At 61.3% G+C, this 57,671-nt stretch carries 50 protein-coding genes and 1 riboswitch (1 of these 51 running past the window's edge); of the genes, 25 read left to right on the forward strand and 25 right to left on the reverse strand.

What is annotated here, in order from left to right:
* Positions 1-313: 313 nt before the first annotated feature.
* Entirely contained in the window at positions 314-2,842 is a 2,529-nt protein-coding gene (locus tag A6U98_RS14355; RefSeq protein WP_064650796.1) for a methyl-accepting chemotaxis protein, read from the forward strand.
* 266 nt (positions 2,843-3,108) lie between these two features.
* Entirely contained in the window at positions 3,109-3,921 is an 813-nt protein-coding gene (locus A6U98_RS37665; RefSeq protein WP_082933913.1) for a hypothetical protein, read from the forward strand.
* Positions 3,922-4,016: 95 nt separating this feature from the next.
* On the opposite strand, the gene A6U98_RS14365 is transcribed toward A6U98_RS37665, so the two are convergent.
* From A6U98_RS14365 to A6U98_RS14410, 10 genes are all read right to left on the reverse strand, one after another.
* Positions 4,017-7,187 (reverse strand): multidrug efflux RND transporter permease subunit, encoded by a 3,171-nt coding sequence (locus tag A6U98_RS14365; protein WP_064650800.1) that lies wholly within the window; start codon positions 7,185-7,187, stop codon positions 4,017-4,019.
* A gap of 42 nt (positions 7,188-7,229) precedes the next feature.
* The gene (locus A6U98_RS14370; protein ID WP_064650802.1) at positions 7,230-8,426 is read right to left on the reverse strand and encodes an efflux RND transporter periplasmic adaptor subunit; all 1,197 of its coding nucleotides are present in this window, start codon (positions 8,424-8,426) and stop codon (positions 7,230-7,232) included.
* Between the two features lie 178 nt (positions 8,427-8,604).
* A complete protein-coding gene (locus A6U98_RS14375; protein WP_064650803.1) occupies positions 8,605-9,369 on the reverse strand; it encodes a DUF4239 domain-containing protein in 765 nt (254 codons plus the stop codon).
* Positions 9,370-9,507: 138 nt separating this feature from the next.
* Positions 9,508-10,641 carry a calcium:proton antiporter gene (locus A6U98_RS14380; RefSeq protein ID WP_064651366.1) on the reverse strand — a complete coding sequence of 378 codons (1,134 nt, stop codon included), beginning with the start codon at positions 10,639-10,641 and terminating at the stop codon, positions 9,508-9,510.
* Positions 10,642-10,937: 296 nt separating this feature from the next.
* A complete protein-coding gene (locus tag A6U98_RS14385; protein WP_064650804.1) occupies positions 10,938-11,645 on the reverse strand; it encodes an SDR family NAD(P)-dependent oxidoreductase in 708 nt (235 codons plus the stop codon).
* 166 nt (positions 11,646-11,811) lie between these two features.
* Positions 11,812-12,162: a ribbon-helix-helix domain-containing protein gene (locus A6U98_RS14390; protein ID WP_064650805.1), complete on the reverse strand. Its 351-nt coding sequence runs from the start codon at positions 12,160-12,162 to the stop codon at positions 11,812-11,814.
* A 24-nt stretch (positions 12,163-12,186) separates the two neighbouring features.
* Positions 12,187-12,783 carry a DJ-1/PfpI family protein gene (locus A6U98_RS14395; RefSeq protein ID WP_020051778.1) on the reverse strand — a complete coding sequence of 199 codons (597 nt, stop codon included), beginning with the start codon at positions 12,781-12,783 and terminating at the stop codon, positions 12,187-12,189.
* Positions 12,784-12,889: 106 nt separating this feature from the next.
* On the reverse strand, positions 12,890-13,282 hold the full coding sequence (locus A6U98_RS14400; RefSeq protein ID WP_064650806.1) for a DUF779 domain-containing protein: 393 nt from the start codon (positions 13,280-13,282) through the stop codon (positions 12,890-12,892).
* Positions 13,283-13,449: 167 nt separating this feature from the next.
* Positions 13,450-14,958 carry an aldehyde dehydrogenase gene (gene adh, locus A6U98_RS14405; RefSeq protein WP_064650807.1) on the reverse strand — a complete coding sequence of 503 codons (1,509 nt, stop codon included), beginning with the start codon at positions 14,956-14,958 and terminating at the stop codon, positions 13,450-13,452.
* Positions 14,959-15,124: 166 nt separating this feature from the next.
* Positions 15,125-16,084: a helix-turn-helix domain-containing protein gene (locus A6U98_RS14410; RefSeq protein WP_064650809.1), complete on the reverse strand. Its 960-nt coding sequence runs from the start codon at positions 16,082-16,084 to the stop codon at positions 15,125-15,127.
* 208 nt (positions 16,085-16,292) lie between these two features.
* Here A6U98_RS14410 and msrB point away from each other — a divergent pair, with 208 nt between their 5' ends.
* Entirely contained in the window at positions 16,293-16,778 is a 486-nt protein-coding gene (gene msrB / locus A6U98_RS14415; protein WP_064650811.1) for a peptide-methionine (R)-S-oxide reductase MsrB, read from the forward strand.
* A gap of 42 nt (positions 16,779-16,820) precedes the next feature.
* On the opposite strand, the gene A6U98_RS14420 is transcribed toward msrB, so the two are convergent.
* Both A6U98_RS14420 and A6U98_RS14425 read right to left on the reverse strand, forming a co-directional pair.
* Positions 16,821-18,029 (reverse strand): TIGR03862 family flavoprotein, encoded by a 1,209-nt coding sequence (locus tag A6U98_RS14420; RefSeq protein WP_064650813.1) that lies wholly within the window; start codon positions 18,027-18,029, stop codon positions 16,821-16,823.
* A 69-nt stretch (positions 18,030-18,098) separates the two neighbouring features.
* Entirely contained in the window at positions 18,099-18,521 is a 423-nt protein-coding gene (locus A6U98_RS14425; RefSeq protein WP_064650815.1) for a helix-turn-helix domain-containing protein, read from the reverse strand.
* Positions 18,522-18,592: 71 nt separating this feature from the next.
* Between A6U98_RS14425 and A6U98_RS14430 the strand changes: the two genes are divergently transcribed.
* From A6U98_RS14430 to A6U98_RS14455, 6 genes are all read left to right on the forward strand, one after another.
* Positions 18,593-20,857: a heavy metal translocating P-type ATPase gene (locus A6U98_RS14430; protein ID WP_064650817.1), complete on the forward strand. Its 2,265-nt coding sequence runs from the start codon at positions 18,593-18,595 to the stop codon at positions 20,855-20,857.
* Positions 20,858-21,021: 164 nt separating this feature from the next.
* A riboswitch (cobalamin riboswitch) is annotated at positions 21,022-21,246 on the forward strand.
* A gap of 279 nt (positions 21,247-21,525) precedes the next feature.
* Positions 21,526-21,747, forward strand: coding sequence for a glutaredoxin-like protein NrdH (gene nrdH, locus A6U98_RS14435; protein ID WP_018243700.1), 222 nt, complete (start codon positions 21,526-21,528; stop codon positions 21,745-21,747).
* Between the two features lie 14 nt (positions 21,748-21,761).
* Positions 21,762-22,166 carry a class Ib ribonucleoside-diphosphate reductase assembly flavoprotein NrdI gene (gene nrdI / locus A6U98_RS14440; RefSeq protein ID WP_018243699.1) on the forward strand — a complete coding sequence of 135 codons (405 nt, stop codon included), beginning with the start codon at positions 21,762-21,764 and terminating at the stop codon, positions 22,164-22,166.
* Complete coding sequence (nrdE, locus tag A6U98_RS14445; RefSeq protein WP_064650819.1) at positions 22,145-24,349, forward strand: class 1b ribonucleoside-diphosphate reductase subunit alpha; 2,205 nt, start codon at positions 22,145-22,147, stop codon at positions 24,347-24,349. The genes nrdI and nrdE overlap by 22 nt, the downstream gene beginning before the upstream one ends.
* Positions 24,350-24,436: 87 nt before the next feature.
* On the forward strand, positions 24,437-25,411 hold the full coding sequence (nrdF, locus tag A6U98_RS14450) for a class 1b ribonucleoside-diphosphate reductase subunit beta (protein ID WP_064651367.1): 975 nt from the start codon (positions 24,437-24,439) through the stop codon (positions 25,409-25,411).
* A 103-nt stretch (positions 25,412-25,514) separates the two neighbouring features.
* Positions 25,515-26,738 carry an adenylate/guanylate cyclase domain-containing protein gene (locus tag A6U98_RS14455; protein ID WP_064650821.1) on the forward strand — a complete coding sequence of 408 codons (1,224 nt, stop codon included), beginning with the start codon at positions 25,515-25,517 and terminating at the stop codon, positions 26,736-26,738.
* A gap of 4 nt (positions 26,739-26,742) precedes the next feature.
* On the opposite strand, the gene queE is transcribed toward A6U98_RS14455, so the two are convergent.
* Genes queE through queC form a run of 3 tightly spaced genes read right to left on the reverse strand, consistent with a single transcriptional unit; the run spans position 26,743 to position 28,534 of the window.
* A complete protein-coding gene (gene queE, locus A6U98_RS14460) occupies positions 26,743-27,471 on the reverse strand; it encodes a 7-carboxy-7-deazaguanine synthase QueE (protein ID WP_064650823.1) in 729 nt (242 codons plus the stop codon).
* Positions 27,468-27,824: a 6-carboxytetrahydropterin synthase QueD gene (gene queD / locus A6U98_RS14465; protein WP_064650825.1), complete on the reverse strand. Its 357-nt coding sequence runs from the start codon at positions 27,822-27,824 to the stop codon at positions 27,468-27,470. Before queD ends, queE begins: the two co-directional genes overlap by 4 nt.
* Positions 27,824-28,534 (reverse strand): 7-cyano-7-deazaguanine synthase QueC, encoded by a 711-nt coding sequence (gene queC / locus A6U98_RS14470; protein ID WP_064650827.1) that lies wholly within the window; start codon positions 28,532-28,534, stop codon positions 27,824-27,826. The genes queD and queC overlap by 1 nt, the downstream gene beginning before the upstream one ends.
* A 446-nt stretch (positions 28,535-28,980) precedes the next feature.
* Here queC and A6U98_RS14480 point away from each other — a divergent pair, with 446 nt between their 5' ends.
* The 4 genes from A6U98_RS14480 (at position 28,981) to A6U98_RS14495 (ending at position 33,423) form a co-directional block, all read left to right on the forward strand.
* A complete protein-coding gene (locus A6U98_RS14480; protein WP_064650831.1) occupies positions 28,981-30,240 on the forward strand; it encodes an ABC transporter substrate-binding protein in 1,260 nt (419 codons plus the stop codon).
* 127 nt (positions 30,241-30,367) lie between these two features.
* Positions 30,368-31,321, forward strand: coding sequence for a sugar ABC transporter permease (locus A6U98_RS14485; protein ID WP_064650833.1), 954 nt, complete (start codon positions 30,368-30,370; stop codon positions 31,319-31,321).
* Positions 31,318-32,304 (forward strand): carbohydrate ABC transporter permease, encoded by a 987-nt coding sequence (locus A6U98_RS14490; RefSeq protein WP_064650835.1) that lies wholly within the window; start codon positions 31,318-31,320, stop codon positions 32,302-32,304. The genes A6U98_RS14485 and A6U98_RS14490 overlap by 4 nt, the downstream gene beginning before the upstream one ends.
* Positions 32,305-32,307: 3 nt before the next feature.
* On the forward strand, positions 32,308-33,423 hold the full coding sequence (locus A6U98_RS14495) for an ABC transporter ATP-binding protein (protein WP_064650837.1): 1,116 nt from the start codon (positions 32,308-32,310) through the stop codon (positions 33,421-33,423).
* Between the two features lie 108 nt (positions 33,424-33,531).
* On the opposite strand, the gene A6U98_RS14500 is transcribed toward A6U98_RS14495, so the two are convergent.
* From A6U98_RS14500 to A6U98_RS14510, 3 genes are all read right to left on the reverse strand, one after another.
* Positions 33,532-35,775: a glycoside hydrolase family 2 TIM barrel-domain containing protein gene (locus A6U98_RS14500; protein ID WP_064650839.1), complete on the reverse strand. Its 2,244-nt coding sequence runs from the start codon at positions 35,773-35,775 to the stop codon at positions 33,532-33,534.
* 203 nt (positions 35,776-35,978) lie between these two features.
* Positions 35,979-36,977, reverse strand: a complete 999-nt coding sequence (locus tag A6U98_RS14505) for a LacI family DNA-binding transcriptional regulator (protein ID WP_064650841.1) — start codon at positions 36,975-36,977, stop codon at positions 35,979-35,981.
* 12 nt (positions 36,978-36,989) lie between these two features.
* Positions 36,990-37,994 carry a Gfo/Idh/MocA family oxidoreductase gene (locus A6U98_RS14510; protein ID WP_064650843.1) on the reverse strand — a complete coding sequence of 335 codons (1,005 nt, stop codon included), beginning with the start codon at positions 37,992-37,994 and terminating at the stop codon, positions 36,990-36,992.
* A gap of 203 nt (positions 37,995-38,197) precedes the next feature.
* Here A6U98_RS14510 and A6U98_RS14515 point away from each other — a divergent pair, with 203 nt between their 5' ends.
* The 5 genes from A6U98_RS14515 to A6U98_RS14535 all read left to right on the forward strand — a co-directional run bounded on the left by A6U98_RS14515 (position 38,198) and on the right by A6U98_RS14535 (position 43,298).
* A complete protein-coding gene (locus A6U98_RS14515; protein WP_064650845.1) occupies positions 38,198-39,490 on the forward strand; it encodes an extracellular solute-binding protein in 1,293 nt (430 codons plus the stop codon).
* Between the two features lie 96 nt (positions 39,491-39,586).
* Positions 39,587-40,474: a sugar ABC transporter permease gene (locus A6U98_RS14520; RefSeq protein ID WP_064650847.1), complete on the forward strand. Its 888-nt coding sequence runs from the start codon at positions 39,587-39,589 to the stop codon at positions 40,472-40,474.
* A gap of 1 nt (position 40,475) precedes the next feature.
* On the forward strand, positions 40,476-41,387 hold the full coding sequence (locus tag A6U98_RS14525) for a carbohydrate ABC transporter permease (protein ID WP_064650850.1): 912 nt from the start codon (positions 40,476-40,478) through the stop codon (positions 41,385-41,387).
* Between the two features lie 19 nt (positions 41,388-41,406).
* Positions 41,407-42,489 carry a sn-glycerol-3-phosphate ABC transporter ATP-binding protein UgpC gene (ugpC, locus tag A6U98_RS14530; RefSeq protein WP_064650852.1) on the forward strand — a complete coding sequence of 361 codons (1,083 nt, stop codon included), beginning with the start codon at positions 41,407-41,409 and terminating at the stop codon, positions 42,487-42,489.
* 59 nt (positions 42,490-42,548) lie between these two features.
* Positions 42,549-43,298, forward strand: coding sequence for a ThuA domain-containing protein (locus tag A6U98_RS14535; RefSeq protein ID WP_064650854.1), 750 nt, complete (start codon positions 42,549-42,551; stop codon positions 43,296-43,298).
* A 1-nt stretch (position 43,299) separates the two neighbouring features.
* Here the strand turns inward: A6U98_RS14535 and A6U98_RS14540 are convergent, their stop codons facing one another.
* The 3 genes from A6U98_RS14540 to A6U98_RS14550 form a co-directional block, all read right to left on the reverse strand.
* Entirely contained in the window at positions 43,300-44,211 is a 912-nt protein-coding gene (locus A6U98_RS14540; protein WP_064650855.1) for an SMP-30/gluconolactonase/LRE family protein, read from the reverse strand.
* 95 nt (positions 44,212-44,306) lie between these two features.
* Positions 44,307-45,128, reverse strand: a complete 822-nt coding sequence (locus A6U98_RS14545; protein WP_064650857.1) for an SDR family oxidoreductase — start codon at positions 45,126-45,128, stop codon at positions 44,307-44,309.
* 91 nt (positions 45,129-45,219) lie between these two features.
* The gene (locus A6U98_RS14550; protein ID WP_064650860.1) at positions 45,220-46,407 is read right to left on the reverse strand and encodes a phytanoyl-CoA dioxygenase family protein; all 1,188 of its coding nucleotides are present in this window, start codon (positions 46,405-46,407) and stop codon (positions 45,220-45,222) included.
* Between the two features lie 95 nt (positions 46,408-46,502).
* Here A6U98_RS14550 and A6U98_RS14555 point away from each other — a divergent pair, with 95 nt between their 5' ends.
* Positions 46,503-47,528 carry a LacI family DNA-binding transcriptional regulator gene (locus A6U98_RS14555; protein ID WP_064650862.1) on the forward strand — a complete coding sequence of 342 codons (1,026 nt, stop codon included), beginning with the start codon at positions 46,503-46,505 and terminating at the stop codon, positions 47,526-47,528.
* A 64-nt stretch (positions 47,529-47,592) separates the two neighbouring features.
* The gene (locus tag A6U98_RS14560) at positions 47,593-48,810 is read left to right on the forward strand and encodes an adenylate/guanylate cyclase domain-containing protein (protein ID WP_064650864.1); all 1,218 of its coding nucleotides are present in this window, start codon (positions 47,593-47,595) and stop codon (positions 48,808-48,810) included.
* Between the two features lie 16 nt (positions 48,811-48,826).
* On the opposite strand, the gene A6U98_RS14565 is transcribed toward A6U98_RS14560, so the two are convergent.
* The 4 genes from A6U98_RS14565 to A6U98_RS14580 all read right to left on the reverse strand — a co-directional run bounded on the left by A6U98_RS14565 (position 48,827) and on the right by A6U98_RS14580 (position 52,166).
* Positions 48,827-49,606 carry an SDR family NAD(P)-dependent oxidoreductase gene (locus A6U98_RS14565; protein ID WP_064650866.1) on the reverse strand — a complete coding sequence of 260 codons (780 nt, stop codon included), beginning with the start codon at positions 49,604-49,606 and terminating at the stop codon, positions 48,827-48,829.
* An 82-nt stretch (positions 49,607-49,688) separates the two neighbouring features.
* Positions 49,689-50,084, reverse strand: a complete 396-nt coding sequence (locus tag A6U98_RS14570) for a DoxX family protein (RefSeq protein ID WP_064650868.1) — start codon at positions 50,082-50,084, stop codon at positions 49,689-49,691.
* Between the two features lie 111 nt (positions 50,085-50,195).
* Complete coding sequence (gene dgoD / locus A6U98_RS14575) at positions 50,196-51,344, reverse strand: galactonate dehydratase (protein WP_011653629.1); 1,149 nt, start codon at positions 51,342-51,344, stop codon at positions 50,196-50,198.
* Between the two features lie 66 nt (positions 51,345-51,410).
* Positions 51,411-52,166 carry a FadR/GntR family transcriptional regulator gene (locus A6U98_RS14580; RefSeq protein ID WP_003543153.1) on the reverse strand — a complete coding sequence of 252 codons (756 nt, stop codon included), beginning with the start codon at positions 52,164-52,166 and terminating at the stop codon, positions 51,411-51,413.
* A 213-nt stretch (positions 52,167-52,379) separates the two neighbouring features.
* Between A6U98_RS14580 and A6U98_RS14585 the strand changes: the two genes are divergently transcribed.
* The 5 genes from A6U98_RS14585 to A6U98_RS14605 form a co-directional block, all read left to right on the forward strand.
* The gene (locus A6U98_RS14585; RefSeq protein ID WP_064650870.1) at positions 52,380-53,363 is read left to right on the forward strand and encodes an arabinose ABC transporter substrate-binding protein; all 984 of its coding nucleotides are present in this window, start codon (positions 52,380-52,382) and stop codon (positions 53,361-53,363) included.
* 70 nt (positions 53,364-53,433) lie between these two features.
* A complete protein-coding gene (araG, locus tag A6U98_RS14590) occupies positions 53,434-54,939 on the forward strand; it encodes an L-arabinose ABC transporter ATP-binding protein AraG (protein WP_064651369.1) in 1,506 nt (501 codons plus the stop codon).
* A gap of 119 nt (positions 54,940-55,058) precedes the next feature.
* The gene (gene araH / locus A6U98_RS14595) at positions 55,059-56,009 is read left to right on the forward strand and encodes an L-arabinose ABC transporter permease AraH (RefSeq protein ID WP_064650873.1); all 951 of its coding nucleotides are present in this window, start codon (positions 55,059-55,061) and stop codon (positions 56,007-56,009) included.
* The gene (locus tag A6U98_RS14600) at positions 56,006-56,896 is read left to right on the forward strand and encodes an aldose 1-epimerase (protein WP_064650875.1); all 891 of its coding nucleotides are present in this window, start codon (positions 56,006-56,008) and stop codon (positions 56,894-56,896) included. The genes araH and A6U98_RS14600 overlap by 4 nt, the downstream gene beginning before the upstream one ends.
* Position 56,897: 1 nt before the next feature.
* A protein-coding gene (locus A6U98_RS14605) for an SDR family oxidoreductase (RefSeq protein WP_064650877.1) crosses the window boundary here: on the forward strand, positions 56,898-57,671 show its 5' portion. The gene runs 6 nt beyond the window's last position; only the first 774 of its 780 coding nucleotides appear in the window; its start codon is at positions 56,898-56,900; its stop codon lies off the right edge, out of view.

The following is a 57,671-nucleotide window of genomic DNA, read 5'->3' on the forward strand; positions in this document are numbered from 1 at the left end:
AACCTGAAGGGTCCGAAGGACGGTTCAAATCCTGCCCCCGCAACCAATCTTCCCAAATAGACAATATGCAAAAGCCCGCCTTGTGCGGGCTTTTTGCGTTTCCAGACCTGGGTCGAGCAGTTAACACCTCAGCAGCGGGCCGCAACAAGGCCAGGCGATGATGAATAGCCGATCTGCCTACATGCCCGTTCGAGTGTCTGAACCAAGTCCGCGCCCCGGCAGGTGATGCGAGCATAACCCTCGGATCAACCCATTTATCGGTTCTTAAGCAAAGAATGACAGCTTAGCTCCAATCGGTGGCGAGGGTGCATTCGTGGTAAATGGTTTGATGTCGCGGGTTCGCATTCAGACGAAGGTGCTCGTACTTTTGGCGCCATTCGTCATTAGCCTATGCGCAGTGGGACTGACGGGGTACTACGCGTCCAGCCTTCTCGAGGGACGGATGGAGATCTCCAACCATGTTTTGCAGTCCCTGAACGGGTTCAAACATGTTTCTTCCAGCATGACCGGCTTTCTGAGGAAGCCGTCGCAGGAAGCCCGTGATACCGCGCTTGGGGACGCCCGAGAGCAACTGGCAAACCTGAAGCAGACGATCGAGAGGCTAAGGCCGACGACCGATGTGGGGCTTCTTGACCGGGCGCTTGATCAGTCGCAAATCATCCCGCAAAAGATCGAAGCGATCTGGCAAATCGAAACGGGACAGCAGAAAATTCTCAGCGATGTGGACGCTGCTTCCGCGGCACTTCTTGACCTGCAAGGGCAGGTTGGCAAGCGCTCGTTCATGCTGATGGCCAGTGCGAAAAAGATGGAAAATGCCAACAAGAGCGGCCTGAGCAATTCCGTCTCCATCAGCACCGCCGCCAGTGTCGCGACAAAACTTCGCAATGATTATACGAACGCGACGACGCCGGCTGATAAAGTTAGCCTGCTAGCCAAATATGCGCCCGAATTGCCAAAGGCAAAGGAGCAGCTTTCGTCTGCTGTCGCGACCGACAAACAAGCCCTTGCCGCGCAGTATGCCGCTGCAGTGGATGCCATCGCCAACGCTTCGAAGGTGTCGCCTGACACTTTGGATGTCCCAGCAACGGATACCGCCGTCGCCAATCTTGCTGCAAGTGGCGACAGTCTCAAGACGATTGGCGACGATCTGATGCGGACCTCCGTGCTTGCGCTTGCCGCGTCGGACAAGGATATCTCGCAGGCGACGAATGTCGGCAACGCACTGCGCGCCATCGTTAACAGCAATAATGAGATCCGCGTCGGCTTTGCTGAACTCGCCGGCAATCCAGACGAAGCGCGAGTGAAGAAAGTCCAGCAGTCGATCTACATGTATCAGACCGAACTCGGCCGTCTCGCCGGCGTGGTGAACGACGATCCGGTCTTTGGCGAAATTCCGAAGAAGGCTCAACCCGTTCTCGATCTGCTCGCGGCGAACGCGGCAGCGCTCTCCGAAGGTGCGGCGCGCAAGCTGGCTGAGTTCGACAGCGCTGCGGGGCAGATCGACAACACCTGGAACCTGCTTGCTCAATTCGCCGAGACGCAGAGGCAAAATGCCGGGCAGGATCGTCAAGAGGCCAATAGGATATCAGGCGGCGCGATTGTCATCGGCATCCTGATTGCTATGACCGCGGGTGCCGCGCTGGTCGTCACCCTGAAGGGACCGATCACCCAGATTACCGCAGCGATGCGCAAGATTGCAGAGGGAAGGCTCGATACCACAATCACCGGCGAGGCACGGGGCGACGAAATCGGGGAAATGGCCCGTGCGCTTTCCGTCTTCAAACAAAATGCCCTGTCGAACGTCGAAATGGAACACCAGGCCGAGATCGCGCGTAGCGATGCGGAATCTGAGCGCGCCCGCAACGAACTCGAGCGACGTAGCGCCAAGGCCCAGGTCGACGCCGCAATCGAGGCGCTTGCAGAGGGTCTCACGCGGCTGTCGCGCGGGGAGTTGAATTTTTCGATCGATACGCCCTTTGCCTCCGAACTCGACCGGATCCGCACAGATTTCAACATGTCGATCGCGGGTCTCAGGGAAACGCTCTGCGATATCCGCGAGACGTCTTCCCTCATCAGCGACAATGGCCGCCAGATGGCGGCAGCCGTAGATGACCTGGCCAGCCGAACGGAAAAGCAGGCGGCCGCACTTGAGGAAACCGCAGCGGCAGTGGAGGAGATTTCTTCCGCCGTCAACACCTCTTCAGGACGGGCAGCAGCAGCGCTTGCGCTTGTTCAACGCGCCAAACAGGGCGCCGACGCCTCGGCTTCAGTGGTCCAAAACGCGGTTTCGGCCATGGGACGGATTGAGGACGCGTCCGGCAAGATTGTTCAGATTGTCAGCGCCATCGACTCTATCGCCTTCCAGACTAATCTCTTGGCCCTAAACGCGGGAGTCGAAGCGGCGAGAGCGGGTGAGGCCGGCAAGGGCTTCGCTGTCGTGGCACAGGAGGTGCGGGAGCTGGCGCAGCGATCGGCGCGCGCAGCCAAGGAAATCGGCGAGCTCATCAACAATTCCGTCCGCGAGGTTGCGTCCGGCTCGGAATTCGTCGGCCGCACCGGTAATGCGCTGATGGAGATTTCCAGAGAGATCGTCCACATCGTCGGTCATATCGAGCTCATCGCCTCGTCAAGCCGCGACCAAGCGACGACACTCCATTCGATCAACGCATCGGTAAACGATATTGATCGTATGACGCAGCAAAATGCGGCGATGGTGGAAGAGACGAATGCTGCCACCCGACAGCTATCGTCCGAGGCGCTTGCGCTTACCGACATGATTGCCCGCTTTCGGCTTGAAGGCCGCGAGAGCCCGGCTTCAAGAGGGTACGAGGCTGCGGCATGACGGCAGCATGTATTCGCAGAGCCTGTTAACTTGCTGTGAGATGCATGGTTTCCGCGCAGAAAGCTGATGCGTGATACGCTTCTCTAGATCAGTTTTCAGGCGCACGATAGTTGCTAAAATAGCAAAATTCTAATATACGTGGAGCCGGCGTTTTAATATTTTCGCAGCGGCAAGCAACGTCCCTCCAATTGGTGGGCGTTTATTATCCTATTCAGCAGGGCGTTCGATTTCATGAAGTAAATTAGAGATTTATAGGGGGAGAAATAATGCGAAAATGGGCATCTTCTCTACTGACGGCTCCGCATGGAGGGCGTCGTCTTCCGTTTGCTATCTCGGGATTGCCGGTGTTATGCGCAGTGGCGCTCTTTGCTGGCGTGGCGTCCGCTCAGGCGCCGACTGACGAGCAGCGCAATGCGATCAGGGCGGAATGCCGATCCGATTTCATAGCGCAATGTTCAGGGGTGACGCCGGGCGGTATCGAGGCGCTCACTTGTCTGCAGCAGCATAGCGCCACGCTTTCGGCCGGTTGCCGGAAAGCGGTGTCGGCGATTTCCAAACCCAAGTCGACATCCGCGGAACCGGCTCCGGCTGCGCCCGTAACCACTGGGGCGATCAGCCCGGCGCCTGCGACCGCTACGCCAGCGCACCAGCCGACCCAGGCGCAGCGCAGCGCCGTCAAATCGGCCTGCCAACGCGATTTCATGGCGCAATGCTCGGGTGTCACACCGGGCGGCACCGAGGCACTCAGCTGCCTGCAGCAGCACAATGCCTCTCTATCGGCGCCGTGTCAGCAAGCCGTTGCGGCCTTGGGAGGATCAACCGGAGGAGGATCAGCCGGATCAACCCCAGCCAGCGGCGGTGCCGCGGCGACGGTTGCGACTACGCCTGCTCCTCGGGCCGTGATGCCGGCCTTCTCGCCACGCGAGGAACTAATGATCCTGCGCGAAACCTGCGGATCGGATTTTCAGGCCCTATGCCGCATGGTGCCTTTGGGCGGAGGGCGGGGTATGGCTTGCCTGCGGGACAATCTGCAACGCGTATCGCCTGCCTGTCATAGGGTGCTGACCTCGGGACTATAGGGTCTGTTCTATTTCCCGCTGTGAAGAGCCACCCTCACGGCAACCTGCTCCCGCGCGAAACCGCAAGTGATCGCGCGACAGGCCGTTCCACAGCCTTACTGAACCTTCGGCATCTCCGTTTCCGCGAGGCCTGCTGTCTTTGTGCGCCCCTTCCAATATTCCTCGAGGCGCTGCAACAGGACGTAGAAGGACGGTACGAAGAGCACGGCGAGGCAGGTCGAGGCGATCATGCCACTGAAGACCGATATGCCGATCGACTTTCGGGCCGAAGCGCCGGCGCCGGTCGCCAGCACCAGCGGCAGGACGCCGAGGATAAAGGCAAAGGACGTCATCAGAATTGGCCGGAAACGCAAGCGGGCGGCCTCGACGGCCGCGTCAAGGATTTCCATGCCTTCCGCCCGCTTTTCCCGCGCATATTCGACGATCAGGATGGCATTCTTCGATGCAAGCGCGATCAGCAGAATAAGGCCGATCTGCGTATAGAGATTGTTGGCAACGCCGGCTGCCGTGAGTGCTGCCACCGTGCCGAGGAGGGCGAGCGGCACGGCGAGAAGGACTGCCAGCGGCAAGATCCAGCTTTCATACTGGCCCGCGAGCACGAAATAGACGAGGAGCATGGCAAGCGCAAAGATGAAATAGATCTGCCCGCCCACGGCCTTCTCCTGATAGGATAGCGCCGTCCACTCGAAGCCTGTGCCCGGCGGCAGGGTCTGATTGGCAATCTGCTCCATGACGTCGAGCGACTGGCCGGAACTGAAGCCGGCGGCAGGCCCACCAACGATGGTTGCGGACGGGTAGAGATTGTAGAGGCTGATCAGAGACGGGCCTTGCGTCGTCGAGACATCGACGACCGTGCCGAGCGGCACCATCGTCCCATCGCCGGCCTTGACCTTCAGATCGCGGATATCTTGGGCGCTGACACGGAAATCGGAAGCGGCTTGCGCATAGACCTGGAAGGTGCGGCCAAATTTGTTGAACTGGGTGACATAGCTCGATCCGACATAGCCGGAGAGAGCGGAGAAGACCTGGCCAACCGTAATTCCCAGTGTTTCCGCCTTGATGCGATCGACGGAAACGGCAAGTTGCGGCACGTTCGAGCGAAAAGGCGTGCTCAGCCTTTGCAGCGACGATTGGGCACTGCCGTTCTTGACGATCGTATCGGCAAGCGATTGCAGCAGCGGATAGTCGGAAATGCCATTCCTGATCTCGACCTGCATGGTAAAGCCGCTGGCATTGCCGACGCCCTGGATCGGAGGCGGCACGACCACCAGCGTCTTGGCGGCGAGCACGCTTTGCAGCGCGCCGTTCAAATGCTGGTAGATCGACAGCAGATCCTGCCCCTTTTCCTTGCCGCGCTCGTCCCAATCTTTCAGCACGACATAGGCGACGCCGGCATTCTGCAGGCTGGCATTGTTGTCGAGAACGGAAATGCCGCTGATGGTCAGCACCTGATCGACGCCGGGTGTGGCTTCGGCGATCTTGCCGACCTCTTCCATCACCGTGTCGGTGCGTTCCTTCGATGCGCCGTCGGGCAGCTGCGCACTGATCAGCACATAGCCTTGATCCTCGATGGGCAGAAACGCAGTCGGCAGGCGGGCGAGCCCCCAGACGGCAACACCGATCAGCGCAAGTGCTGCTATGACCATGATGCCGCTGTGGCGGGTCATCGATCCGATCAGCCCGGCATAGCTGCGTTCACCCCTGTCATAGACCCTGTTGAAGCCGCGATAGAAGATGTTGCGTTTCTCGGGCGGGACTGGTGGCCGCAGCCAAAGGGCGCATTGCGTCGGTTTCAGCGTGACGGCATTGATGGCGCTGATCAGCGCCGTGGCGGCTATGACGAGGGCGAATTGCCGATAGAGCTGTCCGGTCAGGCCGGGCAGGAAGGCGGCCGGAATGAAAACTGCCATCAGCACCAGCGTGATGCCGATGACCGGGCCGAGCAGTTCCTCCATCGCCTTTTCGGCCGCCTTTCGGCCGGACATGCCCGCCTCGATGTGGCGGGCGACGCCTTCGACGATGACGATGGCGTCATCGACGACGATGCCGATGGCGAGAACGATGGCAAACAGCGTCGACAGGTTGACGGTGAAGCCCAATGCCGCCATAGCCGCGAACGCGCCTATGATGGTGACCGGAACTGTGGTCGCCGGCACGAGCATCGCCCGCCAATCCTGCAGGAAGACAAGAATGACGATGAGAACGAGAATGCCGGCCTCGATCAAGGTGACGTAAACCTCGTCGATGGAGGCCTCGACGAATTTCGTCGTGTCGAACGGCACGTGATATTCGAGGCCCTGCGGGAAGCTCTTCGACAGCTCTTCCATTTTCGCGCTTACTGCCTGCGCCACCGCAATGGCATTCGCCTCCGGCAGCTGAAAAATGCCGATGCCGGCCGCCGGTCGACCGTTCTGCATGAAGGACTGGCTGTAGGTCTGGGCGCCGAGTTCGACGCGGCCGATATCGCGGATGCGGGTAACGCGGCCGCCCTGTCCGCTTTCGACCTTGACGACGATGTTTTCGTAGTCGGCCGCTTCGTTCAGCCGGCCATTGACGTTCAGCGTATATTGGAAGACCTGCCCCTTCGGGACCGGCGGAATGCCGATCTGGCCGGCGGCAACCTCCTGACTCTGCTGCTGCACGACGCTGACGACATCCTGTGGCGTCAGGCCGCGCGCCTGCAGCAGGTTCGGATCCATCCAGATGCGCATGGCGTATTGGCCGGCACCGAACACGGTGACGTTGCCGACACCCGGCAGGCGGGCAAGTTCATTCTGCAGATTGATGACGGCGTAGTTCGATAGGAACAGGCTGTCATAGCGGCTATCGGGCGAGGTCAGGCTGACGAAGCCGAGGATCGCCGTCGATTTCTTTTGCGTCGTCACGCCCTGAAGCTGCACCGCTTCGGGAAGCGATGACATCGCTATGGCAACGCGGTTTTGCACCAGAACCTGGGCCTGGTCCGGATCCGTTCCGATGGCAAAGGTCACGGTCAGCGAATAAGTGCCGTCGCTGGCGCTCGTCGACTGCATGTAGAGCATGTCCTGCACGCCGTTGACCTGTTGCTCGATCGGCAGCGCGACAGTATCGACGAGGGTCTGGGCGCTGGCGCCCGGGAAGCGCGTCGTCACCTGCACCGTCGGCGGAACGACATTCGGATATTGCGCCACAGGCAGCTGGAACAAGGCCACCGCGCCGATGAGCACGAAAACCAACGCCAGAACATTGGCGAGTATCGGTCGCTCGATGAAGAAACGCGAGATCATGCTGTTGTCCTTAGACGTTCCAGATGAACCATGATGGCGAATTCATTGCGTGGTGGTCTTGGCCTTGGCATCGCCGCCGGCAGCTGCCGGCGGGTTCATTTCGATCTTCTCGGGCGTGACCTTGCTACCGGGGATGGCCTGCTGGATACCTTGCGTCACGACCCAGTCGGCCGGATCGAGGCCGGAGTCGATGACACGGAGCGCACCTTCGCGCTGGCCGGTCTTGACCTGCTTCTGCTCGACGACGTCGTCCTTGCCAAGAACAAGCAGGTAGCTGCCCAGCTGGTTTGTCCCGATGGCGTCGTCGCGCACCAGCAGAGCCTTGTCGTTATGGCCGACCGGCACCCGGACCCGCACGAAGAGACCAGGCAGCATGGCGTGGTCCTTGTTGTCGAAGAGGGCGCGCACCTGAAGCGTGCCCGTGGAGGCATCGAGCTGCGGCGAGACGTAATCGAGATGTCCCTTGTGTGGGTAGCCTTCCTCGGTCTGCAAGCCGAGCTCCGCGGGAATGCTTGGAAGGTCCGTCTGCTTGAGGGTGCGCCCCTGCTTTGCCAGCGTTTCCTTGATCATCAGCACCTGGGTTTCGCTGACGTTGAAATAGGCATACAGCGGATCGGTCTGAACGATGCTGGCGAGTTTGGTGGGACCGGATACGCCGACAAGCGCACCGATATCGACGAGGTGATCGGTGACGGTACCGTCGAAGGGGGCAAGCACCTCGGTATATCCGAGGTTGATCGTCGCCAGATCGAGATTGGCCTGAGCGTTGAGGATGGATGCATTCGCTTCGTCGAGCGTTGCCTTGGCGCTGTCGACTGCGGTCTGCGTGGTGACCTGTTGCTTCGACAGATTGAGCTGGCGGTCATACTCCTGCTTTGCGCCGACTTGGGACGCCTGCTGCGAGGCGAGTGACGCCTTCGCCTGATCCAGTTGCGCCTGATAGGTGTCGCGCTCGATGCCGAAGAGCTTGGCGCCCTTCATCACCGTCATGCCGTCCTGGTAGTCGATCGATTGGATATAGCCCTGGACGCGCGCCTCGATATCGACAGCATTGAGCGGCGCGGTATTGCCGGTGAGTTCGAAGTAGATCGTCACCGGCTGTTGCACCGGTTGGGCGACGCGAACCGGAGGTGGAGGAGGAGCAACGTAAGTATTGCCACTTTCCTCACAGCCAGCGAGAATTGCCATGCCGGCAAGCACCACGGAGAGGTGCAGACCCTGATACAATCTCACACGCATTGCCGCCGCCCCGATGTTTACGAGCCCCAGTCTTCATGCGTGCCTCGGCGGAGACGACCCCTCTCCGAAAAGTTCCGGGCATGCGATATTATGTCGCGGCATTGCTAAAAATTGCAATAGCTGCTGGTGCACAATTAAACTGTGTCGAAGCTCATCCTCGACGGTCGCCCCGACATGGCTAGGGTTTCCCGAGGCGTTCGATGGCGGACTGCAAAGGTGCATCCGAAACACGGATCAGCCCGACATATGGGTTGGCCATGTCGGAAACCAGGAAGATCGCGCCAGCGACGGACAGGGCGCAGACGAGCAGAATTGACAGCACCGTTGGATTAGCCGGCGCCTGCAGCCCGAAGGTCGCAAAGAGCAGCGAAAGCCAACAGACGAGAACGGTGAGGAAGGCCCAAGGCAAACCCTCTTTGCCGGATTCGACCAGCAGCCAGTGGGTTTCGGCCAACATGGCGCTCACTTCCTGCGCACGCGCCTGGAGAGAGTGCTGCACGGCATCCCTCGGCGCCAGGGATCGAAGGTCGGCCTGAACCGCCTCGATGTCCTGATATTCCCCCGGCGCATTGCCGGATGTCTCGTCGGTGGTCTCGGCAGTCCAGCCGCGGCTCAGCCGTTTCTCGATGAGTTCACGCAGCAATTGACGCGCCTTGTCGGTTTCCGGCCCGTATTGCGCCATGACGCGGTCAAGCAGGAGTACCCGTGCCGCCGCCGTTCTCATTTCCACTTCGGCATTGTCATGGGACGTCTTGGCGGATGCGATCAGAAGGCCGAGAGCCAGAGCCGACAGCGTTCCCACCACTGCGGTCGCCAGCCTGATGACGTCCTTGGATTCTGCATTGAGATGGTGATCCGGCAAGCGGCCGCGCACCACCAATCCTATCGATGTTGCCATCGACAGAAAGACAAATACAAGCCCGCCAACCAACAGTGAGCCCAAGTCCGGTCTCCGTATCGCCACGTAAGTCCTGCAGCCACCTTGCAAGCTGTGCAATAGCTCCCGTCATCATAGCGGAAGACGGACCAAGCGCGGAGCTCTTTACTTTCCTGATCTTGTGCGGCCGCAATCGGGCGGGTTTCATTGCTGGAAAATCAGCAGCACGTAAGCCAGGAATAGCACCAGATGGACAGCGCCTTGCATGAGATGCGTGCGGCCGCTGGCAAAGGTGATGATGCTGACGGCAAGGGTGAGCAGGAGCATCACCAGATCCCCATGCTCCAGGCCGAGGGTTACCGGGTGTCCGTAAAGCTGACTGACAACAAGCATCGCCGGCACCGTCAGCCCGATCGTCGACAGCACCGAACCAAGGAAGATGTTGACGGAACGCTGAAGATTATTGGCGATGGACGCACGCACGGCGCTGATTGCCTCAGGCGTCGCGACAAGGATGGCCATGACAACACCGCCAAATGCGGTTGGAGCATGCAGGGTTTCGATAATGTAATCGATCGGCCGGGCAAGCTGTTCGACGAGAAAGACGACGGGCGCCATATAGGCGAAAAGCAGAATGGCATGAGGCCAGACCGGTCCATGGCGAGGGACGCGTTCGCTGATGGGCTCGTCACGGTTGCTGTCGTCAGTGAAATAGTCCCGATGGCGGCCAGCCTGAAGAAACAGAAACGTAGCGTAAAGGCCGACCGATATTATACCCAGTATCAGTTGTCTCGGTGCGGATGGATGCTGTCCGTCCGGGCCTGCAAGAAATGTCGGCATCACCAGGCTCAGGGTCGCCAGCGGTACGATGACCCCGAGATAGGCGTTGGCGCCCTGCAGGTTATGCTGCTGTTCCGGTCGCCGCCATGCGCCCAGCAGCAGGGACAGGCCGACCATGCCGTTCAGGATGATCATGACGACTGCGAACAGCGTGTCGCGCGCAAGCGTGGGATTGTTCTCGCCGTGAAGCATGACGGCTGATATTGCCATCACCTCGATCGAGGTGATGGCAAGCGTCAGGATGAGCGTGCCGTAGGGCTCCTTCAGCCGCTCGGCCAAATGATCCGCGTGCCGGACAACCGACAGAGCGGAGCCGAGGACGGCAGCGAACAGCCACGCGAAAACGACAGTGAACCAAAGCGGATCGGAAAGCTGCCCGAAGAGCTGCTCCTGGAAAACAAGAAACGCCAGGCTGGTCGCGACGCTGACGCCCAGGAACCATTCCTCGCGTATCAGGCTGGCTGCGCCGACAGCGCGCAATGCCGGACCGTCCGTCATCGAAACCACCCGCCTTCTGGCAAATGCCGCCGCAATGCGATCCTCAAGACCATTGTGTCCGCCCGCTGTCTTGTGCCCGTCACATGAGCGGGCGGAGACGAGGCTGCCTTAAGGCGAAGCGAAGCTCAAGCCAGATCGTGTGTCACGGACTAAAACTTGCAGGTCTCCGTAGTCTCATCACCCATTGCTCCCCGACAAGGGACTGCCGCCGAAACAGAGGGTAAGGTGAGGCCCGGTCAAAGATCGGCGCGGGCGGTTGCAGCGCGTTGCGGCTGCCGCTCACGCCGCGTCTTCCTTTATTCGCGGCCGGTCGCGGGGATTGCTGCGCCAGTGACGACGGCTGCGGCCGGCGAAATCAGGAAGGCGATGAGGCGGGCGATCGATTGCGGCGACACCCAGCCATCCGTCTTCGCATCGGGCATGGCCGCGCGATTCTCAGGCGTGTCGATCGTCCCAGGCAGGATGCAGTTGGCGGTGATGCGGTCGTCGCGGCATTCGGCAGCGATCGCCTCGGTCAGGCGGATGACGGCGGCTTTCGAGGCGGCGTAAGCGGCCTGCTTGGCGCCGGCCTTAAGGCCGGGCGCGGCGGCGATATGAACGATGCGGCCGTAGCCCGCGGCCTTCATGGTCGGGAGAACCGCGGCGCTGATCGTCAGCGCGGTGCGGGCATTTGCGGTCATCATCGTCTCCCACTGCGCGGGGGCCTCCGGCCCGACCGGTCCCATCTGGAAACCACCGACGGTGTTGACCAATGCGCTAACACCGCCGAAGCGCTTGACGGCCCGGGCGACAGCGGCGGCGCAGGAAGCATAATCAGTGAGATCCGTTCCCGCGATCGACAGAAATTCCGTGGAGCCAGGAAGATCGCCGGTCAAGGCTTCCAGCTCACTGCTCGAACGGTTCATGCAGACGAGTTTCGCGCCGGCGTTGGCAAGCTCGCGGACAACGGCGCTGCCGAGGTTGCCGCCGGCTCCCGTGACGATCACGGCTTTCTGGTCTTTCATGGCAATCGATCTCCTGACGGTGCCCGCGCTGGACGGTGCCGCGCATTGTTGATCCAGGCTGTGCGGCAGCGCAAGCCCGCCGCCCAAGACAAGGTCAGATGTTTGCCAAACGGCCCGCGGAGCTATCCGCGGGCCGCTCGTCTTTGATCGTCTGTCGGACCTGATTTCAGTGATATTTCGCCCGTTCGCGGCCGAGGATGACAGGCGCGTCGAGACTCGAGATCGGTCGAGTGACATCGGCCGGGATGTCGCCGGTGAGCTGCAGGTCGAGATAGCGGGCGCAGCAAACCCGCAGGAAGGAGGTGAAGTTGCCGAGATCGTGGCCGGCATCGATCGATTCATGATGAAGCCGGGTGATCAGTTGGACGACATTCATGCCGTCGCGCCGGGCGATCTCCTCCAGCTTCGACCAGAAGAAGTTCTCCAGTCTGACGCTGGTGACCATACCGTCGATGCGCAGCGACCGGGTGGCACTTTCCCAGAGCCGCGCATCCGCCTTGATGAACAGTTCACACATGTCATCCTCCCCGTGCCGCCGTTCTCAGGCGGCGTTGGTTTCGAGCAGTGCTGCGGCATCGAGCACGGCCATGAACTGGCGCAGCCACGACGGATGCGCCGGCCAGGCGGGCGCCGTGACCAGATTGCCGTCCGAGACTGCATCGCTGATTGATATGTCGGCATAAATGCCGCCGGCAAGTTCGACTTCCGGCCGGCAGGCGGGATAGGCCGAGCAGGTGCGGCCCTTCAAAACGCCGGCGGCGGCAAGCAGCTGGGCGCCGTGGCAGATAGCGGCGACCGGTTTTCCGGCGTCGAAGAAGTGCCGCACGGATTTGATGACGTCGGCATTGAGGCGGAGATATTCCGGCGCGCGGCCACCGGGGATGACGAGGGCATCGTAATCTTCGGCCCGCACGCTGTCGAAGGTGGCATTCAGCGCGAAATTATGGCCGCGTTTTTCGGAATAGGTCTGGTCGCCCTCGAAATCGTGGATGGCGGTCGCGACGGTGTCGCCGGCCTTCTTGCCGGGGCAGACGGCGTCGACCGTGTAGCCGCAGGCGAGCAGCGTCTGGAACGGCACCATCGTTTCGTAATCTTCGGTGAAATCACCTGTTATCATCAGGATCTTTGAAGCTGGCATCGTTTCCTCCCTTTGAAACCAACAGGCGGAGAGTAGCAAACAGCGACGGAGTGCAGGTACTATGGGAATACTACAGGCGAAATTCGTACCCGATAAGGCGACGGCATCAAACCGCCCTGACCTTCACCTCAGGCACCGCGCAAGCCTCGCCGCCGCCGAAGAGGCGGGAGCGGGTCAGGAAGCGCTTCTCCCGGCCGTTGTCGAGCGAGAACATGCCGCCGCGGCCCGGTACGACGTCGATGATCAGCTGCGTATGCTTCCACGCCTCGAACTGGCTGGCGCTGATATAGACCGGTACGCCGCCGATCTCGCCGAGCTTGACGTCGCCGTCGCCGATCATGAATTCGTTAGCCGGGTAACACATGGGCGAGGAGCCGTCGCAGCAGCCGCCGGACTGATGGAAGAGGATCTCGGGATGATCCCGCTTGATTTCTGCGATCAAATCGAGGGCTGCATCGGTCGCGAGAACACGCGCTTCGCCGTTGACGGTGGTTTCCATTGTCTTCCTCCTCAGGCGGATAACCCCGAAAATCGGATCGATTTTCCGAAATGTTATACGCAAATTCAAAGCGTTAGAGCGTCCCACGGGATGCGTGGCGCTCTAAAGACAAGGCCTTCTCCCCGTGTCGGAGAGAAGGCTTTTCATCATTACATCATCGGCTGCTCTCAGAAGAAGCCGAGTGCTTTCGGGCTGTAGCTCACCAGCATGTTCTTGGTCTGCTGGTAGTGGTCGAGCATCATCTTGTGGGTTTCACGACCGATGCCCGACTGCTTGTAGCCGCCGAAGGCGGCATGGGCCGGGTAGGCGTGGTAGCAGTTGGTCCAGACGCGGCCGGCCTGGATCTCGCGGCCGAAACGGTAGCAGCGATTGGCGTCGCGGCTCCAGACACCGGCGCCGAGGCCGTAGAGCGTGTCGTTGGCGATTTCGAGCGCCTCCTTCTCGTTCTTGAAGGTCGTGACCGAAACCACCGGTCCGAAGATCTCCTCCTGGAACACACGCATCTTGTTGTGACCCTTGAAGATCGTCGGCTTGACATAATAGCCGTTCGCCAACTCGCCGCCGAGATCGTTGCGCGAGCCGCCGGTCAGCACCTCGGCGCCTTCCTGCTTGCCGATGTCGAGATAGGCGAGGATCTTTTCCAGCTGCTCCGTCGAAGCCTGGGCGCCGATCATCGTCGCGGTGTCGAGCGGGTTGCCCTGCTTGATCGCCTCGACGCGCTTGACGGCCTTTTCCATGAAACGGTCGTAGATCGATTCCTGGACGAGGGCGCGGCTCGGGCAGGTGCAGACTTCGCCCTGGTTGAGGGCAAACATCGCGAAGCCTTCGAGCGCCTTGTCGAGGAAGTCGTCATCTTCCGCCATCACATCGGCGAAGAAGATGTTCGGCGACTTGCCGCCGAGTTCCAGAGTCACCGGAATGAGGTTCTGGCTGGCATATTGCATGATCAGCCGACCGGTCGTCGTCTCGCCGGTAAAGGCGATCTTGGCGACGCGCGGGCTGGTCGCCAGCGGCTTGCCGGCTTCGAGGCCGAAGCCGTTGACGATGTTGAGCACGCCGGGCGGCAGGAGATCGCCGACGATCTCGGCCCAGAGCAGGATTGAGGCCGGGGTCTGCTCGGCGGGCTTCAGTACGACGCAGTTGCCGGCGGCAAGTGCAGGTGCCAGCTTCCAGGTGGCCATCAGGATCGGGAAGTTCCACGGGATGATCTGGCCGACGACGCCGAGCGGCTCATGAAAGTGATAGGCGACGGTATCGTGGTCGATCTCGCCGATCGAACCTTCCTGGGCGCGAATGCAGGAGGCGAAATAGCGGAAGTGGTCGATCGCCAGCGGAATGTCGGCCGCCATGGTTTCGCGGATCGGCTTGCCGTTGTCCCAGGTCTCGGCCTGGGCGAGCAATTCCAGCTTGTCTTCCATGCGCTGGGCGATCTTCATGAGGATATTGGAGCGTTCTGCAACCGAGGTGCGACCCCATTTTTCCTTTGCCGCATGAGCGGCGTCGAGTGCGAGGTTGACGTCCTTTTCATTGGAGCGGGGAATGTCGCAGAGTTTGCCGCCGGTGACGGGCGTGAGGTTTTCGAAGTATTTGCCTTCGACCGGCTCGCGCCACTCGCCGCCGATATAGTTGCCGTATTTCAGCTTGAACGGCGACTCGACGATTTTCTGATGAAGCATGTCATCCTCCCTTGATGATCCAGGTTCCCAAACGAACCAGTGGGAGGAAAATGAGCATGTTTTGGCGGAGGGACTAGGGTTGGTCTTCCATACCGCAGTGCACAGTGTCGCAGACCTGCGACAGCATCGGGCCACGATTGCTCCAGGAGCGGGACCTTTACTCCGATCAGTGGAGATCGAGCTTTTTCATCTTCCTGTGCAGCGTGGCGCGGCTGATGCCGAGCGCGATCGCCGCCTGCGAAACATTGCCGCTGGCGCGCGACAGCGCCCGCAAGAGTGCCGCCTTCTCCGCCTCGACGATCTCGTCCTGCTGGGAGACGCCAGCCTCGTGCAGGGCATCGGCCGCCGGAATGCCGGCGGCGATGCGCTTGTCGTCCAGATGCAACGCGATGCGGGCGGCGCGCGTCGCGCCGAGCACCAGATCGTGCCTGTCGACGGCCAGCAGGGCGGCGGCGGAATTGGCGCCGGCCGGGACCATCACGAAACGGGCGCCGGCAAAGGCCGAGCGGAAAAGGTTGAGCTCGATGCGCATCGCCGCATCGCGCACGGTCTGCGTCAGGATCGCCAGCGTCATCTCGTTGACGTCTTCACGGCATGTGGAAATGTCGAGGGCTGCGGCTACCCGGCCACGATGATCGCGGATCGGCGCCGTCGTGCAGCTGAGGCTGCTATTCGAGCTGAAAAAATGCTGATCGCGGAAGATGGCGACGGCGCGCTCGTCGGCAAGTGCGGTGCCGATGCCGTTGGTACCGATGCTGGCCTCTGTCCAGACCGAGCCGGTCCAGAGGCCGAGTTCGCGGAATTCCTTGTCGTCGCCTGCAGCGCCCCGGCGCTCCAGCGCGATGCCGATCTTGTCGGTCAGAAGCAGGCAGCAGCCGGCCCTGCCAACGGTGGTAAAGAGACGATCGAGCTCTTCCGTCGCGCTGGCGATCAGCTGTTCGGACTGCTCGCGCGCGCGGCGGAATTCCTGGTCGGTCAGGCGCAGTGGAGCCCGCTGGTCCTCGGGGGCGAGCTGGTGCATGGTCATGCACCGCCGCCATGAGGCGACAACAGGGGAGCTGGCTGCCGCAGAATCGTGCTGGGCAGACGTGTAGACGTGCTCGGCGTGTGCTGAGTGTTCGTGCATCGGCTCCTCCCACCGAATTTCAGCACACTCTGATGGAAAAGTGGCTGGTTTGCAATCGGTCGGCGCTGGCGGTCGTCACCGTGCGGCGCTTCCTGACGAAAGTGGCGGAAATCACATTTCGGTGTTTGGGCGGCCAAGGCGTAACAAAAGACCCTCGCTTTCGTAGTTCTTTGCAGAAGCAAGGTTTGCCAGACGAGGAGATCCGACCATGCTGAACAGACGATTGTTGCTGATGGGCGCTGCTTTTGGGGCGCTTGTGGTTCGCTTAGGCCCGGCCGGTAAAGCGATCGCCGGCGAGACGTTTGCGGTGACCCACACCGAGGAGGAATGGCGCAAGCTGCTGACGCCGGATCAATATGTCATCCTGCGCCGGGCGGGAACGGAACATCCCTTCACCAGTGCCTTGCCGCATGAAGAGCGAAAGGGCAATTTCGCCTGCGCCGGCTGCGAACAGGACCTCTTTTCCTGGACCACCAAATTCGACAGCGGCACCGGCTGGCCGAGCTTCTGGGCGCCGCTTGAAAATGCCGTCGGCACGACCGGCGACACGACCTTCAGCATGGTGCGCACCGCTGTGCACTGTAGCCGTTGCGGCGGTCATCTCGGCCATGTCTTCGATGACGGGCCGAAGCCAACCGGGCTTCGCTACTGCATGAATGGTCTCGCCATGACATTCCATCCGGCCTCGGCCTGATCGAGGGATGACGTTTGCATCAGTGCTGACAGCCGCCTGGATCTAGCGCTCCAGCCAGGCTTCGATGCCACGGGCTGCCGCCCGGCCGGTCGCCAGGCAGGCGGTGAGGAGATAGCCACCAGTCGGCGCCTCCCAGTCTAGCATTTCGCCGGCGACGAAGGTGCCCGGCAGCGCTTTCAACATGTAGCTGTCGTCGATTCCGGTCCAGCGGATGCCGCCGGCAGAGGAGATCGCCTCGGCGATCGGCCGGGTTTCGATCACCGGCACCGACAAGGCCTTGATCATACCGGCGAGACGCTCCGGATCGGTTCGGTCGCGCTCGGGAGCGAGTTCGCGCAGCAGCGCCGTTTTAACGCCGTCGAGGCCGGCGCCCTTGCGCAGGCGGTTTGAAAAACTCGATTTGGCGTCCTGGCGCGCAAGGCCGCGGCTCAGCCTCTCAATGGTGCGGCCCGGTGCAAGGTCGAGGGTCAGGGAAGCGCTGCCATGGTTCAGCAGCCGGTCGCGCAACGCGGCCGTGTGGGCATAGACGAGGCTACCCTCGATGCCGCTGCCGGTGATGACGAATTCGCCGGGAAACGTGCCGGCCCCGGACGTGGCGGTGACCGACTTCACTGGCTCGCCGGCGAAACGCTCGCTGAAGTTGCCGCTCCATCCGACGACGAAGCCGCAATTGGCGGGTTGAAAAGTGTCAATTTCCACACCCCTGCCGGCCAGCCAAGGCACCCACGCAGCGTCGGAGCCGAGGCGCGGCCAGCTTGCGCCGCCGAGCGCCAGCAGGGCTGCGTCGCAATGGACGATGCCGCGCCCTTCGGGCGTTTCGAAAACATAACCGTCTTCGGCAAAACCGGTCCAGCGGTGGCGGTTGTGGAACGCAACTCCATTGTTCTCCAGCCGCTTGAGCCAGGCGCGGAGCAACGGCGAGGCTTTCATTGCCTTCGGGAAAACCCGGCCGGACGAGCCGATGAAGGTCTCGGTGCCGAGCCCTGCCGCCCAGCTCCTGATATCATCAGGGGTAAAGGCATCAAGGGCGGGGCGCAGGCGGGCGGAGGCGGCGCCGAAGCGCGTGGCGAAACGGGCATAGTCCTCGGAATGAGTGATGTTGAGACCCGACTTGCCGGCCAGCAGGAACTTGCGGGCGAAGGTCGGCATGGAGTCATAGACCGCGACCGCGTGGCCGGAACAGGAGAGCAACTCGGCAGCCGCGAGACCCGCCGGGCCGCCGCCGATGATTGCAATCCGCTTCTGGTTCATTGATGTCTTCGCCCGATTCTCTCTGTATGCAGTTTTGGCGCGGGCGCGGATCGCCTGCAAGGGCGGAGATCAGTGGTGCGGATGCGTGCACTGCCCGTGGTCGGCGAGAACCTCGATGACGCGGCATTGGTCGACGCGGCCGTGGCCGCAGCCTTCCACCATGGTTTCCAGCTCGGCCTTCAGCGCCATCAGGCTGCGGATGCGCTGCTCGACCTCGATGAGGCGGGCCTTGGCGATGGCGTCGGCGGAGGCGCAGGACTGGTGCGGATCGTCCTGCAGGGTGAGCAGCGTGCGGATCGCCTCGATCTCGAAGCCGAGTTCGCGGGCGTGGCGGATGAAGGCGAGGCGGCTGATATCGGCAGGTTCGAAGGAGCGCTGGTTGCCCTCGCTGCGGCTCGGGGCAACGAGCAGGCCGATGCTTTCATAATAACGCACCGTCGGCACCTTGACGCCGCTCTTGCGGGCGGCTTCACCGATCGTGATCTTTTTCATAATTTTCCTCTTGCACCTCTAGTCGCTAGAGGATGTAGGAGGGATGCTTCTATTTGACAAGGAAGCGGATCATGGCTGAGAGCGAGACACGATACCGGGTTGGCGGCATGGATTGCGCCTCCTGCGCAACCAAGATCGATACGGCGGTCAGACGCTTGGCAGGTGTCGCCGATGTGTCCGTCTCGGTGATGTCGGGCACGATGACCGTCCGGCACGATGGCAGCAGCGATCTCAAGGCGATCGAGAAAAAGGTGACCGGGCTCGGCTATTCCGTCGCGCCGCTTGCCGGAAACGCTGCGCCTGCGCATGCCCACAGCTCGCAGCATCGTCACGACCATGGACATGATCACCGCGATCACGCGGACCATGACCACGATCATGCGGGCCATAGCCATGACCATGCAAGTCATGACCACGACGATCATGGTGAGAAGGAAATCGAGGGGTTGCACGGGCACGACCATGCGCCGATGGCCGGTCCCTGGTGGCAGAGTAGGAAGGGCCGGCTGACCATCCTTTCGGGTGCGGCACTCGTTGCCGCCTACACCGTCGGCCATCTCGTGCCGGCGATCGCGTCCTATGCCTTCATCGTCGCCATGCTGATCGGGCTGGTGCCGATCGCGCGGCGTGCCGTCATGGCCGCCTTCTCAGGCACACCGTTTTCGATCGAGATGCTGATGACGATCGCCGCCGTCGGCGCCGTCATCATCAATGCCGGCGAAGAGGCGGCAACCGTTGTGTTCCTGTTCCTCGTTGGCGAGCTGTTGGAAGGGGTGGCAGCGGGCAAGGCGCGCGAAAGCATCCAGTCGCTGACGGCGCTGGTGCCGAAGAGTGCGCTGGTCGAAGATAACGGGCAAACGCGGGAAGTGCCGGCGGAAAGCCTTGCCGTCGGCGCGATCATCATGGTTCGTCCAGGCGACCGTATCTCGGCGGACGGCATCATCCTCTCCGGCGAGAGCGCGATCGACGAGGCGCCGGTGACGGGCGAGAGCACGCCGGTACGAAAAGGAGTCGATGCCGTCGTTTTTGCCGGCACGGTTAATGGCGATGCGGTGCTCAGGGTTCGCGTCACGGCGGCTGCCGCCGACAATACCATCGCCCGCGTCGTCAAGCTGGTGGAGGAGGCGCAGGAATCGAAGGCGCCGACCGAGCGCTTCATCGATCGGTTCTCGCGCTATTACACGCCCGGCGTCGTCGTGGTCGCAGCGCTTGTCGCGGTCGTTCCGCCGCTGCTGTTTGCTGGGCCGTGGGGCGAATGGGTCTATAAGGGCCTTGCGATCCTTTTGATCGGCTGCCCCTGCGCGCTCGTCATCTCGACGCCGGCGGCAATCGCCGCCTCGCTTTCATCCGGTGCGCGGCGCGGGCTGCTGATGAAGGGCGGCGCGGTGCTGGAAACGCTCGGCAAGGTGACGATGGTCGCCTTCGACAAGACAGGCACGCTGACGGAAGGCAAGCCTCAGGTGACTGACATCATTTCCTTTGGCCTGAGCGAGGCGCAGGTGCTGTCGCGCGCGGCGGTGCTGGAGCAGGGTTCCAGCCATCCGCTGGCGCTGGCGATCCTCAACCGCGCCAAGGCGGACGGCGTTCCCGTGCCGCCGGCCTTCGAGCTGGAAGCGCTGCCGGGCAAGGGTGTCAGCGGCAAGGTCGGCGGCGAGACGCTGGATTTGCTGTCGCCGCCCGCCGCCCGCGAGCGCGGGGCGCTTGGCGCGGAACAGGATGCACGCATCACGGCGCTGAACGACGAGGGCAAGAGCGTGTCAGTGCTGCTCGTCAACGGTGTTGCGGCCGGCCTGATCGCCATGCGTGACGAGCCGCGTGAGGATGCCGAGGCCGGGCTCGCTGCCCTAAAATCAGCAGGCGTCAAGGCGATGATGTTGACGGGTGACAACAAGCGGACGGCAGCAGCCGTTGCCGGCATGCTCGGCATCGACTGGCGCGGCGAGATGATGCCGGAGGATAAGCAGCGAGTCGTCGGCGAATTGAAGCGCCAGGGCTTCATCGTCGCCAAGGTCGGCGACGGCATCAACGATGCTCCGGCGCTGGCCGCGGCCGATATCGGCATCGCCATGGGCGGCGGCACCGATGTGGCGCTGGAGACGGCGGATGCCGCCGTGCTGCACGGACGCGTTGGCGACGTGGCGCGGATGATCGAACTTTCCAAACGCACGATGCGCAACATCCTGCAGAATATCACCATCGCACTCGGGCTGAAGGCGGTGTTTCTGGTGACGACGATCGCCGGCATCACCGGGCTCTGGCCAGCGATCCTCGCCGATACCGGTGCCACCGTGCTGGTCACGATCAATGCGTTGCGGCTGCTTCGGATAAAAATATGAATGTCGTTTGAGGAGCCGGCTTCTGCCGGCTCTTTTTATGATGGGTTCTCCACAGCGCTTTTCTGTTAACGCTTCGTTATCCACATCATACACAGGCGCGGCGATTCGTTGCCGCCATTGCTGCGCCGCCACAACAACTTGTTGACGTCATGATCGATTCGCGTACCATATCTAGTGTTCGAGGTTCCGTCGATTCGTGAGGATCGGCGGCTAAGACGGGAATTCGGTGCGCTTCGCCATCATGGCGCGGCAATGCCGGGGCTGCCCCCGCAACTGTAAGCGGCGAGCAACTGTCCGATTTCAGGTCACTGGAGCATGATGCTCCGGGAAGGCTGGGCAGGCGCTTTGACCCGTGAGCCAGGAGACCTGCCTCGAACGAAACGTCCACGGGCGGGGTGTCCGGAAGGTCGCGTTGCATGGCTGCGGGGAATCTCCGCATCGCGTTTCGCAGGCCCGAACCTCCGCCCCGAAACCTTCGCATTGAGCCACTTCGGGGTGAAGTTATGTCAGAATTTCAGTTCAGGCCGCCACCCACTAGAGGTAGAGGGCGGAGTACGCCCAGCGGCTAAACAGCCGCACAGCTCAAAATCATCAGAGAATTTTTCGACGGATATCGACAGATTTCCGATCGATGTTCTGCGCCCAATCGCATCGTCACGAGGAATATCATGACCATTACCGTCTACAGCAAGCCTGCCTGCGTCCAGTGCACTGCCACCTACCGCGCCCTCGACCGTCTGGGCGTCGATTATGACATCGTCGATATCTCGCAGGATGCCGAAGCGCTCGATCGCGTCCGCAGCCTCGGCTACATGCAGGCGCCTGTCGTCATCGCCGGCGAGCAGCATTGGGCGGGCTTCCGTCCCGACATGATCAGCGCGCTCTCCTGACCTGAGGACAAGCGATGGGCCTGATCGTCTATTATTCCAGCCGATCCGAAAATACCCATCGGTTCGTCGCCAAGCTCGGTCTGCGCGCGGCGCGCATTCCGCCAGGTGGCGCAGACGCGTTCCATATCCGCGAACCCTTCGTGCTGATCGTGCCGACCTATAGCGGCGACGGCGGCAAGGGTGCCGTTCCCAAGCAGGTGATCCGCTTCCTCAACGATGCGGAAAACCGAGGACACATCCGCGGCGTGATCGCCGCGGGCAACAGCAATTTCGGCGAGACATACGGGCTCGCCGGCGACGTGGTCTCGCAGAAATGCCAGGTGCCGTACCTTTACCGGTTCGAGCTCATGGGCACCGAAGACGACGTCGCCAAGGTCAAACACGGAATGGAACGATTTTGGACACGGGAACAAACCTAACGCGGGATGCGGGCGCAAAACCGCATCAAACTTTTGCTCAGCCCACCGGGGAAAGGCCGCCGAAGGCAGCCGAAACGCTCGACTATCACGCGCTGAACGCGATGCTGAACCTCTATGACGATGAGGGGCGGATCCAGCTAGACAAGGATCGAATGGCTGCCAAGCAGTATTTCCTCCAGCATGTGAACCAGAACACGGTGTTCTTCCACAATCTGAGGGAAAAGCTCGATTACCTCGTGACCGAGGGCTATTACGAGCAGGAGGTTCTCGACCAGTATTCCTTCAATTTCGTGCGGGATCTGTTCGACCAGGCCTATGCCAAGAAATTCCGTTTCCCGACCTTCCTCGGCGCCTTCAAATATTACACCAGCTATACGATGAAGACCTTCGACGGAAAGCGCTATCTCGAGCGCTATGAGGACCGCATCTGCATGGTGGCTCTGGCCTTGGCGCGTGGCGACGAGGCCCTTGCCCGCGACATGGTCGACGAGATCATTTCCGGCCGTTTCCAGCCGGCGACGCCAACCTTCCTCAATGCCGGCAAGAAGCAGCGCGGCGAACTGGTTTCCTGCTTCCTGCTGCGCGTCGAGGACAATATGGAATCGATCGGCCGCTCGATCAATTCGGCGTTGCAATTGTCAAAGCGCGGCGGTGGCGTGGCGCTGTCGCTGACGAATATCCGCGAGGCGGGTGCGCCGATCAAGCATATCGAGAACCAGTCCTCCGGCATCATCCCTGTCATGAAGCTGCTCGAAGACAGCTTCTCCTATGCCAACCAGCTGGGTGCCCGGCAGGGGGCGGGTGCCGTCTATCTCAACGCTCACCATCCCGATATCATGCGCTTCCTCGACACCAAGCGCGAAAATGCCGACGAGAAGATCCGCATCAAGACGCTCTCGCTCGGCGTCGTCGTGCCGGATATCACCTTCGAGCTCGCCAAGAACAACGAGGATATGTACCTGTTCTCGCCCTATGACGTGGAGCGCGTCTATGGCGTGCCTTTCACCGAGATTTCGGTGACGGAAAGGTATCGCGAGATGGCTGATGATGCCCGCATTTCGAAGAAGAAGATCAAGGCGCGCGAATTCTTCCAGGTGCTTGCCGAAATCCAGTTCGAGAGCGGTTATCCCTACATCATGTTCGAGGACACGGTGAACCGGGCGAACCCGATCGCCGGACGTATTTCGATGAGCAATCTCTGCTCGGAGATCCTGCAGGTCAGCGAGGCGAGCGAATATAATGACGACCTTTCCTACAAACATCTCGGCAAGGATATTTCCTGTAATCTCGGCTCGCTGAATATCGCGGCGGCAATGGATTCGGCCGATTTCGGCAAGACGATCGAGACCTCGATCCGGGCGCTGACGGCCGTTTCCGACATGAGTCACATTTCCTCGGTTCCCTCGATCGAGAAGGGCAATGACGAGAGCCATGCGATCGGCCTCGGCCAGATGAACCTGCACGGTTATCTCGCCCGCGAGCGCATCTTCTACGGCTCCGAGGAAGGCGTCGATTTCACCAATATCTATTTCTATACGGTGACCTATCACGCAATCCGCGCCTCGAACCTTTTGGCGGTCGAACGCGGTACGAGCTTCAAGGGCTTCGAGAATTCGAAATATGCATCCGGCGACTATTTCGACAAATATACAGAGCAGCTCTGGGAGCCGGCGACGGAGACAGTCAGGGCGCTGTTCGAGACGTCAGGCATCCACGTTCCGACGCAGGAAGATTGGGCCACGTTGAAGAAGGCGGTGATGGCCTCCGGCCTCTATAACCAGAACCTGCAGGCGGTGCCGCCGACGGGCTCGATCTCCTACATCAACCACTCGACCTCCTCGATCCATCCGATCGTTTCGAAGATCGAGATCCGCAAGGAAGGCAAGATCGGCCGCGTCTATTATCCGGCGCCGTTCATGACCAACGACAATCTCGACTATTATCAGGACGCCTACGAGATCGGACCGGAGAAGATCATCGATACCTATGCGGCAGCGACCCAGCATGTCGACCAGGGCCTGTCGCTGACCTTGTTCTTCCGCGACACGGCAACGACGCGCGACATCAACAAGGCGCAGATCCATGCCTGGAAGAAGGGCATCAAGACGATTTACTACATCCGCCTTCGCCAGATGGCGCTGTCCGGCACCGAGGTGCAGGGCTGCGTTTCCTGCACCTTATGATTTGATTGCGGCTGACGCTGCAAGAAGCGGGAGGGTTCCGCAGTTCCCTTCGCCATGCAGACGCTGACGCCCGAAAAGGACCACCCGATGAACATGCAAATCAAACCTGCGTCCCGCGTGCGCGCCATCAATTGGAACCGCATCGAGGACGATAAGGATCTCGAAGTCTGGAACCGGCTCACCGGCAATTTCTGGCTGCCGGAAAAGGTGCCGCTTTCGAACGACATTCCGTCCTGGGCGACGCTGACGCCGGTCGAGCAGCAGCTGACCATCCGCGTCTTTACCGGATTGACGCTGCTCGACACGATCCAGAACGGCGTCGGTTCCATCCGGCTGATGGAGGATGCGGTGACGCAGCATGAGGAGGCGGTGCTTTCCAACATCTCCTTCATGGAGGCGGTGCATGCGCGCTCCTATTCCTCGATCTTCTCGACGCTGTGCTCGACGCCTGATGTCGACGATGCCTATCGCTGGTCGGAGGAGAATGAATTCCTGCAGCGGAAATCGGCGCTGATCATGGAGCAGTACGGCTCCGGCGATCCGCTGAAGAAGAAGGTCGCGAGCGTCTTCCTCGAAAGCTTCCTGTTCTATTCCGGATTCTACCTGCCGATGTACTGGTCGAGCCGCGCCAAGCTCACCAACACGGCCGACATGATCCGGCTGATCATCCGCGACGAGGCGGTGCACGGCTACTATATCGGCTACAAGTTCCAGCGCGGGCTGGAGCGCCTCAGCGAGGAGAGAAGGCAGGAGATCAAGGATTTTGCCTTCGAGCTGCTGCTCGAACTTTATGACAACGAGGCTAGATATACCGAAGCGCTCTATGACGGTGTCGGGTTGACTGAGGACGTCAAGAAATTCCTGCACTACAATGCCAACAAGGCGCTGATGAACCTTGGCTATGAGGCGCTGTTCCCGGCTGAGGCCTGCAAGGTCAATCCGGCGATCCTGTCCGCGCTTTCGCCGAATGCCGACGAGAACCACGACTTCTTCTCCGGCTCGGGTTCCTCCTATGTCATCGGCAAGGCTGTCGCGACCGAGGACGAGGACTGGGATTTCTGAGGCTTGATCGCCGTCTGCCTCTTATCATTTGCTCTCTCATCGCCCACATTCAGCGGAACTAAATTCGGTCCTCGCCGGTAATGTGGCGTAGCGGGAGTTTTTGATGTCGTCTTTTTTGAACAAGGCCGGGACTGCCGTCGAAGCGGAAGAGGGCGTCTGGCCGATCCGCAGAAGACGGATTCTCGACTGGCTGGTGAACGATACGCGCGGCGAGCGGTTCATCGACAATATCCTGGTGGAAATGTGCGAGAAGCTTTTGGCATCGGGCGTGCCGGTGGCGCGGGCGACATTGCATTTCAGGACGAACCATCCGCAATGGATCGGCGCCCGCATCCTCTGGAAGGAAGGCCTGGCAGAGGCGAAGATCAACACTTTCGCCTATGGTGTCGAAAACACGCCGGAGTTCCTGAAGAGTCCCGTCAACGCGATCCATCAGGGTGTGGAGGAGGTGCGTAAACAGCTGGAAGCCGCAACCGACGGGGACAAGGATTCATTCTATCAGGAACTGCGCGACGACGGCCTCACGGAGTATATCGCCTGGCCACTCGAGCATACTTTCGGCAAACGGCACGTCGCGACCTTTTCTACCAGCCGGCCGGGCGGCTTTACGAGCGAGCATGTCGATTTCCTGCGCGACCTGCTGCCGGCCCTGACCCTCGTCAGCGAAATCCGGCTGAAGAACATCATGGCGCGCACGCTGCTGCAGACCTATGTGGGACCGCATGCGAGCGAACAGATCCTGGCGGGCGTCACGACGCGCGGCAGCGGCGCGACCGTCGGTGCGGCGATCATGATCTGCGACCTGCGCGACTTTACGGCGATTTCCGATCTCTGGCCGCGCGACGATGTCATTCATCTGCTCAATGATTACTTCGACGCCATGTCGGATCCGATCGAACGGTATGGCGGCGAGATCCTGAAGTTCATGGGCGACGGATTGCTGGCGATCTTCCCGCTGAGCAAGGACACGGCCTGTCACGATCTGCTGCAGGCGATCCGCGAAGGGCAGGCGTTGATGGCGCAATTGAACCAGCAGTATGCGGGCAACGGACGCGAACCGCTGCGCTACGGCGTCGGCGTGCATGTCGGCGACGTCATGTACGGCAATATCGGCTCGAGTCGGCGGCTGGATTTCACCGTCATCGGCCCGGCGGTCAATGTCGCCTCGCGGCTGGAAACCCTGACCAAGGAGGTCAAGCGTCCGGTACTCTTGTCGCGGGCCTTTGTCGAAATGGCGGACTGCGCGAAAGACATGGACAGCCTCGGCACCTTCCCGCTGCGCGGGCTCGGCGAGCCGGTCGATGTCTTCGCCTTTCCGGAGCGGTAGAAACTTATACTCCTCGCTTGTTACCCCAGAGCAGCACGTGCAATTGGGGTAGTACGCGTACCGCAAACCATTGGTCGGCCGTCACCCTTTCGACAAGCCAGTGCATCCGATCCATCACGCCGTCGATATCAATGCGCGCGTCATCGTCATCGGGCGGTGGCGGCGTATGATTGCCGGGCTGAAGGAACAAGGGAATTTGGGGATAGCGCCGACCCGCCCGTTGGGCGAACTCGTAGTCAGTATCGTCGAAGACTACAATCTTCAATGCGATCTCCGGTCCGCCGGCGGCCAGGTGAAGACAGTGATCCACCTGGTCCCAATCCGTCAGCATTCCGCTTGATGGCGGTTTGGGGCTGATGACCAGGATGTCGAGATCGCGAAACCAGGCCTGGGCCACGCTTCCCTGTGTTTCCAGTGCAAAGCGGTATCCTTGGGAATGGCCTAGCTGGATCAGTGGCCTCAAGGGTTGTATCGCCGGATTGCCTCCGGAAAGGGAAACCGTCAGTGGCTTGCCCCCAGAGAGTTCCGTGACCTTATGCCAGACAGCCTCAGTGGACATGGGAATCCATTGATCCCGGAACGCGCTGTCGACCGCGTGAAGACTGTCGCACCAGGAACACCTATAGTCACAGCCGCCTGTCCTCACGAACACCGTCGGCAGCCCGATCAAGGCACCTTCGCCCTGTATGGTCGGGCCGAAGATTTCGCTGACGCGAATGGTCCCCACGCTCACGGCCTGTACTCCGCCCAGGTTTTCGGCGTCTCGCTGACGCGAACGGACGATGTCTCCGGGAAGCGCTGCTTGCACCAGTCGTAAAAGTGCCTTGCGAGGAATTCGGAGGTGACTTTCGAGTGGCCGAAGACGTCGTTCAGGTGACGATGGTCGAAAGTTTCGTCGATATAGCGCTTGAGTGGCGAGAGGTCGTGATAGTCACGAACGAAGCCATCATCATTCAGGTTTTCGGCAGCCAGTTCGACGATGACGATGTAGTTGTGACCGTGGAGCCGAGCGCATTGATGGTCGGCAGGCAGGTGATCCAATTGATGGGAGGCGGAGAGATGAAACTCCTTGGTGATGCGGTACATCAACGCACCTCCGTGGCCGAGTATCGCGACACGACCGCTCTCCAGAAATCGCGGTCTTCGTACTCCGTGGGATCGGGAACACCGGCAAGATGGAAAGCTTCACGGCGTTCCACGCAGGTTCCGCAGCGTCCACAGTGGAGCTCGCCGCCCTTGTAGCAGGACCAGGTCTCCGAAAATGGCGTGCCGTGTTTTGTGCCGTCAACAACGATCGCCGCTTTGGAAACATCGACATAGGGTGCAAGCAGTTTCACGCTGGCATAACCGTCCAGCGCTTCATTCTGCATGCGCTGGAAAGCATCGATGAAGCCCGGTCGGCAGTCCGGGTAGATGAAGTGGTCGCCGCCATGCACGGCGACGGCAACGGCATCTGCTTTTTGCGCCGCAGCCAAACCGAACGCGATTGCCAGCATGATGGCATTGCGGTTGGGCACAACGGTGGCCTTCATGGTCTCCTCGGCGTAGTGGCCATCGGGAACCTCGACATTGTCGGTCAGGGCCGATCCGCTGAGATGACCGCCGATACTGGCGATGTCGATAATATGATGGGGAACGGAGAGTCGTGCGGCACATCTGGCGGCGAAGTCGAGTTCCTTGCGATGCCGTTGGCCGTAGTCGAAGGAGACGAGGGCGATAAGCTGTTGTTCCGTCGCGACCTTGTGGGCAAGCGAAACGGAGTCCAGTCCGCCTGAGCAGACGACGATGGTTTTCATATTTTGGATCCCTTGTTTTGACCGGGTGGGCTGCGACCGGATTACGCGGTGCTTCTAGGACAAATCACGCGCCATGGAAACAGTTTTAAATGCCGGGATTTCACAGCCGAGCAGCTAATCGATCGGAAAGTTGATCTGCGGCGGCAGCGGGAGCTGCAGATCCTCGGCATCCGGATTGTTTATGCGCTGCAGCAGCTAGCGTCCCAGATCCTCGCCGGCCGCAGCCGTTCCATTAGCCATCAGTAAATTCATATAAAATTCAAAAGGATGCCGTAATAACCATATTTTTCTCGGGAGTCGAGAAAGGACTTGACGACCAAGGCCTTATAACGTTTTAAATTGTTAACCGCGCGGAGGAGCGCGGCCGTATGCTGACCGCTGCAATGGCGGGAGGCATCGGGCGGCAGGGAGGGTCCCGCCGCCGATTTGCAAACGGGAGGAAATTCATGAACAGGTTTTTGAGCTCGGCAGCTATTGCTGTCGTGATGATGGCTGGCCTCAGTGCTGCCCAAGCCGCCGACGTCAAGGAAGTGCAGATGCTGCACTGGTGGACGTCTGGTGGCGAGGCGGCGGCACTGAACGTTCTGAAGCAGGATCTTTCGAAGGAAGGTTTTGCCTGGAAGGACGTGCCGGTTGCCGGCGGTGGCGGCGATGCGGCGATGACGGCGCTGAAGGCGATGGTGGCAGCCGGCACCTATCCGACAGCCTCGCAGATGCTCGGCTATACCGTGCTCGACTATGCTGAGGCCGGCGTCATGGGCGATCTGACGGAGACGGCGAAGAAGGAAGGCTGGGACAAGTCGGTTCCGGCCGCATTGCAGAAGTTCTCGGTCTATGACGGCAAGTGGGTCGCAGCCCCTGTTAACGTCCACTCGGTCAACTGGCTGTGGATCAACAAGGCTGTGATGGACAAGATCGGCGGCACTGAGCCGAAGACCTTCGACGAGCTGATTGCGCTGCTCGACAAGGCCAAGGCCGCCGGCGTCATCCCGCTCGCCCTTGGCGGCCAGAACTGGCAGGAAGCGACGATGTTCGATTCCATCGTGCTGTCGACCGGCGGTCCGGAGTTCTACAAGAAGGCCTTCAACGACCTCGACGAGGAATCGCTGAAGTCCGACACGATGAAGAAGTCCTTCGACAATCTGGCGACGATCATCAAGTATGTCGATCCGAACTTCTCGGGCCGCGACTGGAACCTGGCGACCGCCATGGTCATCAAGGGTGACGCGCTGGTGCAGGTGATGGGCGACTGGGCCAAGGGCGAATTCGTCGCCGCCAAGAAGACGCCGGATACCGACTTCCTCTGCTACCGCTTCCCCGGCACCGACGGCAGCGTGGTCTACAACTCCGACATGTTCGGCATGTTCAACGTCCCCGACGACCGCAAGGCGGCCCAGGTGGCGCTGGCAACGGCAACGCTGTCGAAGAGCTTCCAGTCGGCCTTCAACGTCGTCAAGGGTTCGGTGCCGGCTCGTACCGATGTTCCCGATACCGACTTCGACGCTTGCGGCAAGAAGGGCATCGCCGACCTGAAGGCAGCCAACGAAGGCGGCACGCTGTTCGGCTCGCTCGCCCAGGGCTATGGCGCGCCTCCGGCCATCGCCAATGCCTACAAGGATGTCGTCTCGAAGTTCGTCCACGGCCAGATCAAGACCTCCGACGAAGCCGTCAAGCAGCTCGTCCAGGCAATCGACGACGCCCGCTGAGGCCACGTGTGATGACAAATGCTTCCCCGCCTGCTGGCGGGGAAGCTTCAGGCTCCGCGCCGATCATACGGGATGATCATGCGGGGCCGATTGCCCGGACGATCATGCAGGCAGGAGATGACATTCCATGAGCACCGTTGCGACCACCGATCCGGTTTTGACGCCGAGGCAATCGACGGGGATCTCGTTGAGGGGCCGGCTGCAGGATGCGCTGCCGAAGATCGTCTTGGCGCCGAGCTTCGTCATCACCATCATCTTCGTCTATGGCTTCATCGTCTGGACGGCCTATCTGTCGTTCACCAATTCCAAGACCTTTCCCTCCTATGCGCTGACCGGAGCACGCGCCTATCAGCGGCTGTGGCGCTGGACCTTCGAGAGCGATCCGCCGTCCTCCTGGTACACCTCGATCACCAACATGGCGATCTTCGGCTTTCTCTATGTCGGCATCTGCCTGGCGCTCGGTCTCTTCCTCGCCATCCTGCTCGACCAGAAGATCCGCGGCGAGAGCGTATTGCGGCCGATCTTCCTCTATCCGATGGCGCTGTCCTTCATTGTGACAGGCGTTGCCTGGAAATGGTTCCTCGATCCCGGCCTCGGGCTGGAACAGACGCTGCACCATTTTGGCTGGACGAGCTTCCACTTCGACTGGATCAAGAACAAGGACTTCGTCATCTACACCGTCGTCATCGCCGGTGTCTGGCAGGCGTCGGGCTTCGTCATGGCGATGTTCCTGGCGGGTCTGCGCGGCATCGACGGCGAGATCATGAAGGCCGCCCAGATCGACGGCGCTTCCGCCTTCCAGCTCTATCGGCGCATCGTCATTCCGCTGCTGCGGCCGATCTTTCTCTCCGCCTTCATCGTGCTCGCCCATATGGCGATCAAGTCCTACGACCTTGTGGTGGCGCTGACCTCGGGCGGCCCCGGCGGCTCGGCCTGGCTGCCGTCGAACTTCATGTATGAATACACCTTCAAGCGCAACGAGATGGCCGTCGGCTCGGCCAGCGCCATCATCATGCTGATGACGATCTCGGCGATCATCGTGCCCTATCTCTATTCCGAACTGAAGGAGAAGGCGCGATGAGCAGCGTGACCTCTCCGATAGCAACCTCGACCTCACCGCTGCCGCAGGGTGGCGACTATAGGAACGACAGCAGGAACAGCAACAACACCCGCTGGATCGGCCGCACCGTCATCTACGGCCTGCTGCTGATCTTTGCCGTCCTCTATCTGATGCCGCTCTTCGTCATGCTGACGACCTCGTTCAAGACCATGGACGAGATCCAGAACGGCAACATGCTGGCGCTGCCGCAATCGCCGACCTTCGATCCCTGGATCAAGGCCTGGGGCGAGACCTGCGTCGGGCTGACCTGCGCCGGCATCAAGGGCTACTTCTGGAACTCGATCAAGATGGTCGTGCCGGCTGTGGCGATCTCCACCATCATGGGGGCGCTGAACGGCTATGTGCTGACCAAATGGCGTTTCCCCGGCCACACGCTGGTGTTCGGGCTGATGCTGTTTGCCTGCTTCATCCCGTTCCAGTCGGTGCTGCTGCCGATGGCAACGATCCTCGGCAGCCTCGGCCGCTTCGGCATGACGCTGCAGAATGCCACGGGCTGGAGCTTCGGCTTCGGCAATCCGACCGTCAATCTGGTCTTCGTCCATGTCGTCTATGGCCTCGGCTTCACGACGCTGTTCTTCCGCAATTTCTACGAGGCCTTTCCGACCGAGCTGGTGCGGGCCGCCCAGGTCGATGGCGCCAGCTTCTTCCAGATCTTCCGCCGCATCATGCTGCCGAACTCGCTGCCGATCATCGTCGTCACCGTCATCTACCAGTTCACCAATATCTGGAACGACTTCCTGTTTGCCTCAGCCTATGCCGGCACTGGTGAATCCATGCCGATGACGGTGGCGCTGAACAATGTCGTCAACACCTCGACCGGGGTGGTCGAATACAATGTCAACATGGCGGCTGCGATGATCGCAGCCGTGCCGACGCTCATCGTCTATATCCTCGCCGGCCGCTACTTCGTGCGCGGTCTGATGGCGGGCGCTGTCAAAGGGTAATCCATGGCCTTCCTCGAAATCTCCGGTCTCAGAAAACGCTTCGGCGCCGTCGACATTCTCAAGGGGATCGACCTCGAACTCGAAAAGGGCGGCTTTCTCGTGCTGGTCGGCCCGTCCGGCTGCGGCAAGTCGACGCTGCTCAACACCATTGCCGGGCTGGAGACGATCACCTCTGGCGATATCAAGATCGACGGGCGCGACATCAGCGGGCTGCATCCCTCCAAGCGCGACATCGCCATGGTGTTCCAGTCCTACGCGCTCTATCCGAACATGACGGTGGCGGGAAACATCGCCTTCGGCATGGAGATCCGCGGCGTTCCGAAGGAGGAGCGTGTCAAGGCGATCGCCCAAGTCTCCGACATGCTGCAGATCGGCCATCTGCTTGACCGCAAGCCGAGCCAGCTCTCCGGCGGCCAGCGCCAGCGTGTCGCCATGGGCCGGGCGCTGGTGCGCAATCCGCAGGTCTTCCTGTTCGACGAGCCGCTCTCCAATCTCGATGCCAAGCTGCGGGTCGACATGCGCACCGAGATCAAGCGGCTGCATCAGCGCATGGGCACCACCTTCGTCTATGTCACCCATGACCAGATCGAGGCGATGACGCTGGCGACCAAGATCGCCGTGCTGAAGGACGGCGTGCTGCAGCAGTTCGGCACGCCGGCCGAGATCTATAACAGCCCGTCCAATATCTTCGTAGCCGACTTCATGGGCTCGCCGGCGATGAACCTGCTCAACGCCACCGTCGAAAACGGCGCCGGCGGGCTGGAAGTCTCGCTGGAGCGGCCGAATGCTGCCCCGCTGAGATTGCCGGTCATCGCAGGCAACAATGGCCTGACCGCCTATACCGGCAGACAGGTGATCTTCGGCATCCGGCCGGAAGCGCTGACCGATCCCGATGGCGCCGACCGCAAGGCGCGCTCGCTGACCGAGGGCGACTGCCTGATCGAGGTGGTCGAACCGGCCGGCTCCGACACCTTCGCCGTCACCAAGCTCGGCGGCAAATCCGTCGTCGCCCGCCTGCGTGCCGATACCGGCATCGCGCCAGGACAAAACACCCGTCTCGCATTCAATCTCGACAAGGCCGTCTTCTTCGATCCCAATAGCCAGCTCAGGATTTCGTAACGGTCATTAGAGCGCCGCGCGTCTATAAGACGCGCTAGGGACGCTCTAACACTTTGAGTTTGCGCACAATCCTTTCCGAAAATCGATTTCGATTCTCGGGGTTGTGCGCTAGGCAGCCGTCACCCCGAGCGTCACCGGCGCGAAACGCGTGGAAACTGCTTCGACGGTGATCTCGCCAGTGAACCCCGTCGCCTCCAGCCAGAATCCGGCGGTGCCGCCCTGCAGCGGTACGTTGCTCGGGCCGACGATCCTTGCCGGGCCGTGCACCTTCAGCGAAATGCTGTCGTTGATGAAGGGCAGGCGCTGGCCGCGCTGGTCGAGGGCGCGGATGATGACGCGTGTGCTGTCGCGTTCACGGGCTTTCAGCGTGCTGCTATCGGCAACCACCTCCAGAGTCGTCGGCAGCGGATCGGCCACCAGCGTCAGGCTGGCCACCGGCTCGCCGCCGATATAGCCGGTGAAGGTGCCGTCGATCCATTCGAGACCCCAGGTGCCGAGCTCGTCGGGGGTGAAATGCCGATGGTCGAGCACGACGGGCGGATGCGGCAGATGTGGATAATTCTCGCGATCCGGACCGATGCGCTTGCTGAGCGCGCCATATCGCAGCTCCACCTCGTCGCAGTTGGTCAGGATGATCAGCGGCAGCACGCCGCCAATATTGCGTTCGCCGCGTGCCCAGAAGGTCACCGGCTTCATGACGATCTCCTCGGAAGGGTCGCACTGGCTGATATAGGCATAGGCCGCGAATTTCGGCTCGCGGAACATGTCCATGACGCCGTGATAGCAGATGCGGTCGCCGGAGCCGAAATCCTTGTGGGTGTTGTAATCGAACATGCACCAGCCGATGGCGCCTGAGATATCAGGATCGCCATAGGCGGCATTCAGCACTTCCAGGTGACGGCGCACATGCTCGGCCTGACGCTGCTCCTGGTCATAAATCTTCGTCGGGTGCATGTGGCCGTTGAACTCGGTGATGAGGTACGGCACCTTGTGCGGCAGTCCGGTATTTTCCTGCTGGGCGCGCAGCGCGGTGCGCGGGCGGTTGGCGCCCGGCAATTCCTCGTTACCGAGGATGAAGTCGTTCATCGTATAGACGTCTTCGAGCAGTTCGCTCTCGGTGAGATAACGCACGCCGCCGGTCTGGCGGGTGCTGTCGAGTTCGCGGGCGAGACGGTTGGTCTCGGCGTAGAAATCGTGATTATCCTGCGATTCGTTGATGCGCACGCCCCAGATGATGATCGAGGGGTGGTTCCAGTCGCGCTCAATCATGCGGCGGACGTTTTCGATCGATTCCTGCTGCCAGTCGGCATCGCCGATATGCTGCCAGCCCGGGATCTCCTCGAAAACCAGCAGGCCGATCGTGTCGCATCGGTCGAGGAACCACTTCGACTGCGGATAATGCGAGGTGCGGACGACGTTGCACTTCAGCACCGTCTTCATGATGTCGGCGTCGCGCTCCTGGGCGGAACGGCCGGCGGCATAACCGACATAGGGGAAGGCCTGGTGGCGGTTGAGGCCGCGCAGCTTCAATGGCTTGCCGTTGAGGAGGAAACCTTCCGGCGTGAATTCGGCGGTGCGGAAGCCGAATCTGGTCGAGACACGGTCGGAGCCGTGTTCGGTCCTGAGCTCGACGGTGACGTCATAGAGCGTGGGATCGGTGATGTCCCAGAGGGCGATGCCGGTGAGGCCCCCAAAGGAGAGCGTGGTGCGGCTGCCGATCGTTTCGGTTGCGGCGGTGGCGACCACCGTACCGTCGGCCTGTTTCAGCGTGGCGGTGACCGTCGCCGAGAAGCTGCGGCCCTCGGGATTGGCGATATCGACGCGTATGGTCGCCGATTTCTCCGGGCTAAGAACGTCTGTGGTTTCGATCTTGAGATTGCGGATCGAGACCGGGTCGGTGACCTTCAGCCAGACATCGCGGTAGATGCCGGCATAGGTCAGATAATCGATGCGGCCGCCGAAAGGCGGAATGTCGGGGTTTTCGCTGCCGTCGATCTTGACGGTGACGAGGTTCTCGCCCTTGGCGAGCTTACCGGTGAGGCGGGCTTCGAAGGGGGTGTAGCCGTCCTTATGGGCAATGATTTCCTCACCGTTCAGATAGACGACGCTGTCGGCCATGGCGGCGTCGAAGACGAGCGAAACCTCGCGGCCCTCGAATTCCGGCAGCCAGCGCAGCACCTTCTGATAGGTGAAGGCGCGCTGATAGCTGGTCTCGTCGAAATAGCTGAAGGGCAGTTCGACGGCGGTATGCGGCAGGCTGACCGACTTGGCGGCATCGAAAGCTTCGAGCAAACGCTGGCCGAAGCCCTCGTGGAAACTCCAGCCTTCATTGAAGGAAACAACGGAACGCATTTCAGGCTCTCCAGATTGCGGCATCAGGGACATTGCGGCGCTTCTCGGCGCGTGAAAATCTGGTCATCGGTATTCCTCCTCGATGCAATGGATGAGCGAGTCGCTAAAGCACGTCACAGCGAACTTGATTCATGCGACGCGCTTTAGCTTTTTTCATGCATGTCGTCATCCCGGAACCGCTGTACATTTCCAGGCGACATGCATCAGGCGGTCGAGCCCCAGCGGGCGGTACAGGTGAGCGTGATGCTGTGCGGGCCTTCGATCTCGGCGTCATGGCGTTCGATCAATTCGACGACGGCATCGATGAAGGCGACATGGTCGAGGCTCAGCGTGGTGAGGTCGTTGCAATCCCAGGCGGCCATGGCGATGCCGTCCTGGCCGACGATGGCGATATCATCAGGCGTGTTCTTGCCGAGCACCCGGCGGGCGGCATCGCGTGCGCCGATCGCCATGACGTCGTTGCCGCAGATGATGGCGTCGACCTTATCCCGGTGCAGCAGGAGCACGGCTTCCTTGAAGCCGGAATCATAGGAGTAGTCACCGAAGGCCTGTGCCTCGAAAGAGAGGCCGCGCTTGGCCAGCGCATCGGCGAACCATTTTCGTCTGAGTTTGTCGATCCAGCTTGAATTGGTGCCGGAGAGGTAGGCGAAACGCTTCTTGCCGTCGCGGACGATCTTGTCGATGATCTCGTCGGCGGCCTCAGCGCCGTCGATGCGGATGCTGGAGACGCTTTCGTTGTCGAGCGGCTCGAAGGAGACGATGATCGGCTTGGTCGTGTGGAAGATATCGACGGCATCCTGCATCGACACCATGTCGGAGAAGACGACGACGTGATCGACCTGATAGGTGGAGGCAAGGCGCATCAGCTGTAGCCGGTCGGAATGATCGGCGCAGCAGAGGATGATCGGCAGCAATTGTCTTGCCTGCAGGCGGTGGACGAGAAGCTGCTGCTCCTCGGCCTCGCAAGGGTTGCCGATTGCATTGACGACCAGCGCGACGAGCCGTGAGCGCTGGTTGTTCAGCGAGCGGGCGATCGCGTTCGGCTGGTAGCCATGTTCACGGGCGACAGCGAGGATGCGGTCGCGGGTGGCGCTGCCGATGCGTGAATCCGGCGAGAAGGCGCGGGAAATGGTAGCGGAGGAGACGCCGGCGAGTTTCGCCAGTTCCTTCGAGGTGATCCGCCGTCTGCTCATACCGCTCATCTTCAGCGCCTGTTAGGCGACGATCCTGACGGAAGCGCCGTCGGCCGCTGCCGATTCCTTGATTGCATCCCATAGCTTAGCGAATCTGAGGCCCATTTCAACGGAGCCGGAGTTTTCCATCTTTCCCTCGCGAATGGCGAGGAAATTCTTCATCGGATTACCGAGAATCTCAGCCTCCTCGCGCGGCTCGGCGGTGCGGCCGACACTGATCTCGCGCCAACCGCCCCAGGCGTCGATGCGCACGATCGCCTTCGAATAGAAGAAGGTGATGTAGGAGGCGCAGCCCGGAGGGCCTTCGCCGGCGGCCGTCAGTGTCGCTAGCGCGCCGTTCTTCAGCCGGGCGGAGACGGCGGTGGCGATATCGACTTGCCTGCCGTGATTGTTCATGTAGGCCGACACGCTGTCGAAATCGGAATTGGCGAGCAGGCAGACGGTGTTCATCATATGGGCGCCGGTATCGAACATGAAGCCGCCGCCGGAGATATCAGGCTGCTGCTTCCAGTGGCCGTCATAATTGGACGACCAGCTTTCCCAGATCATGCCTGATATGGCGATCAGCTCGCCGAATTCGCCGGCGAGAGCCCGCCGGCGCGTGTCGAGCACCAGCGGCGACAGGCCGCCCTGGAAGGCGGTGACGATGGTGACGCCGCTCTTTTTCTGTGCGGCGATCAGCCTCTCGGCTTCAGTGACCGTCGTCACCATCGGCTTTTCCAGGAAGAGGTCGAGGCCGGCCTCGGCGACGGCGGTTGCCTGCTCGGCATGGAAGGCGTGCGGGGTGGAGACGTAGACGATGTCGAGTTCACCCCTGTTTTCGGCGAGCATCTGGCGATAATCCTCGAAGCTCTTCGGTTGTGGTGCGCCGGCGGCGAGGCAGACGTCGATCAGGCGCTGGCGCGAAGCCGCGGTGGTGTCGGCGAGCGCAGCGAATTCGATCTCCGGCATCTTGACCCAGCTCTCGGCATATTCCGCCGCCTTCAAGCCAGCGCCGATGACACCGAGGCGTAATTTCCTAGTCATGAAAATTCCTCCCTGAATGCATTGTGCACACGATTACACAAACGACATAGCGATGGCAATATCTATATAGATAAGCAATATCAGTATATTAAAACTCGCATTCGAATCTTTTCAAAAACCATCTTGTCAGTGTTTGGAATGCGTGTACATTTTCGCAACCGGTGCTGGAGGGCGCCGTGTCTCTAAAAAAGGGAGGACTTCCATTGAAGAAGATGGTTCTTGGCGGCCTGTGCGCCGTTCTGCTGAGCGCGGTTTCGACGCTGGCGCAGGCTGAAACAATCCGCATTGCAAATCACGGTCAGGCCGGCATCGACGCGATGAAGTCGACGGTCGAGCGGATCGAAAAGAAATATGGCGTCACCGTCGAGGTCATCGAATATCCGGCGCCCGACAAGGATTACCTGACCAAACTCCTAACGGAACTCGGCGCCGGCAACGCGCCCGACCTGTTCTCCATCCCAACGACGGCTGCCGTTTCCGACATGGTGGAAGCCGGTTACCTCGCGCCTGTTACCAAGGAGTTCAAGGCCTGGGACGGTTACGCCAACCTCTATGACGTCGCCAAGGAGCTTGCCGTCAGCCCGGATGGTGAAACTTATGTAATGCCGTTCATGCTCGGCATTCAGGAAATCTATTACCGCAAAGACGTTCTCGAAAAAGCCGGAATTTCCACCGAACAGCCGAAGACCTGGCAGGAACTTCTCGACCGCGCGGCCGAGATCAAGCAGAAGACCGGCGCCTACGGCCTGCTCTTTCCGGCCGGCGTTTCCTGGGGAAGCGGCGCCTTCGATGAAGGCTTCCAGCATCTGCTCGTCGGTTCCAAGACGCCGCAGCTGGTCGATGCCGACGGCAAGCTCGATCTGAATGGCGAAGGCATCAAAGATGTCTTCAACGTCTACAAGGAACTGATCGACAAGGACCTGATGCCAACGCAGCCGCTGCTCGGACCCGAGCCCTGGGTCGTGCCGAAGTACCAGATGTTCCCGGCCGGCAAGCTCGTCGCGACCACCTGCGGCTCCTGGTGCTATATTTTCGACTGGGGTCGCGAAAGCAAGAATCCGATCCCTGACGTGACGAAGGTGGTCGGCACCTGGACCGTTCCCGGCCAGAGCAGCGGCCAGTACGTACTTGCCAACCTCGCTGCGCCGTGGGCCGTCAATTCCAAGTCGGCCAATACGGAACTGGCGATCAAGGCGCTGATGGAGATCGGCTCGATCGAGACGCAGGTTTCCTACGCCGCCCGTATCGGCAATATCCCGGCCAGCAAGGGTGCGGCTGACAATGCCGAGTTCCAGAAGCTGACGGAACTGGTTCCGATCCATGCGGCTGCCGGGAACGGCGTGTTCCTGAAGCAGGCCTCCGGTTTCGGTACGGTCTCGGAAGGTGTCGCGCGGGCCACCGAAGCGCTGCTCCGCAAAGAAACCGATGCCGCCGGCGCCCAGAAGATCCTTGTCGACTACGTCAAAGAAACGCTCGGCGACGACATGGTTAAGTAAGCTCCGGCACCCTCTCTTCCGCCAAGACGGGGACGCGGCACCATCGCCCGCGTCTTCCCGCTTTCATTCGATAAGCCGATAAGGTTGTGAGCTTCCATGGCCCGAAACTCTCATGAAAAGCGCACTGAGCGGCAATGGCTGCTGATCCTGCTGCCCTCGCTGGTGCTGCTTCTGGCCTTTGTCATCTATCCGGCCCTCTATTCGATCTATCTGAGCTTCACCAACGAGGCCCTGACTGGGGCCGCGGCCCTTCGGCCCCGCTTCGTCGGCTTCAGGAACTATACGCGGCTCTTCAACGACGCGAAGTTCTGGAATTCGCTGTTCGTCACCTTCGTCTTCGTCATCGGTTCGGCGGTGATCGGCCAGTTCGTGCTCGGGCTGATCTCGGCAATTGCGCTGCGTCGCCCGATCCGCTTTCGGCGGGTGTTCTCGTCGATCATCCTGTTGCCGAACGCGGCCCCTGAAGTCGTCGCCGGATTCATGTGGATCTCGATGCTGGCGGGCGGCGACAATGCCACACTCAGCCGCATCGTCAGCTTCTTCGGCGTCACGCCGGCGGACTGGCTGCAGGTCTTCCCGCTGTCGATGATCATTGTCGTCAACACCTGGCGCGGCATCGCCACGGCGATGATCCTGTTGACGGCCGGCCTCAGTACCATTCCGGCGGAGATTTATGAGGCAGCGCGCATGGACGGCGCCACTCCATCGCAGATGTTCCGCCGCATCACCCTGCCGCTGATGATGCCGACGATCCTGCTCTATATGTTGATCTCGGCCGTCTCCACCATCGCCGTCTTCGGCCTCGTCTATGCGCTGACGCGCGGCGGGCCGGGCGGGGCGACCGAGGTGGTCAGCATCTATATCTACAACCAGTCCTTCACGGCGTTCCAGCTGGGTTATGGTGCCGCGGTCGCCGTCGTCGCGCTCGTCATCTCGCTGATATTAGGCATCGCCTACGTCCGGGCCATGAAGGTGGAGGTCTGACATGGCCGTCGTTTCCCCAAGTGAAACCGCAAACAAGGGTCGCTCCGACCTCATCGCCTATGCGACCCTGTCGCTGATCTCGATCTTCTGCGCGGTGCCCTTCTTCTGGGTGCTGCTTGCCTCTCTCGACGGCAATGCGCAGCTCTTCCTGCATTGGCCGGAGCAGTGGACCTTCGCCAACTATGTAAGAGTTTTCACCAAGGAGGACGGGGCGAAGTGGCTGTTCAATTCGCTCTTCGTGGTCGCTAGCGCGACGCTGCTCGTCATGGTGCTTTCGGGGCTCGGCGGTTACGCGCTGTCGCGCACCCGGGCCTGGTGGAAGCTGCCCTTCCTCTACGCGATCCTGCTCATCCGGGTGCTGCCGCCGACGGCGCTGGTCGTGCCGCTCTACAAATTCCTGCTGACGTTGAACAACGCGGAAGCGGCGGTGCTCAGGCCGATCTTCGGCAGCTATACGCGTGACATCATGCGCTGGACCGGCTTCATCGACGGGTATCTCGGGCTGATCCTGGTGCTTGCGACAATGCAATTGCCGCTGGCGCTTTGGATCATGAAGACCTTCTTCGACGGGCTGCCGAGGGACTACGAGGAGGCGGCGCTGATGGATGGGGCAACACTGATACAGCGCATCCGCCGGGTATTGATCCCGCTGGCGCTGCCGGGGCTGGCTGCGGCCGGGCTTTTCGCCTTCATGTCGGCCTGGGGCGATTTCCTGTTGCCGCTGATTCTCCTGTCATCGCCGGAGCTGCAGACGCTGCCGCTCGGTCTCTTTCGCGCCTTTCTGCGCATCAACGAGATCGATTACGGCCTGCTGACCGCACTTGCATTCATCTATCTGCTGCCTGCCGTCGTCGCCTTCGGCTTTGCGCGGCGCTTCCTCGTCCAGACGTTTTCGGGCGGTGTGAAGGGCTGAGATCAAGAAAGAGAAACAGATGATCAATCTCAGAAATGTTCGCAAGTTCTACGGTGCGCTCGAGGTCATCAAGGGCGTCGACATCACCGTGGAAGACGGCGAATTCGCGGTCTTCGTCGGCCCGTCCGGCTGCGGCAAGTCCACGCTGCTGCGGATGATCGCCGGCCTCGAAGGCATCGACGACGGTGACCTCATCCTCAACGGCAACCGCATCAACGACGTGCCACCCGACAAGCGCGGCATCGCCATGGTGTTCCAGTCCTATGCGCTCTATCCGCATATGAGCGTTGCCGAAAATATTGGCTTCTCGCTCAGCCTGAAGAAGGTGCCAGAGGCCGAGATCCGCCGGCAGGTGGAGGGCGTCGCCGAAATCCTGCAGCTCACCGATTACCTCGACCGCCGCCCGGCCGCGCTTTCCGGCGGCCAGCGCCAGCGCGTGGCGATCGGCCGCGCCATCATCAAGAAGCCGGCGCTGATCCTGTTCGACGAGCCGTTGTCGAACCTCGATTCGGCGCTGCGGGTGCAGATGCGCGCCGAGCTGCAGCGCCTGCACCGCGAGTTGAAGGCGACCGTCGTCTACGTCACTCACGACCAGGTGGAGGCGATGACGATGGCCGACCGCATCGTCGTGCTGAACAAGGGCGTGGTGGCGCAGGAGGGTGCGCCGATGGCGCTCTACCATCAGCCGGACAATGAATTTGTCGCCACCTTCATCGGTTCGCCGAAGATGAACATCATTCCCGTCACCGCAACGCGGCCATCGGCGGGCAAGCTGCATCTCGATAGCCCGATCGGGCTTTCGCTCGATCTGGCTGATGCGAACGGCGTGGTTCCGCAGGGGGAGGCCAAGCTCGGCATCCGGCCGGAGCATCTGAAGATCGCAGCCGAGGGCCAGGGCAATTTCACCGCTGAGGTGGTCATCGTCGAGCGGCTCGGCGTCGAGACCTACATGACCGTCGGCTCGCAGCAGCAGCCGATCGTGGTGCGCGCCGAAGGCGATATCGCCGTGCGGCCGGGTGACCGGGTGTCGCTGACGGCCGATCCCGCCGCCTGCCATCTGTTCGATTCCGCCGGTCGGGTGATCCGTCCGGCAACCGCCTGACAATTTCGCCCGACACATCAAGGCCTGGACATCGAGGCCCCCAAAAATCGAGGAATGCCATGACAATCAAGGTCACCATATGGAACGAGGGACGCCACGAGCAGCTCCATAAGGAGGTTCAGGAGATCTACCCTGATCGTATCGACGGAGCGATCGCTGCCGGCATTGCCCATCCAGATTTCGAAATCCGCCGCGGCACGCTCGATGATCCCGATGAAGGCCTGCCGGACAGCGTGCTCGATGACACCGACGTGCTGCTCTGGTGGGGGCATATGGCGCATGAGGAGGTCAGCGACGGGCTGATCGATCGCGTGCAGCAACGCTTGCTCAAGGGCATGGGATTGCTGGTTCTGCATTCCGGCCATCATTCCAAGCTTTTCCGGCGGCTGATGGGCACCAATGCCAACCTCTCCTGGCGCGAGACGCCGGATGGCGATCTGGAGCGCGTCTGGGTGGTCAATCCCTCGCATCCGATCGCCGAGGGACTGCCGCCCTATTTCGAGGTCAATGCCTCGGAAATGTATGGTGAGCCCTTCGATATTCCGCAGCCGGACGAGCTTGTCTTCATATCCTGGTATTCCGGTGGTGAGGTGTTCCGCAGCGGCTGCACCTTCCAGCGCGGCCGCGGCCGCATCTTCTTCTTCAGCCCCGGCCACGAGACCTACCCAATCTATCACGACAAGACCGTGCATAAGGTGATCTCGAACGGCATCCGCTGGGTGCGGCAGAATCACACCGATGGCCGCATCCTGGAGAACTGGCACCGGGCCGAGCCGCTGCACGGCCGCCCCGAAAGACCGAAGGCCTGATCTATGGATATTGTGCGCCGGTCGTCTTGAGATAGATCGAATAGACCGAACGCGTCGCGGTGATAAAGAGCCGGTTTTTCTTGGGGCCGCCGAAGGTGAGGTTGGACACCGTCTGCGGCACCCTGATCTTGCCGAGCAGGGTTCCGTCGGGCGAAAAGCAGTGCACGCCGTCGGAGGCACTCGTCCAGAGGTTGCCGGCGACATCGAAACGAAAACCGTCGGGATGGCCGACATCGAGGCTGCAGAAATAGCGGCTGTTGGCGAGCGCCCTGCCGTCGGTGACGTCGAAAACGCGGATATGGCGCGGCACGTCATGTTTTGCGGAGCCGGAATCGGCAATATAAAGCTTCGTCTCATCGGGCGAGAAGGCAAGGCCGTTCGGCTGGATGAAATCCTCGACGACGGCATCGATCGTCCCGCTTACGGGGTCGATCCGGTAGACGTTGCGTGTGGGCTGCTCGGGCTCGGCCTTGTGGCCCTCGTAATCCGACAGGATGCCGTAGGTTGGATCGGTGAACCAGACCCCGCCATCGGAGTGCACGACGACGTCGTTCGGCGAGTTCAGCCGCTTGCCCTGGTAACTGTCGGCGAGAACGGTGATGGTGCCGTCCGTCTCGGTGCGGGTGACGCGGCGGCCGCCATGTTCACATGAGACCAGCCGGCCCTGCCGGTCGCGGGTGTTGCCATTGACGTAGTTGGAGGGTGCGCGGAAGACGGAGACCGTACCATCCGGTGTCCATCGCATCATGCGTTCATTCGGGATATCGCTCCAGAGAAGGCAGTTCAGATCGGAAAACCAGACCGGGCCTTCCGTCCAGCGGCAGTCGGAATAGAGCTCCTCGAGGCCGGCGCTGCCGATGACCATTGCACCAAAGCGTTCGTCGCGGATCTCATAAATCGGATTGTCGCCCATGCCAGTTTCCTCCCTGAATGCTGCCGTTCTTTTCCTAGCGGCAAAAAGCTGGGGGTGCCAGAGCCCGGCGATGGAAATGCCGGGCTCTGGCTTTTTCAGAGGGCGGCGTCCGGATGCGGCGAGCCGTCGTAAGCGCCCCAGATCGACTGGTCGAAGCAGATGACCGAGCCCGTCATCAGGCCGGATTCGGAAGACGACAGGTAAGCGCAGGCGCGCGCCACCTCGTGCGGATCGACAAGACGGCCGAAGGGCTGGCTTGCCGCCGCCTTCTCCAACCAGTCGGCCGGTGCGCCGTGATATTCGCGCTGAATGCGGTCCTCGCCTTCGGAGGCCATCCAACCGATGTTCAGACCGTTGACGCGGATGCGGTTGCGCAGGAGCGCATAAGCGGTGTTCTTCGTCAGCGTTTCTAGCGCGCCCTTGGAGGCACAATAGGCGGCGATGAAGGGCTGGCCAGCTTTGGCCGACATCGAGCCGATATTGACGATCGTACCCTCGATCTTTTCCCGGCGCATGACCTTCACCGCCTCCTGCATCAGGAAAAACGGCGCACGCACATTGACGGCGAACATGGAGTCGAAGAGTTCCGGGCTGGTATCGAGAATGGTGCCGCGATCGGTGATGGCGGCGGCATTGACCAGCGCGTCGACGCGGCCGAAGGTCTCGTCACAGGCGCGCACGACATTCTGTGCATCCTCGACCTTGCCGAGGTCGGCTTTAACGTAGACGATCCTGGTGCCGGTCGCAGCCGAAATCTCCGCCGCCTTTGCCTTGCCCTTGGCTTCGTTGCGGCCGCAGATGACGATGCCTTTTGCGCCGCGTTCGGCGAAGAGACGGGCAATGGTTGCGCCCAATCCTTGTGTGCCGCCGGTGACGATGGCGATCTTGCCGTCGAGGCGGCCGTGGTCTGTGCTCATGTGGTTCCTCCATTGTGATGATGTGCGAATAGCCTCCCGCGGCTGCGGGAGGCTTTATGTCAGTGCGGATGCAAGAGGCTCGAGCTCCAAATCAGCTCAGCTTCTTCTGGGCCTGCTCGGCAAGTGCTGCCGTAAAGGCTTCATCGCTCCAGCCTTCCTTCAGCGCCTCATGCATCAGTTGCGCCTGTGTCTTCGGCGCCAGTCCGCCGAGTGGCGGGTCGCGGTCGAGATTGGTCGGGAAGGAGTAGCCCTCGGCGCAGGCGGCCACGGCGTTGGCGATTTCGTCAGGCGAGAGCCTGCCCTGCAAGGCCTTCAAAGCAGGGTACAGCCTGGTGCTCATCTTCTCGCGGTTGACGGTTTCCATCGCCCGGCCGAAGGCGGAGGAGACCTGCAGGAGGTTGGCGACGCGCTTGATGTCGGCCGAGCGGTTGGTGCCGGCGGCATGGAAGAGGGCGGGATTGAAGAAGACGAGGTCGCCTTTTTCGAGCGGCAGCTGGACATGGTTGGCCTCGAAATAATCCCGGAATTCCTGCCGCTTTAGTGCGAGGTAACCCGGCACATAGGTCTGGCTGTGCGGCAGGAAGAGTGTCGGGCCGCTTTCGAGCGGCATGTCGCAATGGGCGACCGCACCCTGCAATGTCAGCACCGGCGAGAGCCGATGCACATGTGCCGGGAACTGCTCGATCACCTTTGAGGACTGAAAGCCGAGATGGTAGTCGCGATGCGCCGATTGCGCCGAACCGCCCGGATTGACGCGGTTGACTTGCGCCGTCATCTGGTAGCTCGGACCGAGCCAGGCTTCGCTTGCCAGCGCGATAATGGCGTTGCCGTAATATTCGGCGAAATTTGCCGGATCGGCGAGACAATGTTTTTCCAGCGAATTCCAGATACGGTCGTTGGCGCCAGGCTTGGCGAAGTGGTCGCCACCGCCGGTCGAGGTGCGGTGCTGTTCCTCGATGATCGCATCGAAGATCGTGCTGGCGCGGTCGACGATGCCGGTGCCTTCGTAAGCGCGCTTGAACACGACGACACCAGGACCTTCGCCGAACGCCTCGCAGATTTCCGCCAGCACGGCGCGTCGGCCTTCTGGCGTTGCGACTGCGGCCATCACCTTGCGGCTGTCATAGATCAGGACGTTTTTTTCGACCGCAGACGCTGAGGGGTAATCGGCAAGCACGGTGGTCTTTTCCGCAAGGCCGCGGAAATCGTCGAGATCGCAGGCGTCTTCGCTCAGCCAGACGCGGTCGGCGCGCAGTTTCTGCTGGTTGTCGGTTTTCATGGCGGGCTCCTCCCTCTTTCCAATGGGGGCACTATACGCCGCGATGCCGGGTGATATAGATCAGAAATCCATCAAAAAACCATCAGGCTGATCGCATGGCACACCTCTTTCTCGTCAAGGACATCGCCTTCCAGGCCGGGCTCAGCACCGCCACCGTCGACCGGGTGCTGAATGGCAGACCGGGCGTGCGCCGGCAGACCGAGATGCGGGTGAAGGCAGCGATCGCGGAGCTGGAGAAGCAGCAGGCCGCGGCGATGGGCAACGGCCGCATGCTGGCGATCGATATCGTCATGGAGACACCGCAGCGTTTCAGCGATGCGGTGCGGGCCGCCTTCGAGGCGGAGATGGCGACCTTTCTGCCGGGCGTCTTCCGCTGCCGGTTCCATTTTGCCGAGGTGATGAAGCCGGCCGAGCTGGTGCAGCTTCTCGATCGCATCCGGCTACGTGGCACGCACGGCATCGTGCTCAAAGCGCCTGACGTCGCCGAGGTGGCAGCCGCCGTCGCGCGGGCGGACGCGGCCGGCATTCCCGTCGTGACGCTGGTGACGGATCTGCCGAATTCGGCCCGCATCGCCTATGCCGGTGCCGACAACCGGGCGGCGGGAGAGACCGCAGCCTATCTGATCGGCGAATTCCTCGGGAGTGATGGTGGCAAGGTGCTGGTGACGCTGTCGAGCGGACGCTTTCGCGGCGAGGAGGAGCGCGAAATCGGCTTTCGCCGCGTCATCCGCGCCCGCTATCCCGATATCGGCATTACCGAGATCAGCGAGGGCCACGGCACCGATGCTGCGACGGGAACGCTTGCCACGGCAGCGCTTGCGGCCGATCTCGCCATCAACGCCGTCTATTCGATCGGCGGCGGCAACCGGGCGGTGCTGGCGGCCTTCGACGCGGCCAACCGCCCCGTCCGCGTTTTCGTCGCCCATGATCTCGATGCAGATAATCGCGCCCTGCTTGCGGCGCGTCGGATCGGCTTCGTGCTGCATCATGATCTCAGAACAGATGCGCGTTCGGCCTTCCGGGCGATCATGAGCCGGGCGACTGCCTTGCCGCGCGCGGCTACGCCCTCGCTTTCATCAGTCGAAATCGTCACGCCCTACAATATGCCCGCGGGCGATTGAGCCAATTGGCTTTCCTTCGATGCCGAATTCGAGCTACAGCTTTGACACGAGTGAAGGTGAGAACATGGATTACAGCGACGTCAGCACGATTGCAGCCTGGATCACGGAGCAGGGACTGAAGGGCGTTTCGGAAGCCGAACTGATGACCGGTTTCTGCTCGGCTTGCCGGGATGCCGGCCTGCCCCTCGACCGCGGTCTGGCGCTGATGGATACGCTGCATCCGGTGCATGAGGGCCGCGCCTTCCGCTGGGACAGCATCGAGGAAATCCAGACCGAGTTCGAATATGGTCCGACGATCTCGGGGGAGGCAGCGTCGAACTGGCAGCGTTCGGCCTTCTATCATCTTTGGTCTCGCAACGAGCGGGAGATACGCCGGCGTCTCGGCTTCGGCGATCCGATCGATTTTTCCATGCTCGATACGATCGCTGAAGCCGGTCACACCGACTTTGTGGCGATGATGCATCGTTTCAGCGAGGCCGGCACGATCGGCGAGATGGATTGCTTCTTTTCGCATTTCGCGACGAAACATCCCGAGGGCTTTTCCGATCACGACCTCGCCATCCTGCGCAAGCTGGTGCCGGTGTTGGGGCTGGCGATCAAATGTATCGCGCTCGGGCGTATCGCCCGCACCATCGCCGAGGTCTATCTCGGCGAGGATGCCGCGCGCCAGGTGATGGAAGGCAAGATCAGCCGCGGTAAATCGGAACGGATTTCCGCTGCACTCTGGTTTTCCGACCTGCTGAACTACACCAAGATCTCCGACAGCGTGCCGCCGGAGGAGATCATCCCGCTGCTCAACGACTATAGCGAGGCGGTTATCACGGCGATCCACGAGTCCGGCGGCAACGTGCTGAAGCTGATCGGCGACGGTGTGCTCGCCATCTTTAAGGGCGAGGTGCCGGCCGAGACGTGCCGTGCGGCGCTGAGCGCCGAATCGTTGCTGCGGGAAAAGCTCACCACGCTGAATGCCGCGCGTGCGGCTGACGGCCGGGCGACGACCGACGTCTATATCGGCCTGCATATCGGTGATGTCTTCTATGGCAATATCGGGAGCCAGGACCGGTTGGACTTCACTGTCATCGGACCTGCCGTCAACGAGGTCAGTCGGATCGCCTCGATGTGTCGTTCCGTCGATCTCAACCTGTTGATCTCCTCCGATTTCGCCGCGGCGATACCGGAGCAGCAACGTACCGCACTCGCCTGCGTCGGGCGCTATGCGTTGCGCGGCGTGCAGCGCGCGCAGGAACTGTATACCCTCGACAGCGCCCGGCTGAACGGCTGAGTTCTTACTGCAAGAGCTATCGCAACAGGCCCTGGCCGCCGTCGATCCAGATCGGCGTACCGGTGATGTGCCGTGCGCGGTCGGAGGCGAGGAAAAGGATTGTTTCGGCGACGTCCTCGCTCTTGCCTGCCTTGCCGCCGGCAATCGGGATATCCCCTTGCGGCCAGATTACGGGAACCTCCGTCTCCTCGCGATGGCGGCTGTCGGTATTGGCGCCGATATTGGTCTCGATCTCGCCCGGGCAGACGGCATTGACGCGGATGCCGTGCCGGCCGAGTTCGAGGGCGAGCTGCTGGACCATGGCGACCTGGCCCGCCTTGGTTGCGGTGTAGGCGGTGGCGCCCGGCGTAGTGAAGGTACGGGTGCCATTGATCGAAGCGACGACGATGATCGAGCCGCCGTGGCGCTTCAGATGCGGAACCGTCAGATGCAGGGTCAGATAGGTGCCGCGCAGATTGACAGCGATGGTCTTGTCCCATTCTTCCGGTTTCAGATCGTCGATCGGTGCCCACACGCCGTTGATCCCAGCATTGGCGACAACGATGTCGAGGCCGCCGAGGGTGTCGGTCAGTTGCGTGACGGCGCCCCGCATTTGAGCTTCATCGCTGGTATCTGCCGTCAACGCGATCGACTGGCCGCCAGCGGCCTTGATCTCGGCGGAAGTCTTTTCGACCTCGTCGGCGGTGCGGCTCAATGCTGCGACCCTTGCACCCTCGGCAGCGAGCCGCAACGCCGCGGCTTTGCCGATGCCGGAACCGGCGCCTGTCACCAATGCGATCTTTCCCTTCAACTCCATGGGTGGGCTCTCCTTGCCGTTTTGCCGACATGCCAACTGTTCGGCGCGGCAGTTGGTTCCGGAAGGAGGCGGGTCGTCGCGGTTATCTTGGAAGCGTTTGCTTCAACGCCCATCTCTCCGGCCCGTGGACCGCGGCAAAGAGCAGACCGGCGAGGAAGGTAAAGTGATCGATGAAGAAGCCGAACTCGGCCTGGTTCTGCTGCCAATGGGACGGACCATGGAAGGCGAAAGCAAGGAAGATCACATAAATGGCTGCGAGCAGGCTGGCCTCGGTGAAGAAGGCCCCTGATATGAAAGCGAGCGCCAGCGCGATCTCGAAGAAGGCGGCGGTCCAGGTAAGGAATGTCGCCATCGGAAAGCCGGCAGCGGTGATGTAGCCCGCCGTTGCGCCGATATCGGCGAACTTGAAGGCGGCGGCCATGAAGAAGACGAAGCTGAAGATGATGCGGGCGACGATGATTGCGATTGCTCTGGCCATCCTGAAATCTCCTCTTTGAGCTTCCACTATGACGGACGAGACCCCCGATATCCTACACGGTGAATGAAAAAGGGCCGCTTGCGCGACCCTGTCACTTTGAATTACGCGCTCTCACCACTCGGCGAAGCTGCCGTCGGCATGCCGCCAGATCGGGTTGCGCCAGCGATGGCCCTCCTTGGCGCGTTCGATGACATAGGCCTCGTCGACCTCGATGCCGAGCCCTGGACCCTGCGGGATCGAGACGAAACCATCGGCATACTGGAACACCTCCTTGTTGGAGATGTAGTCGAGGATGTCGTTACCCTTGTTGTAGTGGATGCCGAGGCTCTGTTCCTGGATGAAGGCATTATAGCTGACGGCATCGACCTGCAGGCAGGCGGCAAGCGCGATCGGGCCCAGCGGGCAATGCGGCGCCAGCGCCACGTCGTAAGCTTCGGCCATCGCCGCGATCTTGCGGCATTCGGTGATGCCACCGGCATGGGAGAGGTCCGGCTGGATGATGTCGACATAGCCGTCGGACAGAACCTGCTTGAAGTCCCAGCGCGAAAAGAGCCGCTCGCCGAGTGCGATCGGCGTCGAGGTGTGGTTGACGATATCGCGCAGGGCTTCCTTGTTTTCGGAAAGCACCGGCTCTTCGATGAACATCAGCTTGTAGGGATCGAGCTCCTTGGCGAGAACCTTCGCCATCGGCTTGTGCACGCGGCCGTGGAAATCGACGCCGATGCCAATATGTGGGCCAATCGCCTCGCGGATGGCGGCGATGGTCTCGACCGCCTTTTCCACCTTTTCGTTGGTGTCGACGATCTGCATTTCCTCGCAGCCATTGAGCTTGATCGCCTTGAAGCCGCGGGCAACCACTTCCTTGGCATTGTTGGCGACATCCGAGGGACGATCGCCGCCGATCCAGGAATAGACCTTGATGCGATCACGGAGCTGGCCGCCGAGCAGGGAATGGATCGGCTGGCCGAGCGCTTTGCCCTTGATGTCCCACAGCGCCTGGTCGATGCCCGAGATCGCGCTCATGTGGACGGCGCCGCCGCGATAGAAGCCGCCGCGATACATCACGGTCCAGTGGTCCTCGATCAGGAAAGGATCCTTGCCGATCAGATAGTCTTCCAGCTCATGGACGGCGGCCTGAACGGTGAGCGCGCGGCCTTCGACGACCGGTTCGCCCCAGCCGACGATGCCCTCGTCTGTCTCGACCTTCAAAAACAGCCAGCGCGGGGGAACGATATAGGTGGTGAGTTTGGTGATTTTCATCGCTGTTCTTTCAGTCTCTTCCCGGGTTTGCGATCGGCGGCGCGTCCGCAGATTTGTCGTGATCGGTCATTTCGTTCTGCCGATCGCTTTTTCGGCGGCGGCAAGATCGCGCACCGCTAGATCGAGCATGCGGTTGGCACATTCGCGGGCTCCCGCCTTGTCGCGCATGCGCAGGGCTTCGACCAGCTGGCCGTGAACGAGCACCGCATCCTCGCGATTCTCGACACCGATATTGGAGGCATGCAGCGCATATTTCAGCGCCGCGTGAATGGCGCTCGACAGGCGGCGGAAGACCTGATTGTGGCTGGCGGTGAGCAGCACCGTGTGGAACATGACGTCGGCATCGGTGAAGCTTTCCGGGTCGCGGGCGCTGTCGCGCATCTGCCGCCAGGCATTGTCGAGATCGGCGATCTCCTGGGCGCTGGCGCGCTCGGCGGCATATTCGGCGGCTGCCGGCTCGATGGTGCGGCGGGCTTCGAGAATGCAGCCGAGCAGGTCGAAATCCTTGATATAGGGACCCATCCATTCAAGCACGTCGGCGTCCAGGATATTCCAGTCGTCCTTGTCGCAAACGGTGGTTCCGATGCGTGGCTTACCGCGGACGAGGCCTTTGGATTCCAGCACTTTCAGCGATTCGCGAATGACGGTGCGGCTGACGCCGTAGAGCTCGCAGAGATCGTTCTCGCGGGGCAGCGGCGAGCCCGCGGGATAGCGGTCCGCACAGATATCCTGAGCGATCGCCGCCGTGACGTTGCGGCGTACGCGCGGGCGGCGCTCGATGCGGCGGCTTTCGGCCCCGCTCTGTCGCTCGATTGTTTCCAACTCACCTCTCCGCTCTGTCTCGCGTGCTAGGCAATCGAACCTGATTATCCGAATTCGATCCGCTTTGCGACGCTTCCTCCCGGCATATCGTCAATAATCCTATTATTCCAATCATCATACATTGGCAATTGACTGGTATGATGATTTATCATAATTCATTGGACGTTGCCTGGGAGGCAGCTGCTCGGTTTTTGAGAGTTTAGGGAGAGAGACATGCGCTTGTTCAAAGCAGCCATTCTGGCTGGCACTTTCGCCATTCTGGCAGCCAGCTCGGCATTTTCCGCGGACGTCAAGATAGGGTTCATCGTCAAGCAGCCTGAGGAACCGTGGTTCCAGGACGAATGGAAGTTCGCCGACCAGGCCGCCAAGGAAAAAGGCTTCACCGTCGTCAAGATCGGCGCCGAAGATGGCGAGAAGGTCCAGTCGGCGATCGACAATCTCGGCGCCCAAGGTGCGCAGGGCTTCATCATCTGCACGCCCGACGTCAAGCTCGGCCCCGGCATCGTCGCCAAGGCCGAAGCCAACCAGCTGAAGCTGATGACGGTCGACGACCGCCTCGTCAGCGCCGACGGCAAGCCGCTGGAAGAGGTGCCGCATATGGGCATTTCGGCCACCAAGATCGGCGAGACCGTCGGCCAGGCGATCGTCGACGAAATCAAGAAGCGCGGTTGGAACATGAAGAATGTCGGCGCCGTGCGGGTCTCCTATGACCAACTGCCGACGGCCGTCGACCGCGTCGAAGGCGCGATGTCGGTGCTGAAGTCCGCCGGCTTCCCGGCTGAAAACATCTATGATGCGCCACAGGCGAAGACGGATACGGAAGCGGCGCTCAACGCGGCAACTACCGTTCTCAACAAGCATGCCGACGTGAAATACTGGGTCGCCTTCGGCCTCAACGACGAAGCCGTCCTCGGCGCCGTCCGTGCTTCCGAATCGGTCGGCATTCCGGCGGCCAACGTCATCGGTGTCGGCATCGGCGGCGCGGAATCGGCGATCAACGAGTTCAAGAAGCCGGCGGCGACTGGCTTCTTCGGCACCGTCATCATCTCGCCGAAGCGCCACGGCTACGAGACCGCGCTCAACATGTACGACTGGATCGCCAACGACAAGGAGCCGGAAAAGCTGACTCTGACCTCTGGTTCCCTAGCGCTGCGCGACGACTATGAAAAGGTCCGCAAGGATCTTGGCATCGAGTGATCGTCCTTCCAAGATGATATCGTCCGGCGGCCGCCTAGCGTGCCGCCGGCTCCTTCTCGGCGGAGCGATGATGGCTTTTCTCGAATTCAACAATATCTCCAAGGGTTATCCCGGCGTGCAGGCGCTGGCGAATGTTTCCTTCACTGTCGAGAAGGGCGCCGTCCACGGCCTGATGGGCGAGAACGGTGCCGGTAAATCGACGTTGATCCGGGTACTGTCCGGCGATCAGGCCGCCGATGGCGGCAACATCCTCATCGACGGCGAGGAGCAGAGATACGGGTCCGTCCGCGGCGCCTTCCATGCCGGCGTCATCGTCATCCATCAGGAACTGCAACTCGTTCCGGAGCTAACCGTCGCCGAAAACCTCTGGCTCGGACGCTTTCCGGCCAAGGGCGGCGTCATCCATTCGAAGACGCTGATCGAGACAGTGCGGTCGAAGCTCGAGGAGACCGGCATCGACGTCGATCCGTCGGCCAAGGTCGCCTCGCTTTCGATCGGCGCGCGGCAGATGGTCGAAATCGCCAAGGCCGTCATGCTCGATGCGCGGGTGATTGCGCTCGACGAGCCGACCTCCTCACTTTCCTCGCGTGAAAGCGAAATCCTGTTTTCACTCATCGACAGGCTGAAGGCGAAGGGAACGGTCATCCTCTACGTCTCGCATCGTCTCGACGAGATCTTCCGTCTTTGCGACAGCCTGACGGTGCTGCGCGACGGCAAACTTGCCGCCCACCATCCTCAGATCGCCGAAACCACGCGCGAGCAGATCATCTCGGAAATGGTCGGACGCGAGATCAGCAATGTCTGGGGATGGCGCGAACGCGCGCTCGGCGACGTACGGCTGGAGGTCAAGGGCCTGTCGGGGTCAAGGCTGCCCAATCCGATCAGCTTCTCGGTTCGCCAGGGCGAGATCCTCGGTTTCTTCGGCCTGATCGGCGCCGGCCGCAGCGAGATGGCGCGGCTGCTTTACGGCGCCGACACCAGGCATCAGGGCCAGGTGACGATCGACGGCGTTGCCGTTTCGCCGAACAATCCGAAGGCGGCGATCAATGCCGGCATGGTGCTCTGCCCCGAGGACCGCAAGTTCGACGGCATCATCCAGGGGCGATCAATCGAGGAGAATATCGCGATCTCATCACGCCGGCATTTTTCGCCCTTCGGTATTCTTAGCCCGAGACAAGAGGCGGCGCTGGCAGATCGGTTCATCGCCAAGCTTCGGGTGCGAACGCCGTCGCGCAAGCAGGACATCATCAACCTCTCCGGCGGCAACCAGCAGAAGGTCATTCTCGGCCGCTGGCTGTCCGAGCAGGGGATCAAGGTGCTGGTCATCGACGAGCCGACGCGCGGCATCGATGTCGGGGCGAAGTCCGAAATCTACGAAATACTCTACGAGCTTGCGGCCGGCGGCATGGCGATCGTGGTCATATCCAGCGAGTTGCCCGAAGTCATGGGCATTTCCGATCGCATCATGGTGATGTGCCAGGGCAGGGTGGCGGCCAATGTCGCTCGTCCGGATTTCGACGAGCGCAGCATCCTGACGGCAGCGCTTCCCGACAAAAACGCCGCAGGCACCATTTAGAGCGGTTCAGCTTTTCATGGAAACGCAGAACCGCTCTAACTTTTCGTTTTTACGCAATTCCGGACGGAAAACCGCTTCGCGCTTTTCCTGAAATTGCTCTAGGATCAGGAATACGGACGATGAATTCGTTGAAAAAAATCCTTCTCGGCGAACAGGGACTGGTGGTGATCTTCGCTGCCGCCTTCGTGATCGTCTCGCTCTTCGTCCCGAACTTCCTGACCGAGCGAAACATGCTGGGGCTTCTGCAGTCGGTCGTCACGATCGGCATCGTCGCCTGCACGATGATGTTCTGCCTTGCCTCCCGCGATTTCGACCTTTCGGTCGGATCGATCGTCGCCTTCTCCGGCATGATCGCGGTGATGGTCTCGAATGCGACGGGCTCCATTCCCGTCGGGCTGCTCGCCGCCCTGCTTTGCGGCGCCGTCGTCGGCTTCGTCAACGGCATCGTCATTGCGCGCTTTCGCATCAATGCGCTGATCACCACGCTTGCGACCATGCAGATCGTGCGTGGGCTGGCGCTGATCGCCTCCGATGGCCGCGCCGTCGGCATCAACGATCCCGATTTCTACCAGCTTGCGCTGTCGCGCTTCCTGACCGTGCCGACGCCGATCTGGATCATGCTGATCCTTTTCATCCTCTTCGGTTTCGTGCTCAACCGCACCGTCTTCGGCAAGAACACGCTGGCGATCGGCGGCAATCCCGAGGCCTCGCGGCTTGCCGGCGTCAACGTCGTCAACATGCGCATCTGGATCTTTGCGCTGCAGGGGCTCGTCTGCGGCATTGCCGGCATCCTGCTTGCCTCGCGCATCACGTCCGGCCAGCCGAATGCGGCGACAGGGCTTGAGCTTTCGGTGATTTCCGCCTGCGTTCTCGGTGGCGTTTCGCTGGCCGGCGGCCGGGCGGCGATGAGCGGCGTCATCGTCGGCGTGCTGATCATGGGCATTGCCGAAAACGTCATGAACCTCTTGAATATCCAGGCGTTCTATCAGTATGTGGTGCGCGGGCTGATCCTGCTGATCGCAGTGCTGCTCGACAATTTGAGGTCTTCGGCTGCGGGACGGCGCGGATGAACCAGGGACGAGACGGGGACGACATCGAACTGAGGCACGGCGATCTCGCTGTCCGGGTCAGCTGTCGGGGTGCCGCCATCACTGCCGCGACCTATCGAGGCATGCCCTTTCTCGTGGCGGCCGGCGGGCCGGATGAAGCGATGGCGAATTTCGCGATGGTGCCGTTCGGCAACCGCGTGGAAGGCAACACCATGTCCTTTGCCGGACGCTCCTATGCCTTCCAGCCGAATACTTCCGATCCGCTCTATCGGCACGGTGACGGCTGGCTCGGCCTCTGGCAGCTGGAAGACTCCAGCGCGGAGCATGCGCGGTTCTCCTTTTCCCGGAGCGCCGACAAGGTTTCACCCTATGCCTATCTGACCCGGCAGGAGATCCGTCTCGCCGGCGATGCCCTGATGCTGACGCTTTCCGTGGAAAACAGCGGCGAAGCGGCTCTTCCCTTCGGGCTCGGTCAACATCCCTTCTTCGCGCGCACGCCAAAGACGAGGCTGACGATTGCGGCCGATCGCTACTGGAACGAGCGGCCCGACCATCTTCCCGATATGCCCGGCCCAGTGCCCGATGATTTCGATTTCAGGTCCGAAAAGCTTTTGCCGCAGAACTGGATGAACAATGCCTTCGAGGGTTGGAATGGGCGGGCGGCAATCGCCTGGCCGGAACTTGGAATCCAGGCGGCGCTGGAAGCCGGCGGTGCGCTCGATCGCTTCATGCTGTATATGCCGGTCAACCGGAGCGACTTCTTCTGCCTCGAGCCGATGAGCCATCTGCCGAACGGCCACCACCTTCCTGATTTCGGTGGGCTTACGCCGCTTGCGCCGGGTGAGGCACTTGCCGGCACAGTGACGATCCTGATGTCGGCGCTGCCGGTTCAACCGAAGGGGTCATAAGATGGGCAGCCGCCTGCAGGGCAAGAACATCCTTATCACCGGTGCTGCGCAGGGTATCGGCCTTGCGATCGCAAAGGCTTTCCTGCGGGAGGATGCCGCTGTCTTTCTCGTCGATCGCGATGCGGCGCTGTTGGCGCAGGCGGCAAAAGAGCTTCAGAACAGCGGCGGCCGGCTTGGTTATCTGCCGGCTGATATTACCGATGCCGGGACGATCACGACATTGGTCGCTCAGGCGAATGAAGAAATCGGACAACTGAACGCGCTCGTCAATAATGCCGGGGTGAATGTCTTCGCCGAACCGCTCGAGACGACGGACGAGGAATGGAACCGCTGCTTCGACATCAATCTGAAGGGAGCATGGAACTGCTGCAAGGCGGTGCTGCCGGGCCTGATCGAACAGGGCGGCGGCGTTATCCTCAACATCGCCTCGACGCACGCTTTCACCATCATCCCGCACACATTTCCCTATCCGCTGGCAAAACACGCCCTGCTCGGAATGACGAAATCCTTGGGGCTGGAATATGCCGCCCGCAATATCCGCGTCAACGCACTGGCGCCGGGCTATGTCTCGACGCAGAAGGTGATCGACTACTGGAACGGCTTCCCTGATCCGGGGGCGGCAAAGGCCGAGACGATGAAACTGCATCCCGGCGGGCGCATCGCGACGCCGGAGGAGATTGCCATGGCGGCCGTGTTCATGATTTCCGACGAGTGCCCGTTCATCAATGCCACCTGCCTGACGATCGACGGCGGCCTCAGCGTGCTGCAGCATCCC

Origin of the sequence: Rhizobium sp. WYCCWR10014 (genome assembly GCF_001657485.1) — a bacterium.
Lineage (GTDB): Bacteria > Pseudomonadota > Alphaproteobacteria > Rhizobiales > Rhizobiaceae > Rhizobium.

Excerpts from the sequence above, each read along its gene's own strand:
- A6U98_RS14495 (WP_064650837.1), top strand. The coding sequence starts at position 32,308 with ATGGCCTTCCTCGAAATCTCCGGTCTCAGAAAACGCTTCGGCGCCGTC.
- A6U98_RS14540 (WP_064650855.1), bottom strand. The coding sequence starts at position 44,211 with ATGGGCGACAATCCGATTTATGAGATCCGCGACGAACGCTTTGGTGCA.
- araH (WP_064650873.1), top strand. The coding sequence starts at position 55,059 with ATGAATTCGTTGAAAAAAATCCTTCTCGGCGAACAGGGACTGGTGGTG.
- A6U98_RS14550 (WP_064650860.1), bottom strand. The coding sequence starts at position 46,407 with ATGAAAACCGACAACCAGCAGAAACTGCGCGCCGACCGCGTCTGGCTG.
- A6U98_RS14525 (WP_064650850.1), top strand. The coding sequence starts at position 40,476 with ATGGCCGTCGTTTCCCCAAGTGAAACCGCAAACAAGGGTCGCTCCGAC.
- A6U98_RS14410 (WP_064650809.1), bottom strand. The coding sequence starts at position 16,084 with ATGCACGAACACTCAGCACACGCCGAGCACGTCTACACGTCTGCCCAG.
- queC (WP_064650827.1), bottom strand. The coding sequence starts at position 28,534 with ATGAAAACCATCGTCGTCTGCTCAGGCGGACTGGACTCCGTTTCGCTT.
- araG (WP_064651369.1), top strand. The coding sequence starts at position 53,434 with ATGGCTTTTCTCGAATTCAACAATATCTCCAAGGGTTATCCCGGCGTG.
- A6U98_RS14390 (WP_064650805.1), bottom strand. The coding sequence starts at position 12,162 with ATGTGTGAACTGTTCATCAAGGCGGATGCGCGGCTCTGGGAAAGTGCC.
- A6U98_RS14380 (WP_064651366.1), bottom strand. The coding sequence starts at position 10,641 with ATGACGGACGGTCCGGCATTGCGCGCTGTCGGCGCAGCCAGCCTGATA.
- A6U98_RS14560 (WP_064650864.1), top strand. The coding sequence starts at position 47,593 with ATGGATTACAGCGACGTCAGCACGATTGCAGCCTGGATCACGGAGCAG.
- nrdF (WP_064651367.1), top strand. The coding sequence starts at position 24,437 with ATGAACATGCAAATCAAACCTGCGTCCCGCGTGCGCGCCATCAATTGG.
- A6U98_RS14555 (WP_064650862.1), top strand. The coding sequence starts at position 46,503 with ATGGCACACCTCTTTCTCGTCAAGGACATCGCCTTCCAGGCCGGGCTC.
- A6U98_RS14400 (WP_064650806.1), bottom strand. The coding sequence starts at position 13,282 with ATGGAAACCACCGTCAACGGCGAAGCGCGTGTTCTCGCGACCGATGCA.
- queD (WP_064650825.1), bottom strand. The coding sequence starts at position 27,824 with ATGTACCGCATCACCAAGGAGTTTCATCTCTCCGCCTCCCATCAATTG.
- A6U98_RS14570 (WP_064650868.1), bottom strand. The coding sequence starts at position 50,084 with ATGGCCAGAGCAATCGCAATCATCGTCGCCCGCATCATCTTCAGCTTC.
- nrdI (WP_018243699.1), top strand. The coding sequence starts at position 21,762 with ATGGGCCTGATCGTCTATTATTCCAGCCGATCCGAAAATACCCATCGG.
- A6U98_RS14545 (WP_064650857.1), bottom strand. The coding sequence starts at position 45,128 with ATGAGCACAGACCACGGCCGCCTCGACGGCAAGATCGCCATCGTCACC.
- A6U98_RS14430 (WP_064650817.1), top strand. The coding sequence starts at position 18,593 with ATGGCTGAGAGCGAGACACGATACCGGGTTGGCGGCATGGATTGCGCC.
- adh (WP_064650807.1), bottom strand. The coding sequence starts at position 14,958 with ATGCTTCATCAGAAAATCGTCGAGTCGCCGTTCAAGCTGAAATACGGC.
- A6U98_RS14565 (WP_064650866.1), bottom strand. The coding sequence starts at position 49,606 with ATGGAGTTGAAGGGAAAGATCGCATTGGTGACAGGCGCCGGTTCCGGC.
- nrdH (WP_018243700.1), top strand. The coding sequence starts at position 21,526 with ATGACCATTACCGTCTACAGCAAGCCTGCCTGCGTCCAGTGCACTGCC.
- A6U98_RS37665 (WP_082933913.1), top strand. The coding sequence starts at position 3,109 with ATGCGAAAATGGGCATCTTCTCTACTGACGGCTCCGCATGGAGGGCGT.
- A6U98_RS14455 (WP_064650821.1), top strand. The coding sequence starts at position 25,515 with ATGTCGTCTTTTTTGAACAAGGCCGGGACTGCCGTCGAAGCGGAAGAG.
- A6U98_RS14510 (WP_064650843.1), bottom strand. The coding sequence starts at position 37,994 with ATGACTAGGAAATTACGCCTCGGTGTCATCGGCGCTGGCTTGAAGGCG.
- A6U98_RS14425 (WP_064650815.1), bottom strand. The coding sequence starts at position 18,521 with ATGAAAAAGATCACGATCGGTGAAGCCGCCCGCAAGAGCGGCGTCAAG.
- A6U98_RS14535 (WP_064650854.1), top strand. The coding sequence starts at position 42,549 with ATGACAATCAAGGTCACCATATGGAACGAGGGACGCCACGAGCAGCTC.
- A6U98_RS14395 (WP_020051778.1), bottom strand. The coding sequence starts at position 12,783 with ATGCCAGCTTCAAAGATCCTGATGATAACAGGTGATTTCACCGAAGAT.
- ugpC (WP_064650852.1), top strand. The coding sequence starts at position 41,407 with ATGATCAATCTCAGAAATGTTCGCAAGTTCTACGGTGCGCTCGAGGTC.
- A6U98_RS14420 (WP_064650813.1), bottom strand. The coding sequence starts at position 18,029 with ATGAACCAGAAGCGGATTGCAATCATCGGCGGCGGCCCGGCGGGTCTC.
- A6U98_RS14505 (WP_064650841.1), bottom strand. The coding sequence starts at position 36,977 with ATGAGCGGTATGAGCAGACGGCGGATCACCTCGAAGGAACTGGCGAAA.
- A6U98_RS14500 (WP_064650839.1), bottom strand. The coding sequence starts at position 35,775 with ATGCGTTCCGTTGTTTCCTTCAATGAAGGCTGGAGTTTCCACGAGGGC.
- A6U98_RS14520 (WP_064650847.1), top strand. The coding sequence starts at position 39,587 with ATGGCCCGAAACTCTCATGAAAAGCGCACTGAGCGGCAATGGCTGCTG.
- dgoD (WP_011653629.1), bottom strand. The coding sequence starts at position 51,344 with ATGAAAATCACCAAACTCACCACCTATATCGTTCCCCCGCGCTGGCTG.
- A6U98_RS14490 (WP_064650835.1), top strand. The coding sequence starts at position 31,318 with ATGAGCAGCGTGACCTCTCCGATAGCAACCTCGACCTCACCGCTGCCG.
- A6U98_RS14385 (WP_064650804.1), bottom strand. The coding sequence starts at position 11,645 with ATGAAAGACCAGAAAGCCGTGATCGTCACGGGAGCCGGCGGCAACCTC.
- msrB (WP_064650811.1), top strand. The coding sequence starts at position 16,293 with ATGCTGAACAGACGATTGTTGCTGATGGGCGCTGCTTTTGGGGCGCTT.
- A6U98_RS14370 (WP_064650802.1), bottom strand. The coding sequence starts at position 8,426 with ATGCGTGTGAGATTGTATCAGGGTCTGCACCTCTCCGTGGTGCTTGCC.
- A6U98_RS14485 (WP_064650833.1), top strand. The coding sequence starts at position 30,368 with ATGAGCACCGTTGCGACCACCGATCCGGTTTTGACGCCGAGGCAATCG.
- A6U98_RS14600 (WP_064650875.1), top strand. The coding sequence starts at position 56,006 with ATGAACCAGGGACGAGACGGGGACGACATCGAACTGAGGCACGGCGAT.
- A6U98_RS14480 (WP_064650831.1), top strand. The coding sequence starts at position 28,981 with ATGAACAGGTTTTTGAGCTCGGCAGCTATTGCTGTCGTGATGATGGCT.
- A6U98_RS14365 (WP_064650800.1), bottom strand. The coding sequence starts at position 7,187 with ATGATCTCGCGTTTCTTCATCGAGCGACCGATACTCGCCAATGTTCTG.
- A6U98_RS14585 (WP_064650870.1), top strand. The coding sequence starts at position 52,380 with ATGCGCTTGTTCAAAGCAGCCATTCTGGCTGGCACTTTCGCCATTCTG.